This window comes from Methylobacterium sp. Leaf118 (assembly GCF_920984675.1).
Classification (GTDB): Bacteria; Pseudomonadota; Alphaproteobacteria; order Rhizobiales; family Beijerinckiaceae; genus Methylobacterium.
In genome coordinates this window covers 13,650-62,574 of sequence record NZ_CAKLBV010000025.1, presented here as the reverse complement: position 1 = coordinate 62,574, position 48,925 = coordinate 13,650, and the positions used below count along the sequence as shown (strand labels likewise).

General features: G+C 69.4%; 46 protein-coding genes, 1 tRNA gene and 4 pseudogenes. 26 read left to right on the top strand and 25 right to left on the bottom strand.

Going from position 1 to position 48,925, the window contains the following annotated elements:
- Window positions 1–63 precede the first annotated feature (63 nt).
- The 8 genes and pseudogenes from LW587_RS12750 to LW587_RS12715 all read right to left on the bottom strand — a co-directional run.
- A pseudogene (locus tag LW587_RS12750) lies at window positions 64–399 on the bottom strand (transposase); the annotation flags it as partial.
- An 83-nt stretch (window positions 400–482) separates the two neighbouring features.
- Window positions 483–2,210: a ubiquinone-dependent pyruvate dehydrogenase gene (gene poxB, locus LW587_RS12745; RefSeq protein ID WP_232629962.1), complete on the bottom strand. Its 1,728-nt coding sequence runs from the start codon at window positions 2,208–2,210 to the stop codon at window positions 483–485.
- Between the two features lie 42 nt (window positions 2,211–2,252).
- Complete coding sequence (locus LW587_RS12740; RefSeq protein WP_232629961.1) at window positions 2,253–2,489, bottom strand: hypothetical protein; 237 nt, start codon at window positions 2,487–2,489, stop codon at window positions 2,253–2,255.
- A 397-nt stretch (window positions 2,490–2,886) separates the two neighbouring features.
- A complete protein-coding gene (locus LW587_RS12735; protein WP_232629960.1) occupies window positions 2,887–3,198 on the bottom strand; it encodes a hypothetical protein in 312 nt (103 codons plus the stop codon).
- Between the two features lie 60 nt (window positions 3,199–3,258).
- Window positions 3,259–3,759, bottom strand: a pseudogene (locus LW587_RS12730) (efflux RND transporter permease subunit); the annotation flags it as partial.
- Window positions 3,760–3,767: 8 nt separating this feature from the next.
- Window positions 3,768–4,838, bottom strand: a complete 1,071-nt coding sequence (gene cydB / locus LW587_RS12725) for a cytochrome d ubiquinol oxidase subunit II (protein ID WP_232629959.1) — start codon at window positions 4,836–4,838, stop codon at window positions 3,768–3,770.
- A gap of 2 nt (window positions 4,839–4,840) precedes the next feature.
- Window positions 4,841–6,253: a cytochrome ubiquinol oxidase subunit I gene (locus LW587_RS12720; RefSeq protein ID WP_232629958.1), complete on the bottom strand. Its 1,413-nt coding sequence runs from the start codon at window positions 6,251–6,253 to the stop codon at window positions 4,841–4,843.
- A 2-nt stretch (window positions 6,254–6,255) separates the two neighbouring features.
- Window positions 6,256–8,547: an FdhF/YdeP family oxidoreductase gene (locus LW587_RS12715; protein ID WP_232629957.1), complete on the bottom strand. Its 2,292-nt coding sequence runs from the start codon at window positions 8,545–8,547 to the stop codon at window positions 6,256–6,258.
- A 547-nt stretch (window positions 8,548–9,094) separates the two neighbouring features.
- On the opposite strand from LW587_RS12715, the gene LW587_RS12710 reads away from it, so the two are divergent.
- The 8 genes and pseudogenes from LW587_RS12710 to LW587_RS12675 all read left to right on the top strand — a co-directional run bounded on the left by LW587_RS12710 (window position 9,095) and on the right by LW587_RS12675 (window position 15,860).
- Window positions 9,095–9,403 (top strand): UBP-type zinc finger domain-containing protein, encoded by a 309-nt coding sequence (locus LW587_RS12710; RefSeq protein ID WP_232629956.1) that lies wholly within the window; start codon window positions 9,095–9,097, stop codon window positions 9,401–9,403.
- A gap of 61 nt (window positions 9,404–9,464) precedes the next feature.
- Window positions 9,465–10,502 carry a cupin domain-containing protein gene (locus LW587_RS12705; RefSeq protein ID WP_232629955.1) on the top strand — a complete coding sequence of 346 codons (1,038 nt, stop codon included), beginning with the start codon at window positions 9,465–9,467 and terminating at the stop codon, window positions 10,500–10,502.
- Between the two features lie 140 nt (window positions 10,503–10,642).
- On the top strand, window positions 10,643–11,632 hold the full coding sequence (locus LW587_RS12700) for an FUSC family protein (RefSeq protein WP_232629954.1): 990 nt from the start codon (window positions 10,643–10,645) through the stop codon (window positions 11,630–11,632).
- Window positions 11,629–11,838: a DUF1656 domain-containing protein gene (locus LW587_RS12695; RefSeq protein ID WP_232629953.1), complete on the top strand. Its 210-nt coding sequence runs from the start codon at window positions 11,629–11,631 to the stop codon at window positions 11,836–11,838. Before LW587_RS12700 ends, LW587_RS12695 begins: the two co-directional genes overlap by 4 nt.
- A 3-nt stretch (window positions 11,839–11,841) precedes the next feature.
- Complete coding sequence (locus tag LW587_RS12690) at window positions 11,842–12,819, top strand: efflux RND transporter periplasmic adaptor subunit (RefSeq protein ID WP_232629952.1); 978 nt, start codon at window positions 11,842–11,844, stop codon at window positions 12,817–12,819.
- 17 nt (window positions 12,820–12,836) lie between these two features.
- A pseudogene (locus LW587_RS12685) lies at window positions 12,837–13,166 on the top strand (Crp/Fnr family transcriptional regulator); the annotation flags it as partial.
- A gap of 51 nt (window positions 13,167–13,217) precedes the next feature.
- Window positions 13,218–14,519, top strand: coding sequence for an NAD(P)/FAD-dependent oxidoreductase (locus tag LW587_RS12680; RefSeq protein ID WP_232629968.1), 1,302 nt, complete (start codon window positions 13,218–13,220; stop codon window positions 14,517–14,519).
- 150 nt (window positions 14,520–14,669) lie between these two features.
- Window positions 14,670–15,860 (top strand): MFS transporter, encoded by a 1,191-nt coding sequence (locus tag LW587_RS12675; protein ID WP_442919143.1) that lies wholly within the window; start codon window positions 14,670–14,672, stop codon window positions 15,858–15,860.
- A 76-nt stretch (window positions 15,861–15,936) separates the two neighbouring features.
- Here LW587_RS12675 and LW587_RS12670 read toward each other — a convergent pair whose 3' ends face one another.
- The 5 genes from LW587_RS12670 to LW587_RS12650 form a co-directional block, all read right to left on the bottom strand.
- Window positions 15,937–16,560: a response regulator transcription factor gene (locus LW587_RS12670; protein WP_232629951.1), complete on the bottom strand. Its 624-nt coding sequence runs from the start codon at window positions 16,558–16,560 to the stop codon at window positions 15,937–15,939.
- Window positions 16,561–16,668: 108 nt separating this feature from the next.
- Window positions 16,669–17,082: a hypothetical protein gene (locus LW587_RS12665; RefSeq protein WP_232629950.1), complete on the bottom strand. Its 414-nt coding sequence runs from the start codon at window positions 17,080–17,082 to the stop codon at window positions 16,669–16,671.
- A gap of 19 nt (window positions 17,083–17,101) precedes the next feature.
- Window positions 17,102–18,766 carry a cation/acetate symporter ActP gene (gene actP, locus LW587_RS12660; protein ID WP_232629949.1) on the bottom strand — a complete coding sequence of 555 codons (1,665 nt, stop codon included), beginning with the start codon at window positions 18,764–18,766 and terminating at the stop codon, window positions 17,102–17,104.
- Window positions 18,763–19,062: a DUF485 domain-containing protein gene (locus LW587_RS12655; RefSeq protein ID WP_232629948.1), complete on the bottom strand. Its 300-nt coding sequence runs from the start codon at window positions 19,060–19,062 to the stop codon at window positions 18,763–18,765. Before LW587_RS12655 ends, actP begins: the two co-directional genes overlap by 4 nt.
- A gap of 29 nt (window positions 19,063–19,091) precedes the next feature.
- Window positions 19,092–20,345: an FAD binding domain-containing protein gene (locus tag LW587_RS12650; protein ID WP_269780327.1), complete on the bottom strand. Its 1,254-nt coding sequence runs from the start codon at window positions 20,343–20,345 to the stop codon at window positions 19,092–19,094.
- Between the two features lie 244 nt (window positions 20,346–20,589).
- On the opposite strand from LW587_RS12650, the gene LW587_RS12645 reads away from it, so the two are divergent.
- On the top strand, window positions 20,590–21,315 hold the full coding sequence (locus tag LW587_RS12645) for a TetR/AcrR family transcriptional regulator (RefSeq protein WP_232629947.1): 726 nt from the start codon (window positions 20,590–20,592) through the stop codon (window positions 21,313–21,315).
- 38 nt (window positions 21,316–21,353) lie between these two features.
- Here the strand turns inward: LW587_RS12645 and LW587_RS12640 are convergent, their stop codons facing one another.
- Window positions 21,354–21,854 (bottom strand): helix-turn-helix domain-containing protein, encoded by a 501-nt coding sequence (locus LW587_RS12640; RefSeq protein ID WP_232629946.1) that lies wholly within the window; start codon window positions 21,852–21,854, stop codon window positions 21,354–21,356.
- Window positions 21,855–22,433: 579 nt separating this feature from the next.
- Entirely contained in the window at window positions 22,434–23,366 is a 933-nt protein-coding gene (locus LW587_RS12635; protein ID WP_232629945.1) for an AraC family transcriptional regulator, read from the bottom strand.
- Window positions 23,367–23,433: 67 nt separating this feature from the next.
- Between LW587_RS12635 and LW587_RS12630 the strand changes: the two genes are divergently transcribed.
- The 3 genes from LW587_RS12630 to LW587_RS12620 all read left to right on the top strand — a co-directional run bounded on the left by LW587_RS12630 (window position 23,434) and on the right by LW587_RS12620 (window position 26,520).
- Window positions 23,434–24,918, top strand: coding sequence for a sensor histidine kinase (locus tag LW587_RS12630; protein ID WP_232629944.1), 1,485 nt, complete (start codon window positions 23,434–23,436; stop codon window positions 24,916–24,918).
- Entirely contained in the window at window positions 24,911–25,306 is a 396-nt protein-coding gene (locus LW587_RS12625; protein ID WP_232629943.1) for a response regulator, read from the top strand. The genes LW587_RS12630 and LW587_RS12625 overlap by 8 nt, the downstream gene beginning before the upstream one ends.
- A 377-nt stretch (window positions 25,307–25,683) precedes the next feature.
- Window positions 25,684–26,520, top strand: coding sequence for an alpha/beta fold hydrolase (locus LW587_RS12620; RefSeq protein ID WP_232629942.1), 837 nt, complete (start codon window positions 25,684–25,686; stop codon window positions 26,518–26,520).
- A gap of 528 nt (window positions 26,521–27,048) precedes the next feature.
- Here the strand turns inward: LW587_RS12620 and LW587_RS12615 are convergent.
- Window positions 27,049–27,315 carry a hypothetical protein gene (locus LW587_RS12615; RefSeq protein WP_232629941.1) on the bottom strand — a complete coding sequence of 89 codons (267 nt, stop codon included), beginning with the start codon at window positions 27,313–27,315 and terminating at the stop codon, window positions 27,049–27,051.
- A gap of 308 nt (window positions 27,316–27,623) precedes the next feature.
- Between LW587_RS12615 and LW587_RS12610 the strand changes: the two genes are divergently transcribed.
- The 3 genes from LW587_RS12610 (at window position 27,624) to LW587_RS12600 (ending at window position 30,150) form a co-directional block, all read left to right on the top strand.
- Window positions 27,624–29,021: a sensor histidine kinase gene (locus LW587_RS12610; protein ID WP_232629940.1), complete on the top strand. Its 1,398-nt coding sequence runs from the start codon at window positions 27,624–27,626 to the stop codon at window positions 29,019–29,021.
- On the top strand, window positions 29,018–29,671 hold the full coding sequence (locus tag LW587_RS12605; protein ID WP_232629939.1) for a response regulator transcription factor: 654 nt from the start codon (window positions 29,018–29,020) through the stop codon (window positions 29,669–29,671). The genes LW587_RS12610 and LW587_RS12605 overlap by 4 nt, the downstream gene beginning before the upstream one ends.
- 98 nt (window positions 29,672–29,769) lie before the next feature.
- Window positions 29,770–30,150, top strand: coding sequence for a response regulator transcription factor (locus LW587_RS12600; RefSeq protein WP_232629965.1), 381 nt, complete (start codon window positions 29,770–29,772; stop codon window positions 30,148–30,150).
- A 64-nt stretch (window positions 30,151–30,214) separates the two neighbouring features.
- Here LW587_RS12600 and LW587_RS12595 read toward each other — a convergent pair whose 3' ends face one another.
- Window positions 30,215–30,700 (bottom strand): hypothetical protein, encoded by a 486-nt coding sequence (locus LW587_RS12595; protein ID WP_232629938.1) that lies wholly within the window; start codon window positions 30,698–30,700, stop codon window positions 30,215–30,217.
- 19 nt (window positions 30,701–30,719) lie between these two features.
- Window positions 30,720–31,295 (bottom strand): hypothetical protein, encoded by a 576-nt coding sequence (locus tag LW587_RS12590; protein WP_232629937.1) that lies wholly within the window; start codon window positions 31,293–31,295, stop codon window positions 30,720–30,722.
- Window positions 31,296–31,447: 152 nt separating this feature from the next.
- Between LW587_RS12590 and LW587_RS12585 the strand changes: the two genes are divergently transcribed.
- A complete protein-coding gene (locus tag LW587_RS12585; RefSeq protein WP_232629936.1) occupies window positions 31,448–32,020 on the top strand; it encodes a DUF3916 domain-containing protein in 573 nt (190 codons plus the stop codon).
- A gap of 29 nt (window positions 32,021–32,049) precedes the next feature.
- On the opposite strand, the gene LW587_RS12580 is transcribed toward LW587_RS12585, so the two are convergent.
- From LW587_RS12580 to LW587_RS12560, 5 genes are all read right to left on the bottom strand, one after another.
- Window positions 32,050–32,385, bottom strand: coding sequence for a hypothetical protein (locus LW587_RS12580; protein ID WP_232629935.1), 336 nt, complete (start codon window positions 32,383–32,385; stop codon window positions 32,050–32,052).
- A 98-nt stretch (window positions 32,386–32,483) separates the two neighbouring features.
- Window positions 32,484–32,852, bottom strand: a complete 369-nt coding sequence (locus tag LW587_RS12575) for a hypothetical protein (protein WP_232629934.1) — start codon at window positions 32,850–32,852, stop codon at window positions 32,484–32,486.
- Window positions 32,853–32,899: 47 nt separating this feature from the next.
- Complete coding sequence (locus LW587_RS12570; RefSeq protein ID WP_232629933.1) at window positions 32,900–33,571, bottom strand: hypothetical protein; 672 nt, start codon at window positions 33,569–33,571, stop codon at window positions 32,900–32,902.
- A gap of 245 nt (window positions 33,572–33,816) precedes the next feature.
- Window positions 33,817–34,197, bottom strand: a complete 381-nt coding sequence (locus LW587_RS12565; RefSeq protein WP_232629932.1) for a hypothetical protein — start codon at window positions 34,195–34,197, stop codon at window positions 33,817–33,819.
- A gap of 47 nt (window positions 34,198–34,244) precedes the next feature.
- Window positions 34,245–35,405: a patatin-like phospholipase family protein gene (locus LW587_RS12560; protein WP_232629931.1), complete on the bottom strand. Its 1,161-nt coding sequence runs from the start codon at window positions 35,403–35,405 to the stop codon at window positions 34,245–34,247.
- Between the two features lie 499 nt (window positions 35,406–35,904).
- On the opposite strand from LW587_RS12560, the gene LW587_RS12555 reads away from it, so the two are divergent.
- Together LW587_RS12555 and LW587_RS12550 are read left to right on the top strand one after the other, a co-directional pair.
- Entirely contained in the window at window positions 35,905–37,428 is a 1,524-nt protein-coding gene (locus tag LW587_RS12555) for an ATPase domain-containing protein (protein ID WP_232629930.1), read from the top strand.
- Between the two features lie 5 nt (window positions 37,429–37,433).
- On the top strand, window positions 37,434–39,479 hold the full coding sequence (locus LW587_RS12550; protein ID WP_232629964.1) for a PAS domain-containing hybrid sensor histidine kinase/response regulator: 2,046 nt from the start codon (window positions 37,434–37,436) through the stop codon (window positions 39,477–39,479).
- 137 nt (window positions 39,480–39,616) lie between these two features.
- Here LW587_RS12550 and LW587_RS12545 read toward each other — a convergent pair whose 3' ends face one another.
- Entirely contained in the window at window positions 39,617–40,666 is a 1,050-nt protein-coding gene (locus LW587_RS12545; protein ID WP_232629929.1) for a hypothetical protein, read from the bottom strand.
- Window positions 40,667–40,670: 4 nt separating this feature from the next.
- Here LW587_RS12545 and LW587_RS12540 point away from each other — a divergent pair, with 4 nt between their 5' ends.
- Window positions 40,671–41,000 (top strand): hypothetical protein, encoded by a 330-nt coding sequence (locus tag LW587_RS12540; RefSeq protein WP_232629928.1) that lies wholly within the window; start codon window positions 40,671–40,673, stop codon window positions 40,998–41,000.
- Between the two features lie 140 nt (window positions 41,001–41,140).
- Here LW587_RS12540 and LW587_RS12535 read toward each other — a convergent pair.
- A tRNA-Ala gene (locus LW587_RS12535) sits at window positions 41,141–41,216 on the bottom strand.
- Between the two features lie 122 nt (window positions 41,217–41,338).
- Between LW587_RS12535 and LW587_RS12530 the strand changes: the two genes are divergently transcribed.
- From LW587_RS12530 to LW587_RS24235, 7 genes and pseudogenes are all read left to right on the top strand, one after another.
- Entirely contained in the window at window positions 41,339–41,629 is a 291-nt protein-coding gene (locus tag LW587_RS12530) for a YggT family protein (protein WP_232629963.1), read from the top strand.
- A 339-nt stretch (window positions 41,630–41,968) separates the two neighbouring features.
- Window positions 41,969–42,247 carry a hypothetical protein gene (locus LW587_RS12525; protein WP_232629927.1) on the top strand — a complete coding sequence of 93 codons (279 nt, stop codon included), beginning with the start codon at window positions 41,969–41,971 and terminating at the stop codon, window positions 42,245–42,247.
- 265 nt (window positions 42,248–42,512) lie between these two features.
- Window positions 42,513–44,600: a caspase family protein gene (locus LW587_RS12520; protein ID WP_232629926.1), complete on the top strand. Its 2,088-nt coding sequence runs from the start codon at window positions 42,513–42,515 to the stop codon at window positions 44,598–44,600.
- 95 nt (window positions 44,601–44,695) lie between these two features.
- Window positions 44,696–46,018 (top strand): hypothetical protein, encoded by a 1,323-nt coding sequence (locus tag LW587_RS12515; RefSeq protein WP_232629925.1) that lies wholly within the window; start codon window positions 44,696–44,698, stop codon window positions 46,016–46,018.
- Window positions 46,019–46,211: 193 nt separating this feature from the next.
- Window positions 46,212–47,603, top strand: coding sequence for a hypothetical protein (locus tag LW587_RS12510; protein ID WP_232629924.1), 1,392 nt, complete (start codon window positions 46,212–46,214; stop codon window positions 47,601–47,603).
- Window positions 47,600–48,130 carry a hypothetical protein gene (locus LW587_RS12505; protein ID WP_232629923.1) on the top strand — a complete coding sequence of 177 codons (531 nt, stop codon included), beginning with the start codon at window positions 47,600–47,602 and terminating at the stop codon, window positions 48,128–48,130. The genes LW587_RS12510 and LW587_RS12505 overlap by 4 nt, the downstream gene beginning before the upstream one ends.
- Before the next feature lie 43 nt (window positions 48,131–48,173).
- Window positions 48,174–48,925 (top strand): annotated as a pseudogene (locus LW587_RS24235) (hypothetical protein); the annotation flags it as partial.

Sequence of the window (48,925 nt, the reverse complement as noted above, 5' to 3'; positions counted from 1 at the left end):
CGAGAACGAGGTTAGGGGGTCAGAATTGGACGCCGATCCCCCGCCTCAAGGGGTCATAGTTGCACGCCGAAACACAGGCCGGACTTGATCGGTCACGCGCCGCCACTGGAGCCGGGCAGCCTGGGCATCCTCCTGGGCGAAGGTGGTGGCGGTGAAGGCGGAGAACACCCGCTGTCCGCTTCGGCCAGCATGGGCCAGGGCGTTCCTCATGAAGTGGACGCGGCAGCGCTTCCACGTCGTGTTCATGACCTTGGCCACCGAGGCCTTGATGCCCTCGTGCGCGTCCGAGATCACGAGCTTGAACCCATGCAGGCCGCGGCGCGCCAGCTTGCGGAGAAAAGCGGTCCAGAAGGTCTCGGCCTCGGACGGACCGACATCCATGCCGAGTGCCCGCTTTCTAAAGCTGGGGAACCGTCATCGGACCATCGGCTAAGGATGGCCGGGCGTCGGGAACCCGTCGGAAGTGCGGAACAGACCGGGCCTCAGCGCCAGAGATTGGTCTTCGCAAGATCGATGATTTCGGTGCCGCGCCCGTCGATGACAGCTTTTGCGAGCCACATCCCGAAGCCCATGGCCTGCTCGATGCCGATTTTCGGGGGCATGGAGAGTTCCTGTCGGGCCGAGACCACGTCGAGCAGGGCTGGCCCGTCATGGGCCAGCAGCGCCTGCATCGCATCGGGCAACTCGGCCGGATCCTCGACGCGGCATGCGAAGATGCCGGCCCCGCGGGCCATCGCGGAAAAATCCGGGTTGACCAGCGCCACCCCGGTATCGAGGAAGCCCGCGGCCTTCATCTCCATCTCGACGAAACCCAGGGTGCCGTTGTTCAGCACCACGATCTTCACCGGCAACTCGTGCTGGTTGAGGGTAAGGAGATCGCCCATCAGCATGGTGAGACCGCCATCGCCAGAGAACGAGATGACTTGGCGCCCGGGATAGGCGGCCTGCGCGCCGATCGCCTGCGGCAGGGCATTGGCCATGGAGCCGTGGTTGAGCGAGCCGATCAGACGGCGCCTGCCGTTCATGGCGAGGTAGCGCGCCGCCCAGATCGTCGGCGTGCCGACATCGAAGGTGAACACCGCGTCCTCGGAGGCCGCTTCGCTCAACGTACGGGCCACGTATTGCGGGTGGATCTTGCCGCCGGACTTGCCGACCGCCAGGGCATCGAGGCCCGCGCGGGCCTTGCGGTAATGGGCAAGGCTGTCATCGAGATGCGCCCGGTCCGTCTTCGTCTCCAGCTTCGGCAGGAGCGCCGCAATCGTGGCCCTGACATCGCCGAGCAGGCCGAGATCGATCCGGCAATGGCGCCCGAGGCTCTCGGCCCGCAAGTCGATCTGCGCAACCGTGGCTGTCTCGGGATAGAACTGGCGATACGGGAAACCCGTGCCGAGCAGCAGCAGGGTGTCGCCATCGAGCATCGCCCGGTAGCCCGAGGAGAAGCCGATCAGACCCGTCATGCCGACGTCGTAAGGGTTCTCCCATTCGACATGCTCCTTGCCGCCGAGCGCGTGGACCACGGGGGCCTTCAGCGCCTCGGCGAGCTGCAGCAACTCCGCGTGGGCCCCGGCGCAGCCTCGGCCGCAGAACAGGGTCACGCGCCCGGCCCCGTTGAGCATCCCGGCCAGTGCATCGAGATCGGCGTCGCGCGGGCACACGACGGCGGGCGGCGGCACCAGGGCCGCCGACAGAGGGGGTGCGTCGCCCGGCATGGTCATGAGCCCGACGTCGCCCGGAATGACGATGACGGCCACCCCGCGCTCGGCGATCGCGACGCGGATCGCGGTCTCGATCACGCCGGGCAACTGGGCAGGCGAGGAGACAAGCTCGCAATAATGGCTGCATTCCTGGAACAGGTTCTGCGGATGGGTTTCCTGGAAGTAGCCTCGACCGATCTCCGCGGAGGGGATCTGCGCCGCGATGGCGAGGACCGGGACGCGGGAGCGGTGGGCGTCGAACAGGCCGTTGATCAGGTGCAGGTTGCCGGGTCCGCAGGAGCCGGCGCAGACCGCGAGTTCACCGGTCAGGTGTGCCTCGGCGCCGGCCGCGAAGGCGGCGCTCTCCTCGTGGCGGGTATGGATCCAGTCGATCGATCCGTGCTGGCGCAGGGCCTCGGTCAGGCCATTCAGGCTGTCGCCGACCACCCCGTAGATCCGCTTCACACCGGCCTGCGCCAGCGCCCGGACGAACAGATCCGCCACCTTCTGGGCCATGCTTTGTCGCTCCTGTTGGCTCCGCCCCGGTTCCGTCCCGGATCACTTCGCGTCGCAACCGATGCAGAGGCTGTTGTCGATCCGGTCCATCGCGCGATCGTGGCGGGTGAGCCGATCCGGCGATTGGGTTGCGGTCGGGCTCGCGGCGTGATCGGGCGGCATCGTCGTGCCGGTTGCCGTCGTATCCGGAGCCGTCTGTGTCGAGAGCGGGCCGCCGCCCGTCCCGGTGCGGCCCGCCTGTGCGTGAGCCTCGGCGGCCAGAAGGCAGGCGATGGCCAAAAGGATGCGCATATCGGGGCTTACTCGACCGTTGAGACGGGGACAGCGGGGACCGAACCGTCTCGACGCCGGCCCGCCCGTCGCCGGATCGACGTCGTCCGGTCGAACCACTCGGCCACTCGGCCACTCGGCCACTCTAAACACTCGGCCACGACACCTTCGGTCGGGGCAGCCTCACGCAAGGGGGTGGTTTCGGGGTCGGCGTGACGTGCGAAGTTCGCGGCGAGAGGGGAACGGCTCGCCGGCAACGTGACGCGCAGTCGAGCTAAGGTCTTGTCGGTTCGGATTGCAAATTGTGCATTCGTGCGCGGTCATCCGCGCTCGCCCGGCAACGGGTGCACCGGTCTGCGATCAGAGCCTCGCTTCGAAGCGCGAAAGACTTCGGAGGCTCCGAACCCTATGGCCGGGTCATCGACGGTTCGACACGGGCATCGGCTCGCCGATCGCCGAATGACGGTCGTCGGCTGATGCCGGCCTTCTCCAGCGGCGCGAGGGTCGCGTCGTCGATGCGGTCCCCGGGGCCCGTGGCCGGGTTGAGGAGACCCCGCACCGCGACGCCGTCCGCGGGCCGAGCCATCACCGCATCGACCCGCCGAGGGGGGTCGGAGGCGAACGGCTCGAGCCGGATGTCCCGCTCGGCGCTCCGTATCAGCGCGACGACGGGCGCGGTGCCGTGGTCCGGTTGAACGATGAGCGGCAACACAGGCATGGTGGCGCCAAGGCCTGACGATGTCTGTTCCGAGCGGCCATCGCGAATGCGCCGGTGCCGTCAGATCACGTGCGGCGGCGCATGGACGTTGTTGCGAGACAGCAGCCTGCCGAGGCGGGCCATGTAGATATAGACGACCGGCGTCGTGTAGAGCGTGAGGATCTGCGAAACGATCAACCCTCCCACGATCGTCAGGCCGAGGGGCTGGCGCAAGTCGGCGCCGGCGCCGGTCGCGAGCAGTAACGGGACACCTCCGAGGAGGGCGCGGAGCGTGGTCATCAGGATCGGCCGGAAGCGGAGGCGGCAGGCCTCGCGGGCCGCTTCCGTGGCCGAGAGCCCGCGGCTCCGTTCCGCCTCGAGGGCGACATCGACCAGCATGATGCCGTTCTTCTGGACGATGCCGATCAACAGGATGATCCCGATGAGGCCGATCATGTCGAGCGGTCGCCCGAAGGCCATCAGAGCGAGCAGCACGCCGAGGCCCGCGGAGGGCAGCGTCGAGAGGATCGTGATCGGATGGATCGTGCTCTCGTAGAGCATGCCGAGGATCAGGTAGATCGCGAAGGGCCTCAGCAGAGGTGCAGTGCGGTCTCCGAAGCCGAGCTGCGCCGCCCCGCGGACGGCGTCGCCGGGAGGGTTTCCTCGGCCTCCTGCGCGCTCGGCACCGTCTTCCCCCGGAACACCCAGTAGGCGTGGCCGAGATAGGCGATGATGACCGGCACGACGATCAGCATGCCGATGCCTACGAAGCGCAGCGTCGCGTCGTCGGACGCGGCGCTCCAGATCGTGGCGTGGCGCGGGACGACGTAGGGCCACAGGCTGACCACCAGACCCACAAAGCCGAGGAGGAACAGCAGGATTGCGAACTGAAAGACCCGTGTCTCGCGCGGGCTCCACAGGCTGCGCCAGATCAGGACCGAGAGGCCTACGGCCGCCGCAGGGAGAAGCGCGAGGGGCACCACGGTCGGCCACGCGAACCAGCGCCGCGCCACCTCGGGCACGCTCAGAGCCGTCCACGCGCTCACCAGGAGCATCATGCTGGCGGTCAGGATCAGGGCGGCGCGTCCCACCTCCCGGCCGAAGATCTGCACGGGCCCGTCGGTGCGCCAGATCAGCCAGCCCGCCCCGAGCAAGGCATAACCCCCGACGAGGCCGGCGCCGCACAGCAATCCCAGCACGCTGAACGCACTGAACGCGGTTCCCGAGAAGACTCCGTTGCTCAGCGGGACGCCGCCGATGAAGCCGCCCAGGATGATCCCTTGCGCCAACGCGGCCAGGAGCGATCCGCCCGCGAAGGCGAAATCCCAGACGCGCTGGAAGCGGGTCGCCTGGAACCGGAATTCGAAGGCGATGCCCCGCAGGATCAGGGCGAACAGCATCGCCATGATCGGCAGGTAGAAGGCCGGGAGCAGGACGTAATAGGCCATCGGGAACGCGGCCCAGAGCAGGGCGCCCCCCAGCACGAGCCAGGTTTCGTTGCCGTCCCACATCGGCGCGACGCTCTGCATCATCAGGTCCCGATGCCGACCGCGCGGCGCAAGCAGGAACAGGATCCCGACGCCGAGATCAAAGCCGTCGGCGAGAACGTAGACGGCGATGGCGGTCGCGGAGACGAGCGCGAAGATCAGAGGCAGGTCCATCGTCATTCCCCGGCTGCGATCGATGCGGGGGGGGCGGTCGCCCGGCTGAGGACGGCGGTTCCCGCCTGCTCGAGGCCGGGGCGCACCGCGTTCGGATGCACGTTCGGGATCGCGCTCGGTCCGCGCACGACGATCCGCGCCCCGTACCAGAAGAAGGCCAGGAGCAGGACGTTGTAGACGAGGAAGAACATCACCAACGAGGTCAGCACGGCCCCGGGCGCGATCGGCGCGACGGCGTCGGCCGTGCGCAGGTGTCCGTAGACCACGTAGGGCTGTCGCCCGGTCTCCGTCACGGTCCAGCCGGCGATCACCGCGATGAAGCCCAGCGGGGTCGCCGCCATGGCGGCGAGCTGGAACCACCGCGTCGTGAACAGGCGGCCGCGCCAGCGCAGGACGCCCCCCACGATCGCCAGGATGAGGAGCACGATGCCGATGCCCACCATGATGCGGAAGGCGAAGAACACAAGCGGGACATAAGGGCGGTCGGCCGCTGGGACGGCCTTGAGACCCTGCACGTAGCCGTTCCAGCTATGCGTCAGGTAAAGGCTCGCGGCGTGCGGGATGGCGATCTCGAAGCGATTGCGCTCGCCCTCCATGTCCGGCCACGCGATGAGCGTCGCGGCAACGCCCGAGCCGGAATCCCAGAGCCCTTCCATGGCGGCGAGCTTCGTCGGCTGATGCCGCATGGTGTTGCGCCCGTGCGCGTCGCCGATGACGAGTTGCAGCGGGACGAGCACCAGGGCAGCGCCCATCGCCAGCGAGAAGCCCTTGCGGGCCACCTCGACGTGCTCCCGCCGCCAGAGATGGTAGGCCGAGACCCCCGCCACCACGAAGCTGCCCGTGATGTAGCTGGCGCAGATCATGTGGAGGAAGCGATAGGGGAAGGACGGATTGAAGAACGCCGCCCACCAGTCGGTGACGTGGAACACGCCTTCGGAATCGAGCGTGTAGCCGGCCGGGGTCTGCATCCAGCTATTGGAGGCGAGGATCCAGCTGGCGCTGAACAGCGTCCCGGTGGCAACCATCAGGCAGGCGAAGAAATGCGCGCCGCGCCCGACCCGCTTCTCGCCGAAGATGACGATGCCGATGAAACCCGCCTCCAGGAAGAAGGCGGTCATGACCTCGTACATGAAGAACGGCCCGAGCACGTTGCTGACGGCCCGGGAGAACCCGCTCCAATTGGTCCCGATCTGGTAGGAGAGCACCAGTCCGGTCACGACCCCCATGCCGAAACCCAGCGCGAAGATGTGGATCCAGAACCGCATGAGCGCGCCGTAGACGGGGTTGCCCGTGCGCCACCACCAGAAGCTCAGGAAAGCCACGAACGACGCGATGCCGATCGTGAAGGCCGGCCACAGGATGTGAAAGCCGATCGTGAAGGCGAACTGGATGCGGGAGAGCGTGAGGGCATCCATGATCAGGCGGCTCCCGTCTCAAGGCGGCGCATCCGGACCGGAATCGCCTTATAGGAGGGGGTGTGGCTCTGCGGATCGTGCAGGCCGAGCGGCACCAGGGGATTTGCCTCCGGGTAATAGGCGCCGACGCAGCCGTCGGGCAGCCGGTAGGGCACGACTTGGAAGCCCTCGACCGAGCGGGCGACCCCATCGTCGGCGATCGTGTCGAGCGCCACCCGCTCCCCGGCGCGGACACCCTGGCGGGCCATCTCGGCCTCGCTGAGGAAAACCACCATGCGACCGCCGAAGACGCCGCGATAGCGGTCTGACAGACTGTAGAGCGTCGTGTTGTACTGGTCGTGGCTGCGCATCGTGGTCAGCCAGAGGGCCTGCGGGTCGCCCGTATGGGCGTCCTCTTCCAGACCCTCGAACACGGCGAACTGGGCTCGGCCGGACGGCGTCGCCCAGATCCGCTCCCGCGCCAGCGAGGTGAGATGAAAGCCGCCGGGCACACGGATCCGTGCGTTGAAGCCCTGGAAGATCGGGAAGACGCGCTCGATCGCGTGGCGGATGCGGTCGTAATCCGCGGTGAAGTCCTTCCAGGGGATCGTCGAGTCCGGACCGAGCGTCGCGCGCGCGAGGCCGGCCACGATCGCGGTCTCGCTCATCAGGTGCGGGGAGGCCGGGGCGTTGCGGCCGGCCGAGGCGTGCACCATCGACATCGAATCCTCGACGGTGATCGACTGGGGGCCCGTCGCCTGATGGTCGACTTCGCTGCGCGCGAGGCAGGGAAGGATGTAGGCTTCGCGGCCGTGGACGAGCTGTCCCCGGTTGAGTTTCGTGTTGATCGCCACCGTCAGGTCGAGCTTGCGCATCGCCTGCTGGACGCGCGCCGTGTCGGGGATGGCGGCGGCGAAGTTTCCGCCGAGCGCGATGAAGGCCCGCGCATGGCCCTGAAGCATCGCGTCGAGGGCCGCGACCACGTCGTGGCCTGGCGCCCGAGGCGGCGCGAAGCCGAAGGTGTCCCGGATCCGGTCCAGCATCTCGGCCGTCGGCTTCTCGGTGATGCCGACGGTTCGGTTGCCCTGGACGTTGGAATGTCCGCGCACCGGACACAGTCCGGCGCCCGGCCGCCCGACATTGCCCCGGAGGAGCGCGAGATTGGCGACCAGGCGGACATTCTCTGTGCCGCGCCGATGCTGGGTGATCCCCATGCCCCAGACCAGGATGGCGTTCTCGGCGGCCACATAGGTCCGTGCCGCGAATTCGAGATCCGCGCGGGTGAGACCCGAGCGCCGCTCGATCGCCGCCCAGGATGCCGCCCGGAGGTCGGCCGCGAGGGCCTCGAACCCGTTCGTGTGGCCGGCGATGAAATCCGCATCGAGCACGCGTGCCTCGTCGGCCGCGATGGCGGCATCGTCCATCGCGATGCAGGCCTTCATGATGCCCTTGAGGGCCGCCGCGTCGCCCCCGACCCGGACCTGGAAGATGCGCGACGAGATCGGCGTCGATGTCAGCGACGCCATCTCGACGGGGTTCTGGGGCGCCTGAAAGCGCTCCAAGGCTCTTTCCGGGAACGGATTGAAGCTCAGGATCGCCGCGTTGCGCCGCGCCGCGTCGCGCAGGCTCGTCATCATCCGCGGACTGTTGGTCCCGGGATTCTGGCCGAAGATCAGGATGGCGTCGGCGCGGTCGAAATCCTCCAGCAGCACCGTGCCCTTGCCGACGCCGATACTCTGCGGGAGCCCGACGCTGGTCGCCTCGTGGCACATGTTCGAGCAATCGGGAAAGTTGTTGGTCCCGTAAGCCCGCCCAAGAAGCTGGAACAGGAACGCGGCCTCGTTCGAGGCCCGCCCTGAGGTGTAGAACTCGACCTGATCCGGGTCGGCTTGCGCCCGCAGCAGCGCCCCGATGCGCGCGAAGGCCTCATCCCAGGGGACCGGCACATAGGTGTCGCTCGCCGCCTCGTAGCGCATCGGATGCGTGATGCGCCCGACCATCTCCAGATCGTAGTCGTTCCACGTCTCCAACTCGGAGACCCGATGGGCGGCGAAGAAGTCCGGGGTGCATCGTTTGGAGGTCGCTTCCCACGCCATCGCCTTAGCGCCGTTCTCGCAGAACTCGAACGGACCGGGCTTCTTGGGATCGGGCCAGGCGCAGCCGGGGCAGTCGAACCCCGTCGGTTGATTCATGCGCAGCAGCGTCGCCGCGCCGCGCACCGGAATCTCCTGCTCGACGAGCGCCTTGCCGGTCGCCTCCAGAGCGCCCCAACCGCCGGCAGGATTGGTATAGGCGCGGATCTTAGCCTCGACCATGGGGCTCCTCGTACTTGGGACAGGCGCGGTTTCCGCTCTCGTACGGAGTGGCGTCGACCGAGACGGGCTGCGAGCACGTGCGAAGAGGGTGCCTCCCCCGCGCCGATACGCTCGGCCGAGCGCCGGGGTCGTTCGTGCTCATTCGCCCGGCGACGCTATCGGCTGGACCGTCGCGATCAGGGGTGACGATGACGGCGTGCCCGCGTCGGCTCACGAGGACCTGTCTGAGCGTGAGCACGTTCGTGCGGACGCTGTGCTGATTGGAACAGCCCGGCTCGGAAAGATTGATCGATCTTGTCGTTTTAGGACGATCGCGCCGCCCCGACTTCGCTCGGGCGCCCCAGGGATCGCTCTCCCGCCGCGGGGCAGATTGGTCGGCCCGCAGCCGATCCAATCGTCCAAATCGGCGCAGGTTTGGACAAGATGCGGCAGGCGAAACGGGGTCTTTGAGATGAAATCGGAGCCTTGGATCGGCTCGGCGATCGCATTGCCCGTCCGATCCAAGGTCCGGGGCAGCCCCACAGACGATCTGCGAAGGAGACGATCGGTGCCTCCAGCCTGTCGACACGTCGCGGACATCCGAGAGGTGAAGCCGAGCGCGCGCGGCTGCGAGGACTGCCTTCGGATCGGCAGCGCGTGGTTCCACCTGCGGATCTGCAGGACCTGCGGGCATGTCGGGTGCTGCGATCAGTCACCGATGCGGCACGCGACAGCCCATTTTCACGCGACCGAACATCCGATCGTCGAAGGTTACGATCCTCCGGAGGGTTGGGGATGGTGCTACGTCGATTCGATCATGATCGATCTTGAGGGCGACACGACGCCGCAAGATGGGCCCATCCCGCGATACTATTGAATTCCCAGCACATGATGCCCTTCGTCCGGCATCGACTTGCCACCGCAACGAGGATTGCCCGGTGACGGCTCCTGAATTGTCGTTCCGCTATCGCCTGGAGGCGCAGCCGCCCCGCCTCGGCCCCGGCGGCATCACCCGCGGCGCCTCGGTTCAGCAGTTTCCATCGAGCCAGGGTATCGCGGGCGTCTCGATGCGCTTGGCGCCCGGCGGAATGCGGGAGATGCACTGGCACGCCAACGCGGCGGAATGGGCCTACGTCGTTTCGGGCAACTGCCGCACCACGATCCTCGATCCAGACGGCAGCTCGGCGATCGACACGTTCGGCCCCGGCGACGTCTGGTATTTCCCGCGCGGCTGGGGGCACTCCATCCAAGGGCTCGGACCGCACGAGTGCCACTTCATCCTGATCTTCGACAACGGCGATTTCTCCGAGGATCACACCTTCAGCGTCACGGATTGGCTGGCCCATACGCCCAGGGCCGCCCTCGCCCAGAATCTTCGCGTCGCCCCCGAGGATCTGGCCCAATTGCCCCGCGGCGAAGCGTATTTCGCCCTCGGCCCCGTACCGGACGACCGCTCGGCCGATGCGACCCCGCGGGCGCGACCGGCGTTGACGTCGCGGCACCGGTACCCGCTCCACGCCCAGGAGCCCCGGCGCGTCCCCGGCGGCGGCACCCAGCGGACCGTCACGGTCGCGGAGTTTCCGCTCTCGACCACGATGGCGGGCTCTCTGCTCGAGATCGAACCGGGAGCGATGCGCGAACTGCACTGGCATCCGAACGCCGACGAGTGGCAGTATTATCTCGAAGGCTCCGCCGAGATGGTTGTGTTCCTCGCGGAGGGTCGCGTCGTCGTCGAAACCTTCGAGGCGGGCGACATCGGCTACGCTCCGATGGGATCGGGACACTACATCCGGAACACGGGTTCGGGCGTCCTCAAGGTGCTCGTCGGATTCAACAACGGGCATTATCAAGCCAACGACCTTTCGGCTTGGCTGCGCTCGAACCCGCCCGACGTGCTGGCGACCAACCTCGGTCTCCCCAGACCGGCGGCCGAGGCGCTGACGCGCCAGCCGGGCTTTCTGATCCCCGGTCCCTGAGCGTGGCGGCCAGCGCAGACGGGTCCGGATCGACTGGCAGCGGAACAGCACGCCGCCTTAGCGACGAGGCCCCCGGGACACCCTCGGGCCGCTCGATTGATCACGGGGCTCCCCTCCTGACGCGTCTCGTGGGGACCGGCGTGCCGTTCGGCATCCGGACCGCTCTGGCTTCCCTGGCGGCCCTCTGGCTGGCCATGTGGCTGCAGCTCGATACGCCGCGCTGGGCCGCCTGGACGGTGATGTCGCTCGCCTTGCCGACGCGCGGCTTGGTCGCCCAAAAGGGGGCTTGGCGGATGATCGGCACCCTGCTCGGACTCGTCGCCGGGGTGGTCGGGATCGCGGCCTTCGCCCAGACGCCCATCGCCCTGGGGCTGTATCTGGCCCTGTGGTTCGGGCTCAGCGCCTTCGTGGGGGGAAGCCTTCCGGGCCTTGCCTCCTACGGCGCCGCCCTGGGCGGCCTCACGGCAGGCCTGATCGTCGTCCTGAGCGCGGACGCGCCCCTGTCGGTGTTCGAAACGGCCCTGGCCCGCGGGGCCGGGATCTCGGTCGGGATTGCCTGCGTGTACGCGGCGAGCGCGCTTGCGGAGATCGGCCGGGGTCCTCCGCCCGCGAGCCCAGCACCGCCGATGCCGACCCCCGACGTCGTGTTGGCCAACGCGTTTCGGACCTTCCTGGTGGTCGGGAGTGCCTGGGCGATCTGGATCGCCACCGCCTGGCCGAGCGGCGGGTTCTTCGTCGCCTTCGCGGGGGTCGTCTCCATCATCTTCGCCACGATGCCCGATTCGGACAGGCGTGCGCAGGCCTATCTCGGGGGCGTGGCCGTGGGCCAGATCGCCGGGCTGGCAGCGAAATACGCCCTCCTCGGCACGCCGGCCGCCTTCGAGATCCTCGCCGCGGTCCTGTTTCCCTTCCTCTTCATCGGTGCGGTGGCCGTCACCGATCCGCGCACGACCGGGGCCGCCATCGGCTACAACCTGTCGTTCCTGACGGCGGTCGATCCGACCAATCCGATGCAGTACGACCTCATCGGCTCGCTGAACGAATGCCTCGCGGTCTTTGCCGGCATCGCCTTCGCGGTCGCAGCCTTCGAGGTGGTGCTCCCGGCACGTATCTGGAGGATCGCCCGATGATTCCACTCCGCGAAATCGACATCCTGGGCGTCTTCGTGGCGCCCTTCGCGCCCTGCATCGTCCTTGCCTTCTGCGTGACCTGTGCGGTCGTCGTCCTGCTGCGTCAGTTGCCGGCGACGCGGCGTTGGTCGCATTCGCCGCTCGTCGAACTCGCGTGCTTCACCCTCACGCTGTCGGGCCTCGTCCTCGCGCTCGGACGCGTGTGAGCGATGCCGAGCCTCCCCCAGGCCAATCCGGCGCCCGCGCAGGCGCACCCGACGGCCGCGCTCCCCGTTCCGGCGATCCCGTCGGTCTTCGGACTCGTCGCGGTCGCGACGGTCCTGTCCGGCGCCGGGTTCCTCGCTTGGCTCGCCTGGGCCTACTACGTCGAGACGCCGTGGACGCGCGACGGCAGCGTGCGGGTCTACACGGCCCAGATCGCCGCCGAGATTTCCGGGCAGGTCACCGAGGTCGTCGTCACGGACAACCAGGCGGTGCGCAAGGGCGACGTGTTGTTCAGGATCGACCCGCGCGACTACCGGATCGCGGTCAAGCGCGCGCAGGCGGCTCTGGCGCGGGACGCCGCGCAGGTCGCCAACACCCGGGCCGAGGCGGAGCGCCGCAACAAGCTCGACGACCTCGCGGTCAGCGCCGAGGTGCGCCAAACCTACCAGAGCAACGCCGACGCGGCCGAGGCCGCGTACCAGGCGACCGCCGCCGAACTCGAGAATGCCGAGCTCAACCTGTCGCGCGTCGAGGTGCGCTCGCCCGTCAACGGCTACGTGACCAACCTCCTCCTGCAGGCGGGCACCTACGCGGTCGCCGGACAAGCCGCGATGACGCTCATCGACTCCGACAGCTACTGGATTGCCGGTTACTTCGAGGAGACGCAGCTGCGGCGCATCCATGTCGGGGACGCCGCCCGCATCGTGCTGATGGCCTATCCGGATCGGGTCCTGCCCGGCCGGGTCCAGAGCCTCTCGCGCGGGATCATGGACCCCAACGCCACGCCCGGGGTTGCCGGCCTGCCATCGGTCAATCCGGTCTTCACCTGGGTTCGGCTCGCCCAGAGAATTCCGGTCCGCGTCACGATCGATGCCGTGCCGGTCGACGTGACCCTCGCGGCGGGTATGACCGCGACCGTGCGCGTCGCGCCGGCTGCCTCCCCGCCCCCCGGTGAAGGGACGGCGCAGGACCGCGCCCGTTGACGCAAGGGGAAGAACCGATGGTCCCAATGTCCGGCGACGACGCGATGCCATCGCCTCTCGATCAGACGGATCCCTATCTAAGGGACGCCCAGACCTTCCCGCGCCTCGACCCGACTCTGCTGGCGCGGATCGCCCAGTACGGCACGCGCGAAACGGTACCGGCCGGCACGTTTCTCTACCGGCGCGGCGATCGCGCCGCCGATTTCTTCCTCCTGCTCGAGGGCGAGGTCGAGACGTTCGACGAGGGCCCGGATCGCGAGCGCCATGTCTTCACCGTCCACCATGCGGGGCAATTCACCGGCGAGACGAACTTTCTGAACGGACGCGAATCCCTCGTCAGCAGCCAGGCCCGGCGGGACACGCGGCTCGTCCGGGTGCCGCGCGTGGAATTCCGGCGGATGCTGGCGGCCGAGCCGGACATCTCCGAAATCGTGATGCGGGCCTTCATCCTCCGTCGGCTGGGCTTCCTGCGGCACCAGCACGGCGGCGTCGTGCTGATCGGACCGAGCCACGGCGCGGACACGTTGCGCCTCCAGCGCTTCATGACGCGCAACGCCTATCCGCATCGAACCATCGCCAGCGACCGCGATGCGGACGCCCCAGAAACGATGCGGCGTTTCGGCATCGACGAGGCCGACCTGCCGTCGGTGGTCATGCCGGGACCGATCGTTTTGCGGAAACCGTCCAACTGGGAACTCGCGGACCGGATCGGCCTCACCGAACCGCTCGAGGAGAACCGGGTCTTCGACGTCGCCGTGGTGGGCGCCGGACCGGCAGGCCTCGCCGCCGCGGTCTACGCGGCCTCGGAGGGCCTCTCGACCATCGTGATTGAGCAGGAGGCCCCCGGGGGACAGGCTGGCACATCCTCCAAGATTGAGAACTACCTGGGTTTCCCGACCGGCATCTCGGGGCAGGCACTGGCCGGACGGGCCCAGATCCAGGCGCAAAAATTCGGTGCCCATCTGGCAATTTCCCGTGCGGCCTCCCGCCTGGACTGCACGGAGCGTCCGTATCGGATCGCGCTGGAGGACGGCCGGTCCGTCCGGGCCCGGGCAGTCGTCGTCGCGACCGGAGCCCGCTACCGGAAACTCGCCCTGCCGGATTACGACAGGTTCGAAGGGCAAGGCATCTATTACGCGGCGACCGGCACGGAGGCCCGTCTCTGCGAACAGCAGGAGGTCGCGGTGGTCGGCGGTGGCAATTCCGCCGGACAGGCCGCGATGTTCCTGTCCGCGACCGCCGCGCATGTCCACGTCCTGGTGCGCGGCCAGGGGTTGCGGGCAACGATGTCGGATTACCTCGTCCAGAGGATCGTCACATCGCCGAAGATCACCGTGCACCCGTTCACGGAGGTGACCGCGCTCGAGGGTGACGCGCTCCTGCGCCAGGTCCGGTGGCGCGACAGCCGGACAGGAGCCGTGGAGGCGCATGGGCTCGGCGGGCTCTTCGTGATGATCGGCGCCGCGCCCAACACCGAATGGCTGTGCGGTTGCCTGCCGCTCGACAGAGGGGGCTTCGTATCGACCGGCCAGGACGAGGCCGGCCAAGTCCTGTCGTCGCCCTTCGCGACGACGACACCCGGAATCTACGCGGTCGGGGACGCTCGCGCGGGTTCGGTCAAGCGCGTCGCGTCCGGGGTCGGGGAGGGATCGGTCGTAGTCCAGGCGATCCACCGATTCCTCGATCCAGGGGGCGGCTGAGCCTCCGGTACGGCCCTCCCCCGAGGAGCGACCGGGGGATGGTTCGGGACGCGGGTTGCCGGGAGCGCACCCCTTTCGGAGGTTTGGGGCGGCATGCGGCCGTCCTCCGGGCTGGCCGCCGGCGCGAAGCTGGGTTGGGTGGAGAGGGCGATGATCACGGACGAGACGATGGACGCCCGGAAGCCGGCCCACCTCGGGCGTGGGCTGACCTTCGCGATGGCCGCCGCGGCCGGCATCGCGGTCGCCAACATCTATTACAATCAGCCGATGCTGAGCATCATGGAGGCGGACCTCCCGGGCGGCCTCACGGGCCTCGTGCCGACCGCGACGCAGTTCGGCTACGCGTTGGGACTGTTCCTGCTGGTACCGCTCGGCGATCTCGTCGAGCGGCGCGCGCTCATCGTCGGCCAGTTCGGCCTGCTCGCCCTGGCCCTCGCGCTCACCGCCCTGGCGCCCAACGCCGCGCTGGTGATCGTGGCCTCGCTGCTCGTGGGCCTGTCCGCCACCGTCGCCCAGCAGATCGTCCCGCTTGCCGCCCACCTCGCCGCGCCCGAGCGCCGCGGCGCCACCGTCGGCACGGTCCTGTCGGGGATCCTCACGGGGATTCTCCTGAGCCGGACCCTGGCCGGGTTCATGGCGATCCACGGCGGTTGGCGGGCGATGTTCTGGCTCGGCGTGCCGATGGCTCTCGCAGCGGGGGCCTTGATGGGCGCGCGCCTGCCGGCGAGCCGCCCCGCCGCGGGCCTCTCCTACGGTGCGCTCATGCGCTCGCTCGTTCAGCTCTGGCGCGCGTTGCCGGCCCTTCGCCTGGCGGCAGCCACCCAGGCACTGATCTTCGCCGCCTTCACGGTGTTCTGGACGATCCTGGCGTTCCAGCTTCAGGAGCCGCGCTTCGGCCTCGGCGCCGACATCGCCGGCCTGTTCGGCATCGTCGGTGCGGTCGGCATCTTCGCGGCCCCCATCGCGGGCCGCGTCGCGGACCGGCGCGGTCCCCACGCGGTCGTCATGATCGGCGCGGCGGTGACCCTGGTGTCCTGGCTCGTCCTCGGTGTCTGGACGTCCCTGGCCGGCCTGGTGATCGGCGTCATCCTGCTCGACTTCGGGATGCAGAGCGCGCTCGTCTCGAACCAGCACCTGATCTTCGCCCTTCGGCCCGAGGCCAGGGCCCGCCTCAACACGATCCTGATGGGCGGCATGTTCCTCGGAGGCGCCGCCGGTTCGGCGGCGGCGACCGCCGCGTGGCAGGCGGGCGGCTGGTCGATGGTGGCGGGGCTCGGCGTCGGGCTCGCGGCGGCCGCGACGGCCCTTCAGGTCGCCGGGCGGCGGGCGCCTGCGCGATGAGAGCATGGCCGACCGCGACCGGACGGATCCGGAGCAGAGCCGCTCGGCCGAACTCCGGCGGTCGGCCACCGATCCGTCAGCGCTGTCGCGTCGCCTCGATCCCGAGTTGGTGCGCCATGAGGACGAGCTCGGCGAGGGAGCGGGCGCGCATCTTCTCCATCATGCGACGCTTGTGCACCTTGGCGGTGATTTCCGTGATGCCGAGTTCGGCCGCGATCTGCTTGTTCATCAGGCCGCCGATGGCGCAGCGCAGCACGTCGCCTTCCCGCGGCGTCAGAGCGGCGAGGCGCCGGACGAGGTCGTCCTGGACCCGGCCGGCCCGCAGCGCGGCCGCGTCGATCTCCAGCGCCCGATGAATGGCCTCCAGCACGACCGTATCGTTAACCGGTTTCGTCAGGAACTCGACAGCGCCGCCGCGCATCGCCCGCACGGTCATGGGGATCGTGCCGTAACCCGTGAGGAAGATGATCGGCACGGTGCAGCCGGCATCGCGCAAGGTCTCCTGGACCGCCAGCCCGTTCTGCTCGGTCAAGCGCACGTCCAGGAGGATGCATTCCGGCGCCTCGCGCGTCCGGGTGACCGGGAGATCGGCCGGGTCGCGATAGGCGATCGCCGCGAGGCCGGCCGATCGCAACAGACGCATCAGCGCGTTGCGCAGCGCCGGATCGTCGTCGACGATATGTACAGTGGCTTCCGGCATGTCACTCGCGGCGTTCTTCGTGCTCGGAATCGGAGCATCGATCCAGGAGGCTCCCGCGCTGGGTTGCCGGATCGGCGGTTGCGGGACGCCCCGATCGTCAAGGTGCCCTCACGGGAGCACGGGAAGCGGTAGGTTGGCGCTGTCCAGAAACTCGACCGTCGTGAAGGTGAGTTCGGTCTCGCCGATATTCTCGAGATCGTGGATCATGAAGGTGCCGAGCGGAAAGGTATGGTGCTGGGTGTCGCCGGGCGCGTAGGTCGTCTCGCGGATCCGGCCATCGGCGTGATGGGAGCGCGCCCGGCCTCCGGTGACGGCGGTCCAGAAATAGTCGAGCACGTGCGTGTGAAAGCCGATCCGCGCGCCCGGCTTCAAGCTGAGCGACCAGACCCGGACGCGGTCCGTCTCCGAGACGAGACGGCTGCCGACCCGTCCGCTCCCGGCCCCGGCGGCGAAGTCCGCGCGCAGGTCCTGCGGCCAGTCGCCCGGAGGCGCCGGCCAGTGCGCGCGTGTCTGCTGTGTCATCGCCCTGCTCCACGTCGGATCAATGGGGTGCCGGCGCCCGCGGCCGGTCGAAGCCGGTCTGGGCGGTCACGTGTTGCGCCTCGAAGGCGGCCCGCACCGACGCCGCGGCCGCGCTCCGGTCCAGCCGCGACACGGCCCAGGATGTGACGAACGCCAGGGGGACCGAGAACAGGGCCGGGTTGTCGTACGGGAACGGGGCAGCGCCGAGCGTCAACGCCGTGGTCCAGACGCCGGGGCTCAGCGCCACCAAGACGAGCGCGCTGATGAGGCCCGCGAGCGAACCCGCGACGGCGCCGCGGGTGGTCAGGCCCCGCCAAGCCACCGACAGGAGGATCACGGGGAAGTTCGCGCTCGCCGCGATCGCGAAGACGAGGCCGACCATGAAGGCGATGTTCTGATTCTCGAACAGGATGCCGAGCCCCATCGCGGCCACGCTGATCGCGACCGCGGCCACCTTCGAGACCCGAACCTCCCTCTGCTCGCTCGCCTGCCCCCGGCACAGGACGCGGGCGTAGAGATCGTGACTGGCGGCCGAGGCGCCCGCGATCGTCAGCCCCGAGACCACGGCCAGGATCGTGGCGAACGCCACGGCCGAGATGAAGCCGAGCAGCAGGGGGCCGCCGAGCGTGTCCGCCACGTGCAGCGCGACCATGTTGGCGCCGCCGATCACGCCGCCGGCCGCATCCATGTAGGCCGGATCGCCCTGCACCAGCGCGATGGCGCCGAAGCCGAGGACGAAGAGCAGCGTGTAGAAGATTGTGATGAACCCGGTCGCCACCAGGATCGAGAATCGGGCTTGGCGCGCGTCGGCCACGGTGAAGAAGCGCATCAGGATGTGCGGCAGGCCGGCCGTGCCGAAGATCAGGGCGAGGCCCAGCGACAGCGCCGAGACCGGGTCCCGGACCAGACCGCCCGGCGCCATGATCGCCTGCCCTTTCGGATGAAGCAGCACCGCCCGGGCGAACAGAGCCTCGAGGCTGAAGCCGAAGCGCGCTAGGATCAGCGCCGACATCAGGGCGGAGCCCGAGAGCAGCAAGACCGCCTTGATGATCTGGACCCACGTCGTCGCGCGCATGCCACCGAAGACGACGTAGGCCATCATCAGCAGACCGACGAGCAGCACCGCCGCACCGTAGGGCAGGCCGAACAGCAGCTCGATCAGCTTGCCGGCCCCAACCATTTGGGCAATCAAGTAGAACAACACGATAACGAGCGTGTTGAGACCCGCGACCAGTCGGACCGGAACCTCGGCCAGCCTGTAGGCCGCCACGTCGGCGAAGGTGTAGCGTCCGAGGTTGCGGAGCGGTTCGGCGATCAGGAAGAGGATCATCGGAAAGCCGACGAGAAAACCGACCGCGTAGATCATGCCGTCGTAGCCGGACGTGTAGATCAGCGCCGTCACGCCCAGGAAGGTGGCCGCCGAGGTGTAGTCGCCCGCGATGGCGAGGCCGTTCTGGAAGCCGCTCAGGCCGCCGCCAGCCGCATAATACTCGCTCGCCGTCCCGGTGCCCTTGCGGGCGGCACGGACTGTGATGGCCAGGGTGACGGCGACGAAGGCGAGGAACATCGCGATCGCCGTGACGTTCAGCGGCTGGCGCGTCACCGGTCCCGTCAGGGCCTCCGCCCCGGCCCCGCCGGCGAGGAGAATCCCCACAGCGGCGAGCGGGATGCGCGCGCGGCTCATCGGAGAACCTCCCGCAGGCGCCGGCTGAGACCATCGAGCCGCGTGTTGGCGAAGGCGACGTAGATGACGGTGAGCCCGAAGCCCAGGCCGAGAAGCGCCACCCCGGCGACGATGCCCCACGTCAGGATCGCGCCGTCCTGAACCGGCCTGCCGAGGAGGTCGGGCCTGAAGGCGATGGTGAGGATGTAGGCGAAGTAGGCCGCCGCCATGGTCGCCGCGAGGACGACGCCGAGGCAGCGTCGCTCGAAGCAGAGCCGACGGAAGATGGGGTGGCGCGCGATGCGTGCGCTGTTCACGGTGTCCTCCCGTCCGGTGAGGCCTCGGGTCACGCCGCCAAACCGGTCGCGACGGCCGTCTCCGCCATCACGGCCTCCGGTCGGCGATGGCGCTCAGCCATGGCGCGCTCCTCCGGCGTCAGGATCTGTGCCTGCATGTAGGCTCCGAGTTCCCGGGCGCGGCGGATCACGGCGGCACCAGAGCGCAGCCGGATCGTTGCGAAGGCCGCGAGGGCCTCGTCCAGATCATCCGGATGGGCCGCCAACGCGTCGACGAGAGCCTGCGCATCCGCAGCGGCCTTGGTCACGCCCATGCCCACATGCGGGCGGGCAACGAAGGCGGCGTCGCCGAGGATGACGACGCGCCGGCCGAGCCGCATCCGGGGGGCCTCCAGATCCTGGATCGCCTGGAGGAAGGGTTGCCCGGCCTTCTCGACGACCTCGGCGAATTGCGGTGCGACGAGCCGGCGCGCGTCCGAGCGCATCGAGGCGACGATCTCTGGTCGGATCCGGCTCGGGGGTATCGAGAGCCGATGGACGATGCCGTCTGCGTCGGTCAGCAACGCGCGCAAGGCAGTGTCCGCGGCAGCCGGGCGATACCAGACGAAATTGTAGCGGCGGCGGCCGGGCGCCAGCGCGTGATCCGCGCCGGCCACCGGATAGCCCAGCATCTGCTCGCCATCCGGCAGGCTGAAGGCGAAGTGGTCGAGGAGAGTGGCCCGCGTCTCCGGCGATAGGTCGGCCTCGTCGACGAGGCCGCGCCAAGCGATGTAGCCGACGTAAGTCGGGTGGACCTCCGGGGCGCATTGCGCGCGTACGGCGGAGAAGATCCCGTCCGCCCCGATCAGCAGGTCTCCCGAGACCGAGGAACCATCCGTGAAATGGGCCTTGACGGCCTCGGCCCCCTCCTCGATCCGTGCGAGCGTGCGGCCCTGATGGTAGCGCTGGGTGGGAAGCTCGGCGCGGAGCAGACCGTAGAGATGCCCCCAGGACGTCAAGACCTGAGGTAGCGCCAACGCGCCGACGATCGAGCCGTCCTTCGCCAGCACCCGCCGCCCGACGACCGACACCCCGACTTCGGCCGCCTGCCGATCGATCCCCGCATTCTGCAGGACAGAGTACAACGCGTCATGGGTCACGATTCCGGCCCCGCGACCGGCCAGTTCCGCCCCGGCGCGCTCATAGACGTCCACGGCCCAGCCGGCCCGCCGCAGAAGCAGAGCCGAGAACAGCCCGGCCATGGAGCCACCGACCACGACGGCGTGAGGCCTGCTGCTGCCGTGCCCGCTGCTGCTCGTTGCCACGGCGCCCACTCCCTGATCGGCTGATCGACCCGGCCCGCGACGCCGTGCGTCCGTGCCCATCGCTGATGATCGCTCGATCAACAATGAGCCGACGGCTGCCGGTTTGTCAACGCTATTTATCGCACGATAAAGATCGCGCCTCTCGGAAGCCTGGCATCGTCTCTTCGAGGGAATGCCGCTCCGGATGAAAGGGCGCCCTCCGCTTATCGCTTGATCACCCGCCTGCCTGTGGTAACGAGGACCGATGGTCCGTTCGCCCAAGCCGAAATCCGGCCTTGCTGGTCCGCTCACCGCCACCCGGCGCTCCCCGGGCTCCGCCGAGACGAGCCAAACCGGGTCGCGCAGGCGACTCTCGCCCGGTGATCGTGAGAAGAGCATCGCGGCGGCGGCGGTCGCATTCTTCGCCGAGCGCGGTTTCGAAGGTCAGACGCGCGAACTCGCGACGATCTTAGGGATCACCCAGCCGCTGCTCTATCGCTATTTTCCGAGCAAGGAAGCTCTGATCGAGCGCGTCTATCAGGATGTCTTCGTCGGACGCTGGGATCCGTTCTGGGAAGAAACGATCAAAGACCGCAGCGTTCCCCTTGAGACCCGGCTGATCACGTTCTACATCAGCTATGCTAACGTCATCCTAACACCGGAATGGGTCCGGCTCTTCATGTTCGCCGGGCTGAAAAATTTGGATTTCAACGCGCGCTATCTGAACTTCCTGCGCAATCGCGTATTTGAGAGCGTCGTCGACGAATTGAGGGCCCACTTCGATCGGCCATCGATCGCGAATGTGCCTGCATCGAACATCGAAATTGAGATCGTCTGGTCTATTCACTCGTCGATCTTTTATCTCGGCGTGCGCGAATTCATTTATCGCCTTCCTCCGGATGGCGACGTCAAGGACATCATTCGGGCGAAGATCCAAACGCTGCTCGGCGGTATCGCCACGGTGCTCCCGCCGGCCGAACACGCGACCTGACGGCGTCGGCCGCGGAGGTCGCGTGGAACGGGGGGGGTTCAGGGTTTGGCCGCGTCACGTTCGATCGAGCGGCGCCAGCGGCCTGGGCTCATGGCCTCCTCACGGGCGAAGACGCGGGTGAAGTGGCTCTGATCGGCGAAGCCGCAGGCAAGGGCGATGTCGGCCAGCGACAGATCCTGCGCGCGCATCAGATCCTTGGCGCGGGCGAGGCGCTGCCGAACGAGCCAAGCATGGGGCGAGATCCCCGTGGAGCAGCGGAAGGCGCGGGCGAAATGGCTGGGCGAGAGGCCGCACGCGACCGCGACTGTCGGCAAGCTCAGCGTCTGGGCGAGCGCCTGGCGCATCCGATCCTGGGCGCGCTTGAGTTGCCAGGGCGCAAGACCGCCGCGCGCCGGCTCCGCGGAATCCGCGTAGGTCGCGAGCAGATGGGCCGCCAAGGCTCGGCCGAGCTGGTTCCGGAACACGGTCGCCCCGCGATCCGCCCGATCGAGGGTCGCCGAGGCGCGGAGCGCCAGGTCGCGGATAGTGTCGTCGCTCAATCGCCTTCCATAGGCGTCCGTCAGCGCGTCGAGGGGGTTGATCCGACCGGCGCGAAAGCAGGCGGCGATCTCCCCGAGCAGCGCCCTTTGCAGAACGATATGAATGGCTCCGGGCGGGACGGCGATCGATTGGGGTTGCCGCAGATCCACGAGAAGAACGTCGCCGTAGGACGGGCGGTGACGCTCCGCGACCGCCGCGTCACACGGCCGATCCCCCGGTCGGTCGGTCGGCAACACTTGAACGAGCAAGCCGTCGCAACGCGCGAACGCCGGCGGAGAATCTGACGTCTCCACCCTGGAGACTGCGACGTCGGTCCCGTCCGACCCCATCGCGGGCCCTTCCGGTGGACAGGGCGGGGGGCGCCGAGAGGGGCAGCGAGATGGGGCTCGTCCGCGCGTCCCGAAGCTCGCTGGGGGTGAGTCGAGATCAGTCTCCATCCAATCAGGGTACGAGGTAGAGGCGTCGAGCATCGTAGTCTCTCCTGTCTCCGCAGGACAAACGATAGCTTCGCTTTAGGCGCTAAGTATTTATTGAGATTGCTGCCATTTATGCCGATCTTGCGCTTCTCCATCCGGCGCTCAGCTCGAGAGCCTCCGATACTCGGACGGCGTCGAGCCTTTGGCACGCTTGAACGCAGTCCCGAAGGCAGCCTGACTCGAGAAGCCGCACCGCAGGGCGATGTCGAGGATCGGTGTCTTGCGGTCGCTCAGGAGCCGGCAAGCACAGGCCAATCGCTCCGCGCTGACGTAGCCGTAGGGCGTCTGTCCCGTCACGCGCTTGAACATCCGGGCGAAGTGAAACGGGCTCAGGCATGCCACGGCGGCCAGTTCGGCAATCGAGAGATCGTGCTCGAGGTTATCGTGGATGAAGGCGATCGCGCGCTGGATCCGGTCGGGACAGGTGCCTTCCTCCGAAGACGGGGCGGCCGCATCCGGTCGGTCGTGCCCATAGGCCTGGGCGATCCGCGCGGTCAGGGTCAGAGCGGCGGTCTCCACCATCATGCGTCCCGCCGAACTCTCGTCGACGAGTTCGCCCAGGATGGACACCGCGATCTGGCGGACCAGGGGATCCTGGACATCGGCTAGATAGCGCACCGTGTCGGCGCGGATGCGGGGGTCACCGTACAGCTCCGCCAAGGCTTTGAAGCGATCGACCGGCAGGTAGATGTGCAGGATCTCGGTGAGCGGGGCCGAGATATTGATGTCATCCTCGCCGACCCCGACGGGGCACAGCCAAATCGTCCCCGCCTCGACGGCCGTCTGCTGGCGCACGCCTGCGCCCTTGCGGCTGACCCAGGCGCCGGGACTGCGCCGCGTCGCCAGAGTGATCTCCATCTGGGTCGGCACGATCGCCGGCAGATCCCCCGGGGGATGGGAGCGAAGCTCGGCCGCGACGCCGGTCCAACCCCGCTCGTGCGACGAGGCGAGCAGCCCCGCATTCGGGAACTTGATGATGCCGTGCCGATACAAGTCCATGACGACAACATGCAATTCGCGGCCGAGCCGCGCCATTATACAAGCGTATCGGCGCCGGGCCGGTGGATCACCCTGGTTCAGCGGACGCGATGGGATGGATGGCATGCGGCAGGTTTTCTCGCGCTGGCCGAGCGTCGCACAGACGTTGCACCAGCCTCTTGCCGGCGATGACGGCCTTCCGGCCTGGATGCAGACGCCGCCGTCCCGCCGCTCCGCGACGGCCGGCGCAGCGGATCTAGCCGCATCGGGGCTTACGGTCGGCATCCTCGTCGTCCTGGCCTTCCTGGCGGGTTCGACCGGCGCGTCGTTGAGCGGCCCCCTCCCGATCCTCTGCGGAATCCTGGCGCTTCTCGCCGCCGCGGCCGTCACGGCCCATCTCAAGGCGCTGCGGCGCGGCCGGCGGAGTTCCGAGGAAGCCTTCGAGGCGATCTACGAGCGCTCCGGCATCTCGATCTGGCGCGAGGATTGGACCGCCGTCGCCGATGCCGTCATGGCCCTGCGCCGGGACGGCATCGTCGACCTCGAATGCCATTTCGCCAATCACCCCGACGAACTCCGCGCTCTGCGGGCCAAGGTCATCATCACCGATGTGAACGCGTTCACCCTTGAGGAGACCGGCGCGGCGAGCAAGGATGCCTATCTCGGTTCGCTCGATCGCCTGCTGCCCGACACCGACCAGACCTTCGTGCAGTGGCTCGTCGCATTCGGCCGAGGCGACCGATTTTTTCGCTCGGAAGCCCACATCATGAGCGCCGATGGACGCGAGCGCGACGTGCTGTTCACCGCGACGCTGCCGCAGGAACGCGCGGCGTTCTCCGATGTGATCGTCTCGTCGCTCGACGTCACGGCCTTCAAACGCGCCCAGGCCCATCTCGCCGCCGCGGACACGGAACTCGCCCGGACCTCGCGGATCATCACCGTCGGGGCGCTCAGCGCCTCCATCGCCCACGAGGTCAACTCACCCCTGGCCGCCATCGTGGCCAACGCCCAGGCGGCCTTGCGCTGGCTGCGCCGACCTGAGCCGGACACGCTCGAGGCCTCCCTCGCGCTCGACGACGTGGTCGCTTCGGCCACGCGCGCCCGCGATGTCGTGGCACGGACGCGCTCCTATCTCGGCAACGCACCGCGCATCGTCGCCCCGATCGATCTCGTCCAGGCGGCGCGGGACGCGAACCTTCTCGTGGAGCGCGAGATCCGCGCCCACGGCGCCGCCATCCATCTCGCCACCGAGGAGGGAATTCCGCCCGTTCCGGCGGATCTGATCCAGATTCAACAGATCTTCGTCAACCTGCTAGTCAATGCCGCCCAGGCCATGGCGGACGGCCCGGGCCCGAAGGACATCATGATCGGCATCCACCGGACCGCCGCTTCCGTGGAGGTCGAGGTCGCCGACACGGGTCCCGGCATCGAGCCCGAACGGCGTGCACGGATCTTTGAACCCTTCCACTCCACCAAGGTTGGCGGAATGGGGATGGGTTTGGCCATCTGTCGGAACCTCATCGATGCGCATGGGGGCGACATCTGGGTCGACGTCGCCCCGACAGGGGGCGCCGCGTTCCACTTCATGCTGCCGCTGGCCCATGACTGACGTGAAGGCGCGCAGGCCCGTCGTCGCCATTGTGGACGACGATCCCGCGATCCGCGCGGCGCTCGATCGTCTCACGCGGGCGCTCGGATACGAGGCGTTGGTGTTCGACGGTGCGGCTCCGCTGCTCGCCAAGCTCAACGAGGCCGATATCGCGTTCGTGGTGACGGATGTGCAGATGCCCGGCCTGAGCGGGCTCGATCTCCTGAGGATTCTGGGCGGTCAACGGCCGCATCTTCCCGTCATGGTGATGACGGCCTATCCGAGCGAGGCCGCCCGCGAGCGGGCGCTCGCGCTCGGAGCCTTCGCTTATTGTGCAAAGCCGTTCGAGGCGGACCAGTTCGAGCGTTGCCTGACCTCCGTGCTCGGGGCTCGCCCGTATTCATGTTAGAGATTGCTTCCGGTCTTCGGTAAAGGCACCGGGTCTCGTCTCGAGACGGTCTTGCGGCCGATACGCATCGATGACCGCCCCAGTGATGCACACGGCGAGTATCGACATCAGTTGCGGCCAAGCCGTTTGTCGGAGCCCCCTGATGCGGCTTTGCCGGTCGGCGGGGTGAACGCCGTCGGCCACGGCATCGCCGCCACGAGGCGGCGCTGACGCGGTTCGGCCGATCCATCCGAGACGCCCTTCGGCACGGGCTCGAGCAGCGGTCAGCCCCCCTGCGATCGGCGCGGCAGCCGCACAATCGCGACGCAATCGTGCAAGCGGTCGCAGGCGCGATGCCCTAGGCCCGAACGGATTCGGATTTTGGCTCGGGGAGCGATATGGCCACCATTACGACGCGGGACGGCACGGAGATCTATTACAAGGATCTGGGTCCGAAGGACGCACAGCCGATCATGTTCCATCACGGCTGGCCGCTCTCTTCGGACGACTGGGACGCGCAGATGCTGTTCTTCGTCCGGAACGGCTATCGCGTCGTCGCGCATGACCGCCGCGGTCACGGCCGTTCCGCGCAAGTCTCGGACGGGCACGACATGGACCATTATGCGGCGGACGCCTCCGCCGTGGCGGAGCATCTCGACCTCCGGAACGCCGTCCATATCGGCCACTCGACCGGCGGCGGGGAGGTGGCACGCTATGTCGCCCGGCACGGCCAGCCGCAGGGGCGCGTTGCCAAGGCGGTTCTCGTGAGCGCCGTGCCGCCGCTCATGCTCAAGACCGAGGCCAATCCGGAAGGCCTGCCGATCGAGGTCTTCGACGGCTTCCGCAAAGCGCTCGCGGACAACCGCGCGCAATTCTTCCTCGATGTCCCGAGCGGCCCCTTCTACGGTTTCAACCGACCTGGCGCGACGGTGCTTCCGGGGGTGATCCAGAACTGGTGGCGGCAGGGCATGATGGGCAGCGCACAAGCGCATTACGAGGGGATCAAGGCCTTCTCGGAAAGCGATCAGACCGACGATCTCAAAGCGATGACCGTACCGACGCTGGTCCTGCATGGCGAAGACGATCAGATCGTGCCGATCGCCGCCGCGGCGCTCAAGTCGATCACGCTTCTGAAGAACGGGACGCTGAAGACCTATCCCGGCTATCCGCATGGCATGCTGACGGTCCATGCCGACGTTCTCAACGCCGAACTGATCGAATTCGTGAGACAATGATCTTTGCGAGCCGAGCGGTGCGGCAGTGACTCGATGGTGGTCGCGGCAAGACAGAGAGGCTGATCGAGATCCGAACAGGTCGACCGCATTGGGTCGATGTCGCCGAGCGGCTCGCTCAGAGGCGGACCTCGTGCGTTCGGCCCATCCCAGTCGCTCGGTGCGCGGATCTGCATGCCGGCAAGCGGACCTTACCCGAGCCCGCTTCGAGGGACGCTGCAAAGGGCGCGTCGCCGTCTCTGACGGAGATCGGGCGAGAAGGCAGAGCGATCGTGTCGTGGCGGAACGGGGTGCCCGAAGACTTGCATAGACTCCGGACCACCACGCGGATCAACGCCACAGATGCGGCGGGGTCTGGGGCGGCTCGGCCCACGAAACCGGGCCGACCCAGCGCCGGCGGATTCGCGCGATCGCTTCGCACGACGCCGCCCCTACCGGTGCCCGTCGCGGGACCCCGGACCGACACAACGAGAGGCTTTCCCCACCGTCGCGTCAATCGCGGGCTCACGGGATGCGAGCGGGCCGGGAGGTTCACTCCTGGCCGAACTGCGGGACGAGCCGCTCGGGCTGCTCGGCGTTGCCGGCGGCGGCGGACGCGTCGTCGTTGCTGTAGACGCGCGCGCCGGCGACGATGCTGTTGTAACCGAGCATCGCGCTGCGGGGGCTCGTCGCTCCGTCCGTGGTCCGGTGGGCGGCACCGTGTTCGACGCCCGTCGTTTGAGCAAGCACAGGGCTTGCGGCGAAGCCAAGGCTGACGCTGAGGATGGCGGCGGAAAGGGTGGTGATGCGCTTGGTCATGACGCTCTCCTTCGTTTCGGTGTATTGATCATGCCGAGGAGGGAGCACCAATGAAATCGTTTCGATGTATATCTCAGACACACTCTCGGACGAAGAGGGCATACGAAGGTATGTGGACGCGCGTCGTCCGGTGCGTCAGCTCTAAGAGAGCCCAAGGACAATCCGCGTTCGACGCACGAATCGTGGTATCGAGACCTTGACCCCGGACGTCGGCACAATCTCGCAAACCATCAATGCCTCTATTGTCTTCAACCGATTCAGAGCCTCCTTCAACAACGGGTACGCCGCGCGGTCGCTTCGACCGAGGCATGGGTCTTGGCCTGCTGGCACTCGCTCTCGCCGCAGGCATCTTCGTCATCGACGCCCTCACGAGCCTCGAGAGCGCCGTCGCGGTGCTCTATGTCGTCGTGATCCTGCTTGTGGCGCGCGCCTGTGAACGAACCGGGATCATCGCGACGGCGGCAGGATGTTTGATCCTGACCGCGGCGGGATACCTGATCGCGCATGGACTCGCACCGGCCGGATCGCCGTTGCTGCGCTGTTTCGTGAGCCTCGTCGCGATTGGGATCGCCGCGGCTTTGGTCCTTCAGAACCAACGCGCCGCGGCGGCCTTGGCGGAGAAGGCCAATCTCGTCGAACTCACCCACGATGCCATCATCGTGCGGGATCGCAACGACATCATCACCTTCTGGAACCGAGCGGCCGAGGCGATGTACGGGTGGCGCCGCGAGGAAGCACTGGGAAAAGTCTCACACGAACTCCTCGCGACGGTTTTCCCCACCGACCGTGTCGCCATCGATGCCGATTTCAGGCGCCAGGGGTGGTGGGAAGGCGAACTCGCGCAGACCAAGCGCTCGGGCGAGACGATCGTGGTCGAGAGCCGCTGGGCCCCTCAACCTGAGACCGGCAAAGGCCTGCCTCCGGTGATGGAGACGAACACCGACGTCTCGGGCCGCAAGCAGGCTCAAGAGCGGCTCCTCACGCTGCAGACGGAACTCACCCACGTGGCGCGCGTTTCGACGCTCGGCGAGTTGACGGCATCGATCGCGCACGAGATCAACCAGCCCCTCGCCGCCATCGCATCCAGTGGCGATGCCGCCCTGCGCTGGCTGAAACGCGACGAGCCGGATCTCGGCGAGGTGACGGCGGCTCTCGCGCGCATCTCCGCGAATGCGATGCGCGCGGGCGAAATCGTTTCTCGGATCAGAACCTTCCTGAAGAAAGCACCGGCACGCCGCGAGCGGATCGACCTTGCCGAAACCATCGACGAGGCGGTCCGGCTCGTGGAGAGGGAACTCGCGCGTAGTCGCGTCATCCTCAGGCGTGACTTCGAACCGTCCCTGCCGCGGGTTTACGGAAACCGAGTCGAACTTCAACAGGTCATGATCAACCTGATGGTCAACGCCATGCAGGCCATGACCGTGATCCGCCACCGCCCCCGACTTCTGACCCTCCGGGCCGAGCGCGAATCCGACGAGCACATTCGGATCGCGGTCATCGACAGCGGGGACGGGATCGCCCCCGAGACGGTCGACGAGGTGTTCCGCCCCTTCTTCACGACCAAGCGCCGCGGTATGGGGATGGGGCTCGCGATCTGCCGCTCAACGATCGAGGCTCATGGCGGCCAGCTGTGGGTCTCGGGGCACGCGGAGCCCGGCGCCGCCTTTCACATCAGGATCCCGGCCGTCCCCGGAGGTGGTGAATGATACGATCCAACCCGAGGGACGACGCAGCCCCGGCGACGGTCCACATCGTCGATGACGACGCGTCGATCCGCGAGGCGTTGGCGAGCCTCCTGCGCTCCGTCGGCCTGCGCACCGCGACCTACGGTTCGGCGACCGAGCTGATCGAAACGTTCCAATCGGATGGACCGGGTTGTCTCGTCGTCGACGTGCGCTTGCCGGGCCTCAGCGGGCTCGATCTTCAGGACAAGCTCCGGGACTTCGGGATCGAACTCCCGGCCGTTCTGATGACGGGACATGGCGACATCCCGATGTCGGTGCGCGCCATGAAGGCCGGCGCCATCGACTTCCTGCCGAAGCCCTTTCGCGACCAGGATATGCTGGATGCCGTGGCCGTGGCCCTCGCGCGCGACACCGACCGGCGGCGCGAGCAGGCGGGGGCGCGGGAGCTCGAGACGCTCTACGAGAGTCTGACGGCCCGCGAGCGGGAGGTGATGGGCGGCGTGACCGCCGGCCTGATGAACAAGCAGGTGGCTGGGCAGTTGGGCCTCAGCGAGATCACGGTGAAGATTCACCGGGGCAACGTCATGAAAAAAATGAAGGCGAACTCGTTGGCCGATCTTGTCCGGATGGCCGAGACTCTCGGCCTCGCGCGATCGATCGCGCGCGGATAAACCTCTGTATGATTTGATTTTGAGGAAGTTGGCTCCATATGAGGCAGCCGGCTGGGGCGCCCACAACTGAAACACGTTGAAAACTCGAAGTTTTGTCGATGATCAATTCACCTGTGATCGCTATCGTCGACGACGACGCTTCGGTCCGTGAGGCCATGAGCGGTCTGGTGCGCTCCCTGGGATACGTGACCCGGGGCTATTCCTCGGCAATCGATTTTCTGCGTGCGGGCGTGGCTGACGAGACCTCTTGCGTGATCACCGACATGCAGATGCCCGGCATGGACGGCACCGACCTTCAGCACGCGCTCCGAAACGCAGGCCGGTCCGTACCGGTCATTGTCGTCACCGGGCTCCTCACGGAGGCGGTGCGTGCCCGCGCCCTGGAAGCGGGCGCCTGGGACGTTTTCCGGAAGCCTTGCGACGGCGCGGCACTCGGCCGCTCGCTGGCAACGGCCCTCAATCGGCCAACGAGAGCCTGACGAGACCGGCGGCGCATGCCGCGGATGTTGCACCCGCGGACCACGTTCACGATCATTCCCCAAATCAGCGCGCCGGAGATCTGCCGTCGGGGCACGCCGCGCGCGCGCGGGACACGTGCTGGGACAATCCACGCAGAGTAAATCGGTGCGCGTATCGTTCCCCGGCCCCCGACGTGCTGAGTTCGACCCTGTCCGCCCGTGCCAGGGCATCGATCAGGCCGGAGGACACCCGGGCGCGCGCGGCAGCGATGCCCATCCGATCGACGGCTTTCGGATCATAGACGAAGGACACGTGAGCGGAGCGCTCCCCGAACCGAAGCGTGGTCTTGCCTTCCATCGGACCACCGCCGCCCGCGACGCTCACGAGGTCCAGCGCCCCGCCGCGGCAGGCCAGGGCGAGGCAGGTCGGCACATCACCGACGGTTCGGCAGACCTCGCTGATCAGGCCGTAGCGGGCCGATCCCCCACGCGCGACCGTCCAGCTCTCCGCCGAAGCCGCAGTGGGGAGGAGAGTGACCGCACAGGCCACCATCATCGTCCTCGGATGCATGCCATGTCCTCCCCGCCCATCATCGTTCGCGGAATGCGAACGGCCGCGTCGTCAGGCGGCGTTGCCGGACGCACGGATCCGTTCCGGCCCGGTCGCAGTAGCTGCCGTGAATCTGGAAGCGCATCGCCAGACCCTTGCGGTCATCGACCAACGCGTAGTCGAGGACGCGGCCCGAGAAGATCCGGATCGGCCCTCCTGCGGGGCGCGCCGCGAAGATGTCCACGTCCCAGCCGCCGGTGCCGCTGAACAGCGTTAGCCGTTCCGGACAGCGCGCCTCCCGGAAATCCACCACGAAGTCGGGGCGCCCATCCCCGGTCAGGTCGCCCGTGCGGACGAGACCGGGGCGCGCCAAAAAGTGCTTGCCCCCGGCGTCGCGGCAGGCCTTGCGCCCCGCATCGACGGCCCGCTTCACGACCGCGGGATAGGGGGCCCGCGCGATGCCGAGGCGCGACGCGGCCCGGGCCGGGCGCTCGGCGTCCTCGTCCTCGCTCGTCGCCGCGGCCGGGGGCGCCGGTTCGGGCGGCTGGGCGAGAGCGGGCATCCCCGCCGCGCAGAGGACGGGGATGATGCACACGAGACGTCGTCGGATCGACATGCGACCGGTCCCCTCTTGAGATGGCAACAGAACGCTGTGGAGATCGACACGGACCCTACGAGGATCGACGCGGAAGACTGTGTTTCCACGCACGTCCAACATCGAAACCATTAGCGAGAACATCGTGACGATGGAATCGATGGATCGTACGCATGAGCCGCCGCTTGAGCCTCGCCCCCCAGATGTCGGCGGACACTGTCGAGCATCAGCTCCGCGCCGTCGAACAATGGGCACGGTCGTTCGAACATGCGTTTCCGGAGATCGACGCACCACGCCGCCATATCCACTGGCACCTGCCCGTGGATCAGGCGCTGACGGACCCATCGACGAGTCACGATCCGTTTCCGATCCGGACGCGATGCGCCCAGGCCTTGATCGACGGGGCCGCGTCCTTGAGCGCCGCACGCCCCCCGGCCAAAGCGCAGATGCGGGTGGCCGCGCTGATCTGCCGGCCCGATCTGTTCATGAGCCAAATCTGCCTGTTTCCGGACCCGGACTATTTCCGCCATTTCACGGTTCGGACGCATCCGCGCCAGCAATGGTCGCCGCGCCCGCCGGAGCATCGGTTGTCCGACGAATTCGGGCTGCGGATCCCACCGGGCTTCGTCGAGCGAGGCTTCCACGAATGCATGCGGGAGCCCGACGCCCTCGACGCGAGCCGGCTCGTCGTGACCTACGAGGGTGAGGTCTGGATGATCGCGGATGCCGATCCGGAGCGCGTGTGATGGGACCTCCGGGACGACCCTCCAGCTCGTCAGGGCCGTGATGGCGTCCCGGGCCTGAGCCTGTCGCCATCCCAATCGAAGGACAGGATCGCTCGCGGCAGGCGAAGGTCGAGCCTTCTCCCCGCACATCGCAGGCTCACGACCTCGCGCGGTGGCACCGGCTGGGGGAGAGCGAGCGCCCGCTGCCCTCGGACCGAGGCATCCGCGTCCACGCCGACGAGGAGCAAGGTTCGCGTCGTCCAGATCGCCGGGTCCTCGAACCGCGCCGGGATGACGGCATGAACCGTTCCCGCGAGGAGCGGCGCCGGGGAAAGGATGCAGCGGCCGAGCGACACGCCCTCCACCCGCGCGACCAGCGCGTCCAAGGTTTCGGCATGGCTCGGGCGTGCCGCGGACACAGCCAAGCACATCCCCAGAGCCACGACGGCGATCGCGCGCCGGCCTGGTCCATGCGCGCGTCGCCTCACCGTCGCCTCCGCGCCTCGGCAGCCCGGGCGAAACGCTCCGACACGCGCGCTTCGCAGAAGGCCTCGAACGATCGGGACATGCTCCCGTCCGCGTGCCGATACTGACGCCGGCACGCGGCTCGCTGCCGGTCATAGGCCGCACGGCCCCACCGATCGAGGCCTGCCCGAAAGTCCCGCTCGCAGACCTCCGTCACGGCCGCGGCGAGGCTGACATCGCCGCTCGCGCCCATCGCACAGTCCTGCGCCCATCGAGAGGCTTCAAGACATCCGGAGGCTTGCCCGATGCGCTGCACGATCGCGTCGCGCTCCGGTCCGATCGGGCATTCCGCCGCGTCGACGCGGGATGTCGCGATCAGGCCGGCCATCACAGCCGCCAACCACAGGCCCACCCCATCGGCCGTCCGTCGAAGCGTCATCGATTCTGGGCCCTGACCGGTTCGGCGAGGGCGCGCTCGATCCCGGCGCACGCCGTCGGATCGACCCGGCCCAGTCTCAGGATTCGGTCCTCGTGGCCGAAGGCGACATCCCGCATGACACGGGCCCCGGATCGGCCGGACCGCATCTGGGAGAAGCCGTTGAAGAGGACGAGCGCCTCGCCCTGGTGGCCCAGGACCAGTTCGCCGGCCTCCTCCGCACTGTTCGCATCGACGCTCGCCATGCAGCGCGTCGCGTCATCGCTCGCGAGGAACGGGAGCGCCCGCTTGCGCCCGTCCAACACGTTGGCCCCCGCCTCCCACCAGCAGGTGGCCATCCCGTAGCGTCGGTCCGGCTCCCGTCGAAGCGCGATCTCGGTGAGGAGGGTGAACGACCGCCCGGCCGCATCGGCCGGCACGGCGGACTTCAACAGCACGGTCATCGCGGCGATCGTCTGTCCCGGGTGACGCATCAGGTGCTCGCGATCGTAGCTTCGCTGATAGCAGAGCCCCGCGGGACCGCTCCGGTCGAGCAAGGGGCCGAGCCGGTCCGCCTGGTTCCGCTCGACCGCCGCGCCCGGCGTGAGGCCCATGGCCGACCACGCCAGGGTTGCGGCCAACAGCGCGAGGAGGCTGCGCCCGTCGAGTGTTCGTGGATCGTCGAAAGACATCTTGAAACGTGAATCCGTAAGGATTGGGCGCGCAGTGGCGCCGCACGGCGGATGCCGAAGGTGCCTCGTCGCCGGGAGCGCTCACCGCGTCCGGACCTGACGAACGGGGTGAGGGCCGCTCGAACCGTGCCGGGGCGGCCGCAGGCGCGAGGATCGCGAGATCCGGGAGGCGCGAGGGCACGGCTTCCCTGAAGCACGCCCCACCACCCGCCCCATCCCGGCCTGGGCCCGGGAAGCCCGCCGTCTCAGCTGCGGCGCTCGGCATTCCAGTTGCCCCGGCAGGGCGACGGGCCGTTGGTGGTCCATGTGCCGGCTCCGGTGTCGCCGGACAGGGTGCCGATCACGTCGGCGCGGGCCTCGCCGCGGGCGATGCTGCCCTTGACGGCACCGTTGCGGGCGACGTGGCCGGACACGGTGAAATCGGTGCCCCCCTCGTAGCGGGTCTCGCCGCCCTCGATCCGGATTCCGTAGCGGTAGGCCCGGTCGCAGCTGCCCTGCTCGGTGATCACCTCGATGCTCCAGCGGCCGTCATAGGCATCGGTCTTGCTCAGTTTGGCCGCCAGGGCGGGACCGGCGCCGAGGATGAGGACGAGGGCGGCAAGCGACGGGAAGACGGGGCTGCGCATGGTGGTTCTCCCTGGCATGGTGGTTCTCCCTGGGGTCGGCTTCGCGTTCAGGGGTTCTCGGCGAGGCGCGCCATCGGCTTCGCGTCGAAGGTCGCCCCCGCCTGCGCCCGACGGTGGGCATGGGCGAAGAGGGCCCGCATCGTTCCGGGATCGAAGGGCGCGGAGGACGGGGCCTTGAAGCCCGCGTCGATGGTCGCCTCCCGCAGCAGGATGCCCCGCTCCCGGGCAAAGCCCGCATGGATCTGCAGGGCGGCCCGCGTGCCGGCCTTGACCGCGGCGGAGAGCGCGTTGCCGAGAACCGACATCAGCGTGCGCTCGGTCGTCAGGAATTCCGGCGCGAGGCGGTTGTTGACGATCACGCAGATCTCCCGCGCCGGCAGGCTCGCCGCCTCGCCCGCGAGGAGGCTTTCGGGGGCGACGTAGAAGGGCGCGGTGATGCCTCCATCGGCATGCAGCTCCTGGACGACCCGGCCATTGGCGGAGACCGCGATCGGCACCGGCGGGAACAGGCCAGGGATGCTGCCGGAGGCGAGCAGCACCTGGCGGAACAGGGCCAACGCCGCCCCGTCCGCCCGGGCGGCGATCGCGCCGAGGTTCCAGGCGACCGGCCGCCCGGTGTCGAGATTGGTGGTGAGCACGAACAGGCGGCGGCCGGTGGCATGCTCGGCCGCCACGGCCGCGAGCAGATCCGGGGTGACGTAGCGGGCGACCAGCTTGGCGAGCGGCCACGTGTCGAGCAGGCTCGTCTCGGTACTGCCGATCTCGAACACGTCGGCCGCCGTGATGGTGGTGTAGGCCTCGCGCAAGGGCGTGTCCCAGCGTGGGCCGAGGAAGGCGAAGGGGGCGATCAAGGCGCCGGTGCTGACACCGGTGACCACGCCGAAACGCGGGCGCGTGCCGGCCTCCGTCCAGCCCGTGAGCAGGCCGGCCCCGAAGGCGCCGTTGTCGCCGCCGGTGGAGAGCGCGAGCCAGGGCAGGTCCGCGAGAATCGGGGCCGTCCCGAGGGCCGCCCGGAAGGCATCGCTGCGATCGGCCGGGAAGCGGGCCCCCGCAATGCCGGCGACATCCGGGCTTTCCTGGTCGGCGGCCGTGCCGGCGACGCGCGGCTTCGACGCGGGGGCGACGGTGCGGGCGGTGCCGGGCGTGGCCAGGACGGCGACCGGAAGCGCCGCGAGGGCTGTGAGGAACCGTCGTTTGGAGGTCTGCACGGCCGTGCTCCGAATCGTCGGGCCCGAGGGTGCGAGGCTGTGCGGCGTCGGCCCACCGGTGATGGACCGAGACCTATTGAGCCTTCGTCACGTGATGATTGCTTCGACGCCGCGCGTTTTCTCGTCTGCAACAGACGCGCAACATCAACGCGAAACAGAACACCCGCGGAATGCCGGCAGGCGCCGTCTCGGTTCTTGGGCACCACTCACCGCGTGCTGGCCGCCATCGATGGCCGACGCGGGGTCGACGACGGGTTGGCGGACCCGTTTCGCGGTGCTCGACGCCACGGCCGCGCCGGGGGCAGCGGCCGGCTGGCCAGCGGGCCCGCCCGCCTACGCGCGGGCGCGGTTCCGCGTGACCTCAAACCGCATTCCAGCGGGCGTCATGAACCGACCCGTCCCCACCATGCGTTATCGCATACGCTGACAACAATTTGGCATGAGGCTAATTTGGCCCCTTGCCGGGGTCAGCCCCACGACAAGGAGGCTCATCGAGCCGATGACCGAGCCTGCGACGAGTCCCACGACAGGCGGGGCACCCCGGATCTCGACCGGCGTGGCCGGCCTCGACAATGTCCTCTGCGGCGGCCTGACCCCAAGCCGGCTCTACCTGCTGGAGGGCACGCCCGGAACCGGCAAGACGACGATGGCGCTTCAGTTCCTCAAGCAAGGCGTGGAATGCGGCGAGCGCGTCCTCTACGTCACCCTGTCCGAGACGACCGATGAATTGCGGGCCGCCGCGGCGACCCATGGCTGGAGCCTCGACGGCGTCGACGTCTACGAGCTCGTCGACGAGATGGGCCTCGACCCGGACAGCGAGCAGTCGATCCTGCACCCTTCCGAGATCGAGCTCGGCGAGACCGTGAAGGAGGTCATCGCCCGGGTCGACGACCTGAAGCCCGACCGGGTGGTGTTCGACAGTCTGTCGGAGCTGCGCCTGCTGGCCCAGAATCAACTGCGGTACAGACGCCAGATCCTGGCGCTCAAGCGCTTCTTCGCCAAGCGTGCCTGCACCGTGCTGATGCTCGACGACAAGACCTCCGAGACGGGGGATGTGCAGCTCCACAGCATCGCCCACGGGGTGGTGTCCCTCGATCAGGCCCCCCGCGAATACGGCCCCGAACGGCGCCGGCTGCGCATCGTGAAGATGCGCGGCATTAAGTTCCGCGGCGGCTACCACGACTTCGTGCTGGAGACGGGCGGCATCCGGGTGTTTCCGCGCCTGGTCGCGGCCGAGCACCGCTCGACCTTCGATCCGACCGGGAAATCGACCGGCTCGGCCGAGCTCGACCTGCTGCTCGGCGGCGGCCTTGTGCCGGGAACCAACGCGCTGCTGCTCGGGCCCTCGGGCATCGGCAAGACCACGACCGCCATCCGCTGCATGCTCACCGCCCTGGAGCGCGGCGAGGCCGCGACCTACTACCTGTTTGACGAGGGGCTCGGGACGCTGCTCACGCGCTCCAAGACTCTCGGCATGGACCTGAGCCCCCATTTGGCGTCGGGCCTGCTCACGATCACGCAGATCGATCCGGCGGAGCTCTCGCCGGGCGAGTTCGCCAGCATGGCCCGGCAGGCCGTCGAGGAGCGCAACGCGACCTTCGTCGTCGTCGACAGTCTGAACGCCTACCTGCACGCCATGCCGGGCGAACAGTTCCTGATCCTGCAGATGCACGAGCTGCTGAACTACCTGAACCAGCAGGGCGTCACGACGCTGTTGGTGCTGGGCCAGCACGGGGTCGTCGGCGAGATCCGGACCGATGTCGACCTGAGCTATCTCAGCGACTGCATCCTGCTGTTCCGCTTCTTCGAGGCCAGGGGCCAGGTCCGCGGCGCGCTCTCGGTGGTGAAAAGCCGGGTCAATGCGCATGAGCGCACCATCCGCGAGCTGCGCTTCTCCTCGCGGGGATTGCAGGTCGGCGAGGCGCTCGACGATTTCGAGGGCGTGCTGTCCGGCCTGCCCGCCTACCGCGGAAAGATGGCGCTGCTGGCCGGCGAGGCCTCAGCCCGGGACGGGGAGCGGTGACGGCGTTGCACCCGGACGAGGAACGCGTCCTGATCCTGGCGCCGCGGGGCCGCGATGGCGCGGTCACCGAACAGGTTCTGGCCCGCGCGGGAACGCAGGCCCTCGCCTGCCCCGACCTGACGGCGTGGTTGGCCTGCCTCCAGGCGGGCGCGGGCGCGGCCCTCGTCACCGAGGAGGCCCTCGCCGAGGCGGAGCCCGAGGCCCTGTTCACGTGGCTCGACACGCAGCCGGCCTGGTCCGACTTCCCCTTCATCGTCCTGGCGACCCGTCAGGCGGCGCGCCGCTCGGGCACAGCCTCCCGACTGCTCGGCCGCCTCGGCAACGTGGTGCTGCTGGAGCGCCCGGTGAATGTCGAGACCCTCGCGAGCGCGGTGTCCTCGGCCCTGCGGGCGCGGCGGCGCCAGTACCAGGCTCGGGAGTTCCTGCGGGAGCGCGAGCGGGCCCAGGAGCAGCTGAGGCGCGCCAACGAGGGGCTGGAGCGGCGCATCACGGAGCGCACGAGCGAGGTCGAGGCCGCCCGCGAGACCCTCGCCTTCGCCCTCGAGGCCGCCGGCATGGCCTCGTGGGACGTCGATTACGTCGCCGGCACCTCGCGCCGCTCGCCCCGCTTCGATGCCGTCTTCGGCTATGACAGCGGCGGGCCGGACTGGGACCGGGACATTTTCCTCGCGCATGTCGTCGAGGAGGACCGGAGCGCCGCCGAGGCGGCCTTCGCCACCGTCGCCGAGACAGGACGGCTCGACCTCGAATGCCGGATTCGGCGGGTGGACGAGACCATCCGGTGGATCGCCATGTCGGGCCAGGTGAAACGCGACGAGGCCGGCAAGGCCCTGCGGATCGCCGGCATCCTGATGGATCGCACCGACCAGCACCTCACGGAGGAAGCCCTCCGCCAGGCCCAGAAGATGGAGGCCATCGGGCAGCTGACCGGCGGCGTGGCCCACGACTTCAACAATCTGCTCACCGTCATCGTCGGCGGGCTCGACATGATGCTGCGCCGCCCGGAGCAGGTGGACCGCGTGAAGCGCCTGGCCGAGGCCGCCATGGGAGCGGCCCGCCGCGGCGAGCAGCTCACGCAGCAGCTTCTCGCCTTCTCGCGACGGCAGATGCTGCGGCCCCAGACGCTCAATTCGAACCGGTTGCTGCTCGACTTCAAACCGCTGGCCGAGCGCGCCGCGGGCGCGGCGGTCGAACTGGCCTTCGACCTCGACCCGGCCCTCGACCCGATCCGCATCGATCCGGCCCAGTTCGAGGCCGCGGTCCTGAACCTGATCGTCAACGCCCGCGACGCGATGGAGGGCCGCGACGGCCACGCCCTCATCGCGGTGACGAGCCGCAATGTCCGCCTCGGCACGGCCGACGTCGCCGACAAGGGCGTGCCGCCCGGTCCCTACGTGGTGGTATCGGTCAGCGACACCGGCAGCGGCATCCCGCCGGAGCTCCTCGGGCGGATTTTCGAGCCCTTCTTCACCACCAAGGAGGTCGGCAAGGGCACGGGCCTCGGCCTCTCCCAGGTCTATGGCTTCACGCGCAGCGCCAAGGGCTTCGCGCAGATCGCGTCCGAGGTCGGACGGGGCACGACGGTCAGCCTGTACTTCCCGCGCTCGACCGATCCCGCCGGGGAGGAGGCGGGGGGTGGGCCCGTCAGTGCGATTCCGCTGCGCCGGGCGGGCGACGGTGAGACGGTTCTGCTGGTCGAGGACGACGAGCAGGTGCTCGGCATGGCGGTCGAGAGCCTGGAGGAGTTGCGCTACCGGGTCATCGTCGCCCGCCACGCCGCCGAGGCCCTGGAGCACCTCAAAGGGGTGGAGCGCATCGATATCCTGTTCTCGGACGTCGTCATGCCCGGCGGCATGAACGGCTCGCAGCTCGCCGCCGAAGCGCAAGGGCTCCGGCCGGGCATCAAGGTGCTGCTCACCTCCGGATACGTGGCCAATCTCGACGACGGCCAAGTGATCGGGCGCGGCGAGCTTCCGGTGCTCAACAAGCCCTATCGCCGCGACGAGCTGGCCCGGTCCCTGCGCCTGGTGCTGGGGGCCGAGGAACGCTGAAGGTCCGGTGGGTTCGGCGCGGCGGGGGAAGGCCGGGCCTCCGGCGTGGACCCCGCCCTTCGGTCGGTCCGGGTTCAGGGCCGAGGGCCCCGAACCGGAGCGTCCTGCCGGGCTCGGCGCGCAGCCCCTCCGTCACGTCACAGGCAGGGCGTGCCAGGGTCGGAGAGGACTTTGAAAAAGTCGTCCGCGTCCTGCTGCGTGCCGGCACAGGCGCTGTGAAGGGCCCGGGTGAAGCGCTGGGCGATGCCCAGGCGATGATGCAGGGGGTCCCAGTAATTCGCGTCGTCGGTGGTGACCGGGGAGGGATAGCGGAAATCGACCACGAGCGCGCGGTGCCGACGGGCGACCTCCGTGATCCGCCGCTTGCACGCCTTCTCCTGGGCGGCCGCCTCCGAGCCGGGCCGGGGCTGGACCGCGACATGGACCGGGGGAAAGGCGAGGATCACCTTGGCGCTGGGCGGCACGCGATCGAGCATCCCGTCGAGCCAACCCAGGGCAGGAAAGGCGAGACGGTCCTCGTCCTTGTCGGAGAGGACGACCGGCGGCTCGACGGGAGTCAGCCTCGCCGGCCCGCCACCCCAGATGTAGGCACGCGCCTTCTCCAGGTCGTACCGGCTGTCGGGCGGAACGAACACCTCGTAGCCGTCCCCGCGTATCCGCTCCGGCATGACACCGGCTCCGTTGAGCGCCACCCGAGCCGCGATTTCGACCGTCCGGAAATTGAACAGGTGCGCGTAGTTGCCCAACCGGTTCGCCTCCTCCGGTTGATACATCCATGCCGGGAACGAGCGGAAGGTGAGGCGCTGGTCGGGACGGTCCGCCGTCTCGGAGCACCAGGACAGATCGAGCCCCAGCACCAGGGTTTTCGGGTTGGGCATATGGCGCAAGAACAGCTCGAAGATCTGTTTCTGCTCCCAAGGCGTACTCGCGTTCATGCCGAAATTCACGAAGCGCTCGTGAAAGAGGGCATTCAGTTGTTCGGGGTTCAGCAATCGAATGGTGGATGTCCCGAACACCGCGGATTCGAACTGCCCGCCGCGCGCCAGCTGCGGATACATGTAGCGCTGATTGATATCCATGATGGTGGTGGGCGGATGCTGCGGCCCCGCCCGCAGCCCATACGGATCCATCACGATCGCAAAGGCCCACAGGACGAGGGACGTCCCCAGGGCCACCACGGCGAACACCGCGATGAACCGCGACCACGACACCGAGGCGGAGGGCGACGGCACCCGATCAGAACCGGAAGTCGAAGAATTCATGGCCCGATTCATCGCCGATCTTGAGCAGCAACAGCACGAACAGCACGGCGAACCCGGCAGCAATCCAGGGGCCGGGGGAGACCCGATGCAGCGCCGTCCAGGCGGCCGGCCCGAGGATGGCGATCGCGGCCGCCAGGACGATGGCGCGCCCCTTGAACTCGCCCCCGAGGGCCAGCCGAGCGCGCCGCCGCGACAGGCCCCGGTGGACCGCCCTCCGGAGCCCGATCAGCCGACCGCACGGCGCATCGCATCGGAGTGAGAATCCGAGGAAATCGTTGACTACTTTGGGCGTCCGAGCGGGCCGAAAACGGCCAGGGCGCTGGGCCCCTCGATGCTGAAAACCTCAGGCTTAGACATCTAAGCCATTACCACCATTCGGTTTCCCACGAAGGGAAAACCTGGTGGAGCTGAGGGGAATCGAACCCCTGACCTCCGCAGTGCGATTGCGGCGCTCTCCCATCTGAGCTACAGCCCCGTCCCGAGGCGGGGGCCTTGTAGGCTTGTCCGCTTCAGCCTGTCAATTCCGGAAATGTCCCGCCGCTCCCGCGCACCCCGCGCCGGACGCGAGCGCGGGCGATGAGGACCGGTATCTCCCGCATGAACGCCCTGCTCTGGCTCATCAACACCGTCATCCAGCTCTACATCTACGTCCTCATCGCGAGCGCGGTGCTGAGTTGGCTCGTGGCGTTCAACGTCGTGAACGTGCGCAATCCGATCGTCTCGCAGATCGGCGAGTTCCTCTACCGGGTCACCGAGCCGGTGCTGCGCCCGATCCGCAATCTCCTGCCCAATCTCGGCGGCGTCGATATCTCGCCGGTCATCCTGATCCTGCTGCTGCTCTTCATCCAGAAGCTGATCGCCGACGTCTACATCCAGCTCGCAGTCTGACGATCCGACGAAGGCCACCGGTGGCCGCGGGCTCCCGCGGCGTGGCCCCTGTCGCGGCGGCGTTGATTGCCGCCGCGTCCCTCTGCCGGACGGTCGAGCCGCCCGCTCCAATCCGCTGAGCCCCTGCCCGATCGGACCGGGCCAGCGCCCGCCCCCATCACAAAGAACCTGCGCCGCGCCCCCTTGCGGTCGGCCCCTCCATCGCGGCGGGCGGCGGGCTTCGCCCCCCAAGGGGGAGCGCCGCGAAAAATTTGTTCGGCCCGGCCCCGCAGAATCCGGTCTGTCGCTCCCATGCCCCTGTCGAGGGCGGCGAGGCGCCGCCCCCCAGGGAGACGCGACATGACCAAGATGATGATCCTCGTCCTCGCCGGCGCCGGCCTGCTCGGCGCCGCAGGCCCCGTCCTCGCCCAAGAGGCCGCCTTTGCCCAGGAGGCCGCCCCGCCGCGCGGCCAACAGGAATTCATCGGCGTCGATCTCGACAATGGCGGCGTCACCTACAACGGCCGCAACTCGGGCCGATACTGCCTCTACCGCACCGTCGACGTGTTCAACCGCGCGACCGGCTATGTCGAGGCACGGCGCGTGCGCCGCTGCGGCCACGGCCTCTACCTGCCGTGAGGGCCCGCGCGATGCTGCTCACCACCCTCTCGCCCCTCCACCTCGCCGCCCTCAGCCTCGTGCTCGCCCTCCTCGCCGGAGGGTGAGGCGAGACGCGCCCCAGGGCGCCGCGGGATCCGGACGGCCCGTCCCCCACGCGCCTGCGGCTCGGGACGGCGTTGTTTCCCGAGGCCCGCGCGGCTAACCCTGTCGCCGCGCCCGACCGCCGGGCGCACCCCGTTTCGAGGAAATCGATCCCGGCCCGCGAGCCGGGAGGAGGACGCCCATGCCGATCGAGGCCACGATCCCCGCCGCGCGGCGGATCGCCCGCATCGTTGCCGCGCTGCTCTGGTCGGCCCTCTTGATTCCGATGGCCCGGGCCGCCCCCGACCCGGCTCCCTTCGCCGACAACGCCGAGTCCGTGGCGGTGGTGATCGGCAACCGCAGCTACAAGCAGACCGTGCCGGTCGATTACGCCCACAACGACGCCGACGCGATCTGGGCCTACCTGATCGAGCGCCTGGGCTATCGCGAGAGCAACGTCTTCGTCCTGAGAGACGCGACGCTCAACGAGTTCAACCAGGCCTTCGGCACCGAGCGCAACCCGCAATCGGGCCGCCTCTGGCGCAGCGTGCGCGAGGGCCGCTCCAACGTCTTCGTCTACTATTCCGGCCACGGCGTGCCGGATCTCGCCACCCAGCAGCCGTTCCTGCTGCCGGAGGACGGCAACCCGAACCAGGGCGAGAGCGGCTATTCCCTGGAGACGCTCTATCGCAACCTCGATCTGGTGAAGCGCAAGATCGGGGCGGAGCGCCAGCTCGTCGTGATGGTCGATGCCTGCTTCACCGGCGAGACCGGGCGCAAGGGCGAGAGCCTGCTCGCGGTCTCGGCCCCGGGCTTCGCCCCGGCCCGGCCGAAGGCGGAGAGCGGGATCGTCCGGGTGGTGGCGACCTCCGGGGCGACCCCCGCCAATTGGGACGAGGCCAACCGGCTCGGCCTCCTCACCAGCCGCTTCCTGATGGGCGTGTCGGGGCTCGCCGACGCGAAGGAGCGGCAGGGCGACGGCGACGGGCAGGTGCAGTGGTCGGAGCTGAAGCGCTACCTCCGCACCGAGGTCGAGGAGGCGGCCCGCCGCGCCTCCGGCCGCGAGCAGCTGCCGGAGATCGACGACGCGCCCATCGTCCTCAAGGCCGCCCTGCCGATCGAGGCGGTGGCCAAGGGCGTCGCGACCCTGCGCGACGAGGCGGCCTGGCGGCGCGCCGAGGCCCTCGGGACCCGCGACGCGTTCGAGACCTATGTCGGCACCTGCGGCGAGACCTGCGCCTACCGGCCCCAGGCAATGGACCGCCTGCTCGCCGGGCGCCGCCGGGACGCGGCGACGATCGACCAGGAGAACTGGGCGAAGTTCGGCGCGGCGCGGCAATATCAGGCCTATCTCGATTCCTGCGGCGAGGTCTGCGCCTATCGCGGCCTCGCGGAGGGCTATCTCGGCGGCACGAACCCGAGCACCGATCCGCGGGTGAAGCGCTGCGATGAGCTCGCCGCCGGCACCGACGACCCGGACCGGCCGAGCGGCGTGAGCGGGGTGAAGCTCGGGCGCATCGAGGCGTCCGCCGCCATCGAAGCCTGCCGCGCAGCGTCGGCCGCCTACCCGCAATTGCGCCGCCTCTCCTACCAGCTCGGCCGCGCCTACGACCGGGCCGACCGCTTCAAGGATGCGTTCGGGGCCTACGATCGGGCGGCCAAGGCCGGCAGCGTCTCGGCGATGAACAACCTCGCCACGCTCTACGAGAACGGCCAGGGCGTGAAGCGCCAGCAGCCCGAGGCGTTCCGGCTCTACCGACAGGCGGGCGAGGCCGGCAATGTGGTGGCCCTCGCCAACGCCGCCCGGATGCTCGAATACGGCAACGGCATCCCGCGGGACGAGGCGGCCGCCGTGGCGCTCTACAAGCGCGCGGTGGAGGGCGGCGACGTGGCCTCGATCTCGAAGCTGGTGCCGCATTACGCCACCGGCGCCTACGGCTTCCCGAAGGATCTGACCCGGGGCTTCGACCTGTTCCGGCGGGCCGCCGACAAGGGCGACCCCGTCGCCATGGCGACGATGGCGACGCTGATCGACAACGGCTTCGGCCGCTATTTCCCGGGGGTGCGCTCCGCCGACATGGTGCTGCGCGCCCTCAAGAAGGGCGAGCTCGGCGCGGCCTCGGTCTCGGCCACCGACACCGCGTCCCAGAAGCTGAAGCCCGAGACGATCCGCACCGTGCAACGCGCGGTGAAGGAGGCGGACTACTATTCGGGAGCCCTCGACGGACGCTTCAACCCGGTCTTCGTGCGGGCGCTGGACCAGTACGCTCGGGCGAACGAAGCGGAATGAGGGGGCGCCGGAGACGAGGGCCCACCCGGGTGGCGCTTGCTGCCCCCTCCCCCGCCGGGGGGAGCCGGCGGTGGCCGGCCGCGCTCTTATTGGCCGTGACCGCGTTCGCCGCCCCGGCCCACGCCGACCCCGCCAGCGCGACCCTCGCCCCCTTCCTCGACGCGGTCGCGGCCTGCGCCGGACGGAGCGACCTGACCCTCGCGGTCATCGGCGTCGAGCCGGGCCAGACCGCGCTCTCGCGGGAACAGGCCGAGGAGGTGCGCCTCGCGGTCGAGAGCCGGCTGCAGGCGACCGGCCGGGTCCGGCTCGCGGCCGCCGCCGACGTGGTGCGGATCAAGGCCCTGCGCGAGGGCACGACCGGTCTGTCCGGGCCCGAGGCCGAGGCGCAGATCCGCCAGGCCTTCGCGGGCGATGCCAGCGTCTTCCTGGTGGAGCCCCGCCGGGCCGGCGAGACCGCCGCGCTGCGGCTTCAGGCCATCACCCGCTCCGCCGCCTGCAAGGCGACGAGCGAGCCGATGATCGTGCCGATCCGGGTCGGGGCCGGCGTGGCCGATGTGGACGCGGTGATGGAGGGCGCGGTGAAGGCCCTCGGGCAGGCCGCGCCGAGCGCGAGCGCGATCGAGGTCTGCCCCTTCGTGGCCGAGGGCGGCCACTCGACCTGCGCGGGCGTGCTGACCGACCGCCTCCTCATCGCCCTCGACGCCGAGGCTCGCTCGGCCAACCGGATCCTGAAGGGCGCCCGCCTCGACGTGCGCCGCCGCCCGCCGGGCACCGCCTGCACCGGCCCCCTCACCGCCCGCGGGCGTTTCCTGCCGGAACAGGGTCCGGGCCGCGACCGTCAGGCCTGGCTGGAGCTGGAATTCGAGCGCGACGGCGCGGTGCTGGCCCCGACGGGGCGGCGGCGCATCGGCATCGGGGGGCTCGGCTGCGATCCGACCCCGCGGCCCTTCCTCGATCATCTCGCGGCCACCGCGCGGACCGATGGCGGGCGGCTCACGGTCGCCGCCACCGCGACGCCCTTCGCGGCGGGGCAGCGCCTGGAGATGCGCATCGAGTCGCGGGCCCAGCAGGCCCTCTATTGCTGGGTGGTCGCCCCCGACGAGACCGCCTTCGTCGCCCTGCCGGTGCGCGGCAACGCCGCCTCCCTCGCCCCCCTGAAAGCCGGCGAGGCGCAGCGCTATCCGCGCGGCTACGGACTCGACGAGATCGTCGCCGGCGCGCCGTTCGAGAACCTGTTCGCCTGTTTCGGCGTCGAGGGCGGCCTGCCGCCGGACCTCGCCGGGCGCTGGCTCGCGGCGGCCCCCGGCGCCGACGCGGAGGCCAAGCTTCTGCAGCCTCCCGAAGTGCTCGACCTCCTGGAAAAGATCCGGGCGACGCCGGGCGTGACCGAGGCCGCGGCGCGGATCGTGGTTCGCTGACGGGCCCTCGGGGATCGCAACCGATCGCCATCGCCCCTGTCTCACCCATCGCCGCCCGGATCGGCCTCTGACCGGCCCAGGAGGGATGGGGGACGGGAGGGGCGGAGGGTGACGGATGGCCGGGCTCGGGGTATCGATACGACGAATCGAGGAATCACAAGAGGTTGGGCGGGAGTCCGATCTCAGGAGGCGCATGACCGGCGGATATGACGAGCGCTGCGCGGCCGACCTCGCGGGTGTCGGCGAGGGCCGCGACCTCTCCCGCACCGATCGCGCGTGGCTCGCCCGCGTCGTCACCGGGGCCGTGCGCCCGAACCGTGACAAGCCGCTCTGGGACGTCGCTCACGCCCTCGCGGCCCTGGCGCGGGCGGCGCAGGCCCGTGACGGGCGCGACCTCGTCACCCTCGCCCTCGATCCCGGCCTCGCCTCCCCGGCCGCGCTCGAGGCCCGCTTCGCCGGGCGCGCCGACGCCGATGCCCGCGGCCCCCGGCTGGGCGAGGCGTGGCGCACGAGCTGGACCGGGCTGGCGCGGCTTCTGGCGCTCGCCGAGTTCGTGCTGACGGCCGAGGATCTGGCACAGTTCGCGACCCTCGCCGGCTGGCTCGACGAACTGGCCGCTTCCCCCGACCCGGAGGGCGCGGCCTTCCTGGCCAAGCGGCTTTCTCGGCATCTGACCGCCTACCGCACCGCGCATCTGCCGCTGGCATCGATGGAACGGCGCTTCCGCGCGCTCTTGAGTTTCCTCGGCGGGCGCCGGGCCTTCGGCGATGCCGACATCCTGGCGTTCTGGCAGGCCGAGATGCGGGCCGGCGAGCGGCCGGGCTTCCGCACCGTTGCCGAGCATTTCGTGACCTTCGAGGCGGGCGCGCAGCTCGCCCGCGGCCTGGACGGGCTCTCCGCCCCCGCCTCCCTCGACGCCCATGACGGCTGGGAGGAGCGCCTCGACGCCGCCATGGCCGACCTCGCCGCCGCCGAGCCCGCCGAAGCCGTCGCGGGCCTGCTCGCCGACTGGCCGGACAGCCCCAAGATCCTCACCGGAGCCGAGCGCGCGGATCTCGTCGACTTCCTGCGCCTGGAGCCGTTCCACCGCACGCGCCCGCTGACGACCCTGCGGGCGGCGAGCTTCGGCCGGGTGCAGTCGGGGATCGCCAACCGCCTGCGCCGGGGCGGCGGCGGCCCCGACATCGCCGAGCGGGCCGCCTGCTCCGAGGCCGAGAGCTACACTCTCCTGCGGGAGCGAACGCAGGCCCTCGCCGCGCATCTCGACCGGATGCTGCGCATCGCCGCCGCACTCCGTCTCACCGAGCGCGCCGGGCTGTCCCCGGAGACGCGCGCCGTGCTCGAGGCGGCGGAGGCCGATCTGCGCCGGGTGCGGCGGGCCGGTTTCGACGACCGTGACGGCCTCGCCCTGGGCTTCGCCGCCGTGGAGGCCGCCCTCCTGCGCGTCGCCGAGGAGACCGGACGGCTGGCGCGCGCCCTCGACGGGCTCGCCCGGCAACAGCCGCTCGAAACGGCCTTCGTCGCCGACCGAGTGGTCTTCGCCGACGCCTTCAAGGCCGCCTATGCCGGGGAGGCCGCGGCGTGAGCGAGGAGGCCCGACTGCTCGCCGAACTCCACGCAGCCCGCGCCCTGATGCGGGCGCCGGGGGCGGCCGCCCTGGCAGACCGCTCGGCCCAGCCCCGCCACGCCGCGCTCTGGGCGCACGCCACCCGGGAGCCGGGCCGCCCGGTCGACCTCGCCGTGGTGCGGGCGATCCGCGCCGACCCCGACGCCGCCCGGCGCTACCGCACCATGCTCGGCGCCCAGGCGCTCGCCCACGCGCCGCGGGCCGCGGCGGCGTCCGACGGCCGCCTCCTGCAGCGCCGAGTCGGCCCCTTCGCCCTTGAGATCCTGGGGGGCGAGGCCGGCGCGCCGCCGCTGCTGGTTCTGCGCGTGGAGCAGGGGCCGATGCCCCGGACCATCGAGGTCTGGCTCGGCGACGAGGCCGTTCGGCTCGACCTCGGCCCACCGATCGGGGACGCGATCCTGCTCGCCCTCGATCCGGCGGTGCCGGAGGCGGACGCGCTCGGCCGGATGCTGCGCGATCCGGCCTGCGCGGTGTTCCTGTTGTGAGGCGGCGCCCGTCCCCGCCGGCGCCCCGCCGGACCGTTCCGGCATGAAGCCCGCGATCCTCGTGGTGATCCCCACCACCGCGGGCCCGCTGTGCCTGCGCGCGCTGACGCCCCGCCCCGGCCTGCCGGCCTCCGCCGCCTTCGCCGACGGCGACTACCGCCCCCTCCCCTGGTCGGCCGATTATGCCCGGCTCACTGCCCCGGACGGACCGCTCGCCCGGCTGACGGGCGGGGCCAGCCGACCGCATGCGCTGCGCCTGTCGGGCTCCTTCGATGCCGGCCGCTCGTGGGAGGCACCGGTCTGCCTCGCCCATGCCCTGGCCGCGCGGGGCCACCCGCTCGCCGCGACGCCGGAGGCAGCCGAACTGATCCTGTGGGCGACCGGCGCGGTCGATCTCGACCTCGCCGTGCGGTCCGGCGATTACGCGCTGCTCGACAAGATCGAGCGCTCCCGCGCCCTCCTCGCCGAAGCCCCGGGGGCGCGCCTCGCGGTGCTGCTGCCCGAGGGACCGGAGCGGGCCGAGGCCGAGGCGGCGTTTCGCGATCTCGGGCGCCGCCCCGCGCCCCTGATCCTGCCCGCGGAAGACATCGCGGCGGCGCTGGACGCCCTCGCGCAGCCAGCCGACCCCGCTTCGGCCAATCCGGTCTCGGTCACCGCCGCCCCGGCCCCGCTGCGACGGCTCCGACGCCTCGCGGTGCCGGCCGGTGCCGTGGCCCTCGCCAGCGTCGCCGCCCTCGCCGCCTTGAGCATCCGGCATACCCCCATCTCCGGGTCGGGGGATCCTCCGGCGGCGGT

Bases quoted from the DNA above. Each gene is read 5' to 3' on its own strand.
- poxB (WP_232629962.1), bottom strand. From the start codon at position 2,210: ATGGCCCAGAAGGTGGCGGATCTGTTCGTCCGGGCGCTGGCGCAGGCC.
- LW587_RS12735 (WP_232629960.1), bottom strand. From the start codon at position 3,198: ATGCCTGTGTTGCCGCTCATCGTTCAACCGGACCACGGCACCGCGCCC.
- cydB (WP_232629959.1), bottom strand. From the start codon at position 4,838: ATGGACCTGCCTCTGATCTTCGCGCTCGTCTCCGCGACCGCCATCGCC.
- LW587_RS12720 (WP_232629958.1), bottom strand. From the start codon at position 6,253: ATGGATGCCCTCACGCTCTCCCGCATCCAGTTCGCCTTCACGATCGGC.
- LW587_RS12715 (WP_232629957.1), bottom strand. From the start codon at position 8,547: ATGGTCGAGGCTAAGATCCGCGCCTATACCAATCCTGCCGGCGGTTGG.
- LW587_RS12695 (WP_232629953.1), top strand. From the start codon at position 11,629: ATGATTCCACTCCGCGAAATCGACATCCTGGGCGTCTTCGTGGCGCCC.
- LW587_RS12690 (WP_232629952.1), top strand. From the start codon at position 11,842: ATGCCGAGCCTCCCCCAGGCCAATCCGGCGCCCGCGCAGGCGCACCCG.
- LW587_RS12680 (WP_232629968.1), top strand. From the start codon at position 13,218: ATGCTGGCGGCCGAGCCGGACATCTCCGAAATCGTGATGCGGGCCTTC.
- LW587_RS12675 (WP_442919143.1), top strand. From the start codon at position 14,670: ATGATCACGGACGAGACGATGGACGCCCGGAAGCCGGCCCACCTCGGG.
- LW587_RS12670 (WP_232629951.1), bottom strand. From the start codon at position 16,560: ATGCCGGAAGCCACTGTACATATCGTCGACGACGATCCGGCGCTGCGC.
- LW587_RS12665 (WP_232629950.1), bottom strand. From the start codon at position 17,082: ATGACACAGCAGACACGCGCGCACTGGCCGGCGCCTCCGGGCGACTGG.
- actP (WP_232629949.1), bottom strand. From the start codon at position 18,766: ATGAGCCGCGCGCGCATCCCGCTCGCCGCTGTGGGGATTCTCCTCGCC.
- LW587_RS12645 (WP_232629947.1), top strand. From the start codon at position 20,590: ATGGTCCGTTCGCCCAAGCCGAAATCCGGCCTTGCTGGTCCGCTCACC.
- LW587_RS12635 (WP_232629945.1), bottom strand. From the start codon at position 23,366: ATGGCGCGGCTCGGCCGCGAATTGCATGTTGTCGTCATGGACTTGTAT.
- LW587_RS12630 (WP_232629944.1), top strand. From the start codon at position 23,434: ATGCGGCAGGTTTTCTCGCGCTGGCCGAGCGTCGCACAGACGTTGCAC.
- LW587_RS12625 (WP_232629943.1), top strand. From the start codon at position 24,911: ATGACTGACGTGAAGGCGCGCAGGCCCGTCGTCGCCATTGTGGACGAC.
- LW587_RS12620 (WP_232629942.1), top strand. From the start codon at position 25,684: ATGGCCACCATTACGACGCGGGACGGCACGGAGATCTATTACAAGGAT.
- LW587_RS12615 (WP_232629941.1), bottom strand. From the start codon at position 27,315: ATGACCAAGCGCATCACCACCCTTTCCGCCGCCATCCTCAGCGTCAGC.
- LW587_RS12610 (WP_232629940.1), top strand. From the start codon at position 27,624: ATGGGTCTTGGCCTGCTGGCACTCGCTCTCGCCGCAGGCATCTTCGTC.
- LW587_RS12605 (WP_232629939.1), top strand. From the start codon at position 29,018: ATGATACGATCCAACCCGAGGGACGACGCAGCCCCGGCGACGGTCCAC.
- LW587_RS12600 (WP_232629965.1), top strand. From the start codon at position 29,770: ATGATCAATTCACCTGTGATCGCTATCGTCGACGACGACGCTTCGGTC.
- LW587_RS12595 (WP_232629938.1), bottom strand. From the start codon at position 30,700: ATGCATCCGAGGACGATGATGGTGGCCTGTGCGGTCACTCTCCTCCCC.
- LW587_RS12590 (WP_232629937.1), bottom strand. From the start codon at position 31,295: ATGTCGATCCGACGACGTCTCGTGTGCATCATCCCCGTCCTCTGCGCG.
- LW587_RS12585 (WP_232629936.1), top strand. From the start codon at position 31,448: ATGAGCCGCCGCTTGAGCCTCGCCCCCCAGATGTCGGCGGACACTGTC.
- LW587_RS12575 (WP_232629934.1), bottom strand. From the start codon at position 32,852: ATGGCCGGCCTGATCGCGACATCCCGCGTCGACGCGGCGGAATGCCCG.
- LW587_RS12570 (WP_232629933.1), bottom strand. From the start codon at position 33,571: ATGTCTTTCGACGATCCACGAACACTCGACGGGCGCAGCCTCCTCGCG.
- LW587_RS12565 (WP_232629932.1), bottom strand. From the start codon at position 34,197: ATGCGCAGCCCCGTCTTCCCGTCGCTTGCCGCCCTCGTCCTCATCCTC.
- LW587_RS12555 (WP_232629930.1), top strand. From the start codon at position 35,905: ATGACCGAGCCTGCGACGAGTCCCACGACAGGCGGGGCACCCCGGATC.
- LW587_RS12540 (WP_232629928.1), top strand. From the start codon at position 40,671: ATGAACCGCGACCACGACACCGAGGCGGAGGGCGACGGCACCCGATCA.
- LW587_RS12530 (WP_232629963.1), top strand. From the start codon at position 41,339: ATGAACGCCCTGCTCTGGCTCATCAACACCGTCATCCAGCTCTACATC.
- LW587_RS12525 (WP_232629927.1), top strand. From the start codon at position 41,969: ATGACCAAGATGATGATCCTCGTCCTCGCCGGCGCCGGCCTGCTCGGC.
- LW587_RS12520 (WP_232629926.1), top strand. From the start codon at position 42,513: ATGCCGATCGAGGCCACGATCCCCGCCGCGCGGCGGATCGCCCGCATC.
- LW587_RS12510 (WP_232629924.1), top strand. From the start codon at position 46,212: ATGACCGGCGGATATGACGAGCGCTGCGCGGCCGACCTCGCGGGTGTC.